Here is a 57,671-nt window from a genome sequence, read left to right on the forward strand (position 1 = left end):
GCCATCAGAATCGTCGGCATCAGCGTGAGCACTGAAATCTGCGCGCCATAGGTCATGCACACCGCGACACCGACGGCCACCGTGCGACGCGCCAGCGGTCCGACGAACACTTCGCTCAGACGCACCTTTTCCGCACGGTGCGCGCCGTTCGACGCTTCGCTCAGGTAAGGCTTCGTGCCGCCAGCGGCGGACTTACCCAGCTTGCCCGACGCGAGAATGTTGAGGACCCGGTTAGCCTCTTCCACGCGGCCTTTGGAGAGCAGAAAGCGCGGCGTCTCCGGAATAAAGCGTCGATAGAGCAGCACGAAAAAGGCCGGAAGCACGAGGCAGCCGAACAACCAGCGCCAGCTATCCGGCCCGGGGAAGAAGGCGAAGACCGCCAACCCGAACGCCGGTGCGAGCATGTTGCCCAGCCCACCGCCCGCGACGTTGATCGCGCCCACCGCCACGCCACGGAAACGCGACGAGCAGAACTCCGCGAGCATGGTGACGGCAATCGAGATTTCGCCGCCGAGACCGAAGCCGACGATGAAGCGTCCGGCGGCGAGCATCGTGTAGTTCGTCGCCAAAGCGCAGATCAGTGCGCCGAGCGTGAACAGCATCAGATTGATGCTCAGCATCGTGCGACGCCCGAAGCGGTCGGCGATGTAGCCCGAACCAAGTCGGCCGATGGCGGCTGCACCGAACGTTAACGTGTTGAGAAAGCCGATCTGGGCGGCAGAGATGCCCCAGTACTCGCGCAACAACGGCCCCACGAGGCCGACGGCGTTCTGCTCGAAGACGTCGAACAGAACCCCGAACAGAATCAGTGCGAGGATCTTCTTGTGTGACGGCGTCACGCCAATGTCGTCGAGCGCCCGTTCGAGCTGCTGCAACCTGGGTTCCGACGACGATACGACCACTTCTGCGCCCATCGTAAAACTCCCTGCGCCTGGATTGGCGCCTTTGCGACCGAATTGCCTCGCCCTCTGATGAACCTGTTTGGATAATATTTTTTCAGATTATTTGTTTTTGAAAATTATTTTTCATATCAGGGTTTAGCCTGACGATGCGGACGACGCGAACGAGCGACCGCCTTGGCAGGAGATGCCAATGATGGGGAGGTTTGAGGCAGAGCGCCGTCGGACGACGGCGGTGGGTCAAATTTCGTCGAGTGCGTCGTGGAACGCTTCCACGAGGCCGAGGTGACGACGTCCCGGATTGCCCGCAAGCGTCATAACCTGCGTGACGATCAGGTGGCACAGACCGATCACCGCCGTGTGGTTATCGAGCACGCCGGGGCCTTGCACGTCGCACTGCAACGACCACTTCGCGGGCGTCTTCGTCACGCCATTGCGCTCGGTGATGTAGACGAGATTCGGACAAGCTTTCGCGAGTTGCGCGACGATCGTCGGCATCTGACGAACGCGACGGCGCAGCGCGAACACGATCACGATGTCGTCTGCACCGATGCCTGCGAGATGTTCACCGAGCGTTTCGCCCGCACCGGGGATGACTTGTGCGCTGGGGACGGTTTGCAGCAACTGCCAGCGGAAATACATCGCGAGCGGCAGGCTGGAGCGAAAGCCCACAACCCAGACTTTGCGCGCCGAGAGAATCGCGGCGGCGATCTGTTCGATTTCGGTGGACGAGAGACGGCGATAGGTCGCGTCGATGTTGGCGAGGCTTTGCTGACGATGCGCGCCGACGACATCGTCGGCCACAGCTTCGGTCGCGTGCGCGGTCGCAGCCATCACCAGAGGAGAGCCAGCGCGTTGCTCGGAGCGGACGTGTTTGCGTGCGTCGTCGAACGACTCGTAGCCCAGACGTCGCACGAAGCGCGTGACGGTGGCATTCGAGACCTGAGCCAGCGTGGCCAGCTCGGACGCCGAATACCCCGCCAGATCGCCCGGCAGATCGAGCGCGAATTCGGCCAGACGCCGCTCTGACGGCGAGAGCTGGTCGAGCTGATCGCGAATCCGGCCGACGAAAGACTTCTTCACGTGAGATGCCATGAGCGTTTGTGCGGTTAGGGCGGGCTATTGTCGCCCGATTTTGCCCTAACCGGTAGCGCCCTGACGACTCAACCCCGTCACCGCCTGCAAGATGGCCACGCGCGCCTGCCCGAGAATCTGGCCCTGCCATACGCCGTCGTCGAAGCAAAATGCCGCCTGCACCGAAGCACGAATAGCCGACGCCTGCTCATCTGTCGCGTCAGGATGACGTCTCAGCCATGAGTCCGCCCGCAGCATGTGCAGCATGTCGATGAGCGGCACGGTGCCGTATTCGATGGCGATGGCGGTCACCTGCCCGTGCTTCGCCGTGTTGCGCAGCGTATCGAGCAACGGGCCACCGACGTTCGACGCCACAGTCGTGCCGTCGATGGGGCTGGCCAGATCGGCGCCCCACCACGCGCGGGCGCGTGCTAACTCTGCTGCGTCGAGACCGCCCACGCAGATTTTCTCGCCATGCCCCGGCGGACCGAGACCGGTGTGGAAATCGATCCAGCCGATGGCTTCACAACGCTGCCCGTGCGTCTCGATCAGCGTGCGCATCAGGCGAGTACTCCACACGGGTTCGCGTCCCCCGTAGAACAGCCCGTCGGCGAAGGCGTACTGTCCAATCGTCAGCGCGCGCTGATATGCCGCTTCGCCGTGCGTCGCGATGTAGTCGGCGATGGCGCGCACGTTGTCGTGGGACGGCGGCCACTCGGGCGGCACGAGCAAATCATGCAGATCGGCGTAAGCCGCGTTGACGGGCAGCGTCTGCGTGAAATCGATGCTGTTGCGGTTCAGATCGACGTTGTCCTCGTTGGTGCGAGACAGCCACGAAAAGCCATATGGGTTGATCGCGTGCACGACGAGAATGGCGACGTCCGCCGCCGCGAGGCGCGACTTCAGTCCTTCGTCGCCCAGCAGCGCGATCTGCGCGGCGCTGCCGCAGAATCCCTCGACGCCGTGCGTGCCGGAGGTGAGGATGAGCAAGCGTCGCGCATCGGGTGAACCGAGACGCACGACGTCCGTCGCAAGCGTCTCACCCTCACGGCCGACGATGTCGGGAATGACATGGCTGGTCACCTCGACACCGGCCTGCCGGGCCGCTGCCGTGAATCGCTCGCGCGCCTGAAGATAGCTGCTGGAGAACGGACTCGTGGTCATCGCGTCTCACTCCGCCAGGAAGGCTTCGGTCAGGCGCACCCAATAGGTCGAGCCGAGCGTGAGGACATCGTCGTTGAAGTCGTAGCTCGTGTTGTGCAGCATGCACGGGCCGAGACCGTGACCATGCGCACGATGGTCGCCGGTGCCGTTGCCGATGTAGGCGTAGCAACCGGGACGCTCCAGCAGGAAGAATGAGAAGTCTTCCGCCCCCATCGTCGGATCGATGGGATCGACGACGTGATCACGTCCCACAATCTCCTTCATGACGTTAAGCGCGAACTGCGTCTCGGCAGCGGTGTTGACCGTCGGCGGGTAATTGCGGATGAACGAGAACTCTACCGAGCAACCGTACGCCGCAGCCGTCGATTCGCAGAACTCGCGCATGCGCTTCTCGACCAGATCGAGGACTTCGAGCGAGAAGGTGCGCACCGTGCCTGCGAGCGTCGCGGTGTTCGGAATGACGTTGATCGCCTCGCCCGCCTGCATCTGCGTGATGGAGAGCACGGCGGCGTCGATGGGGCGTTTGTTGCGCGTCATGATGCTTTGCAGGCCGGTGCCGATCTGCATCGCAGTGAGGACGGGATCGATGCCGTCGTGCGGCATGGCGGCGTGTGCGCCCGTCCCTTTGACGACGATGCGAAATTCATTACTCGACGCCTGCGTCGCGCCTACGCGCGCGCCAAAGCTGCCAGCCGCGAGTCCCGGCCAGTTGTGCAGCGCGAACACTGCGTCGACTGGAAACTTCTCGAACAGACCGTCTTCGAGCATCGCCTTCGCGCCACCACCGCCCTCTTCCGCCGGTTGGAAGATGAAGACGATGGTGCCGTCGAAATTGCGATGTGCGGCCAGATGCTGCGCAGCGCCGAGCAGCATGGCGGTGTGGCCGTCGTGACCGCAGGCGTGCATCTTGCCCGCGTACTGCGACGCGTGTTCGAACGTGTTGAGTTCCTGAATCGGCAGCGCGTCCATGTCCGCGCGCAGACCGATGACCTTCTTGCCCGTGCCCTTGCCGGTACTGTTATGCAGCACGCCGACGACGCCCGTCTTACCCAGCCCGCGCGTGACTTCGATACCCCACGATTCGAGCAGCTTCGCCACGATGTCCGACGTGCGCGCCTCTTCGTAGCGCAGTTCGGGATGGGCGTGGATGTCGCGTCGGATAGCTTGCAGTTCGGCCGAGCGTTCGGCGATTTCCGGAATGATGGACATGAGAGTCGTCTCTTGAGAGTGCCCCGAAAGGCGCGACGCTCGCCGACGATGTCAGCAGGTCGCGCGCATTGGACAGGGGCAGGTTTGGGGAGGCAGTGCAGTGGTGCACCGGCGAGCCATTGAAATGGCCGCCGGAGACCGTGATTGTTGGTGTCTTAGAGCAGAGGTTGCCGCGAGCGGTCCTTGAGCATCAGGATCGTGACGAGGCCCACGGCTGCGCCGAACAGGCCGTAGTAGACGACGGCGAGCTTGTCGCCCGTCCAGCCGATGAGCAGCGTTGCGATGGCACCGGCGAAACCGCCGAAGATCATCACTGCGAAGTTGTAGCCGATGGCCATCGACGTGGCGCGCACGCGCGACGGGAACAGTTCGCACACGAAGGCGCAATACGATCCCTGGAACAGCCCGAGCGAGAGCATCAGGCAGCATTGCACGAAGATCAGCATCGGCAGCGTCGGCACGTGGCTGACAGCGAGGAACAGCGGGTACGCGATGATCAGGCTGATGAGTGCGGAGGCCGTCATCGGCTTCTTGCGGCCGATGGCGTCCGAGATGCGGCCCGAGGCAAACGTCCCCACGATGTAGGCGACGGCTGCGCACAACGACGCGATCACGCTGCTCTTGAAGGGGATGCCCAGCGACTTCGTCGCGTAGCTCGGCATGTAGTAGTAGAAGATGTACGTGCCGATGGTGCCGTACACCGTAAGGCCGAAGCCCGCCAACACCTGACGCCAGTGCTGCGTGACCGATTCGATGAACGGCGAGCGCTTTTCAGCGTCTTGCTTGCGGGCGTCCTTGAAGACCGGCGATTCGTCCAGACGCGAGCGCACGTAGAGACCGACCGGCACGATGAGCAGACCGATCACGAACGGAATGCGCCAGCCGAACGCGTCGATCTGTTCCGGCGTGAGGGTTTGCGTGATGCCGACGGACACGATGGCGCCGAGCAGCATGCTGCATGCCTGCGCGATCATCTGGAAGCTGCCGTACACGCCACGACGCTCGACCGGTGCGTGCTCGACGAGGAATGCCGTAGCACTCCCCACTTCGCCGCCTGCGGAGAAGCCCTGAAGGAAGCGGCCAACGAGCATGAGTATCGGAGCGGCCATGCCGATTTGCGCGTAAGTCGGCGCGAAGGCGATGACGGCGACGCCGAGTGCCATGACGGTGATCGTCAGGAGCAGTGCGGCTTTTCGTCCGTGTTTGTCGGCGTAAGCGCCGAGCACGATGCCACCGAGCGGACGCGTCAGAAAGCCGACGCCGAACGTCGTCCATGCTGCGAGCAGTGCGGCGGTGGGGTTATCGCTGGGGAAGAACTGACGCGCGATGTTCGCGGCGAAGAAGGTAAAGACGGTGAAGTCGAACCATTCGAGCGCATTGCCGACGGTGGACACGGCAATGACCTTGACGTCGATACGTTTGCTCGATCGCTCGGTTTGCGCGGTATTAGCGGTGTTCGAGGCGCCGTCGCGCCCGACCGAAACTTCCATGGGGATACTCCTCTTCTATGAAGTGTGTTCGTGGCAAGCCGACCGCACTCGCTTCGCCCCATTCTGCTTGTGCCAAAAAACCAATAAAAGCTAGAATTTGTGATTCGTCATCGCAAGTTTTTTGATGAATTGAGGACTATCTTCATCAACCCCTTCTGGGGTTTTCTTCCGAATATTCAGATGTTTAGCGAGAGTCACCCATGAGCAACCTGCGATTTATGCGGACTTTTGCGGCGGTCGCGAGATACGGCTCGTTCGCTTCGGCAGCCGAACATCTCGCCATGACCCAATCGGCGGTCAGCATGCAAATGCGCGCGCTGGAGGAAGAATTCGACCATCCGCTGTTCGACCGCGTGGGACGCTCCGTCGCGCTTAACGCGATGGGACGGCTTCTGCTGCCGCACGCTGAGCAACTGCTGGCGCAGTATCAAACGATGCGCACGCTGGCCGCAGGCATCGAATCGACGGCAGGGCCGGTGACGATTGGCGCGGTGGAGTCGGCGGTGAGTGCGCTGGCGCGCGCGGTGTCGCAGATCAAGCACGCGCAGCCGCATCTGGAGATATCGATTCAGACGGCACGCTCGATTGAGCTAACCGCAAAGCTCGACGCCGGGGAGATCGATTGCGCAGTGCTGGTGGAGCCGTCAGGGCGACGCCCGGCAGGGGTGCGGTGGACGCCGTTGTATAGGGAGCCGTTGGTGCTGTTGGCGTCGTCGGCGTTGAAGTCTTCGTCGGTGGTTAAGTTGCTGGAGACGGAGCGGTTTCTACGGTTTGATCGGACGCAGCGGACCGGTGCGTTGATTGATCGCGCGGTGCGACGTCAGCACGTGAAGGTCAGCGACTTTTTGGAGCTGTCGTCCATCGAAGGGATCGTGGCGTTGGTGCGGCAACGGGTCGGCGTTGCGGTGGTGCCGATGTTGAGAAGCGCGTCATGGGCCCATGAAGATGCATTGCGTGTGATTCCTTTACCCGGGGTAACGGAGCAACGGAGTATCGGGCTTCTTGAGCGGACGCGGCACGATAAGGCTGGGATTACTGCGGCGATTGCGCAGCAGGTGATGGCGCAGGGGTGAGGTCTTTCAAAAATCCTCTGTCAACCAAAGATGCGTGAAATCCATTTATACATTTAGGATTCCACGTGACTACTAACGCTCTCGTTATGAATCACTTTCACAGCACGATCGAATAATCACACGTGAGATAAGAATGATGAAGAAAATACTGCTCAGCTTGGCAAGCCTGATGTTCGGTGCGTCTAGTCCAGCCTTCTCTCAGAGCTGTGGAAGCATCAACGATAACGATCAACGTGCTTACTGCTACGCGACGCAGAGCGGTGGCAGCTGTGGGAACATCAACAACCACGATTTGCGAGCAAGGTGCTATGTCGAGAGGGGAACTGGCGGTTGTGGTGATATCAACGATCACGATCAACGTGAGTACTGTTACGGGAAGAAGGATGCCAGCAGTTGCGGACTCATCAATGACCGCGACTTACGAGCACAGTGTTATATGAAGAACGGAAGCGGCAGTTGTGGTGATATAACCGACCACGATCAGCGTGAGTACTGCTACGGAAAGAAGGATGCCAGCAGTTGCGGACTCATCAATGATCACGATTTGCGCGTGCAGTGCTACGCATTGAAACGATAGGGGCGAGACGGGACCGGACTAGGGACAATTAGCGCGTCCCACAGAAAGCACAAAGGGTTACGTGAAATCATGTAACCCTCTGTTTTGTTTGGTGCAGCGAGAAGTAGAACGTCGTCGTGCTCGGTTGCAGCGACGCGGGCAAGTTGGAGATCAGCACTTGCGGGGAGACGGGATCGAGCGTCGCGCCCAATCCACCCACGACGTAGCTCGGGCCCGGCACGAGCCGGAGTGGACTCCCATCGCCCCCGTAATCCCTAAACCGAGGGTAGATTGTGTAATTTCATGGAATTACCTCTACTGTAAATTTAGCATTTCATCTGCCGAGCTAACAAAAATTAAAAACTATTTCCTTTATAACATCGGCATCACTATCAGAAATTGCGTCAGGCATGTAGTGATTCAAATCAGACAAAATACCTTTCACCGGAATTTCATCCGCCTTCACCAAAATCAATAGACGCCCCCTCTCTAGCGCATCGGAAACATAGGTTTCCACCAACCTCTCCAATTCACACCGAAGATCATCGTATGTCATTTAAGTACCTTTACCTCATAAAATTCTATCTGCGTTCCTTTTATAACCGGGATCAATTGTGCCTCCCCGCCTACCCCATACTCCGGATAAGATCGAGTATATGGCTCGACTCCCGGCCCAACCCCACCTTTTTCCAATGGAACTTTAGCATTTACAAAACCATTTCTACCGAACAACTGAAGAGTATCAAAAACTCCCATAAGTCTAGCGTCGCTCCATGATTTCGAGTTCCCCGACTCGAAAAATATTTGAAAAGCGCTTCGGGAAGCGGCACCGCTATCAAATTTAGTGAAGCCAAAATAACTTAGCGGTGCAGTCATTGACGAAATCGTTGCTTCCGCAAATCGACTGTCCATGTAGCGGTATCCGGTGGCAGGAAGAGCGACGCCCTGTGAATTTACGTAAAAATCAATTCCGTTGCCTTTAGGAGCTTGAGCATCGGCGCTGGGCCCGGAAACGGGTTTAAGAGTGGCCGATGTCCCAAACGACGTAAGACCGGCCCCCACGCCCTCCACAGCCTGTCCCAGTTGCGCCCCCTCCAAGGCTGTCTCTGTAGACCCCCCCAGCGCAACGACTAATGCTGAGAGGATCGCCCCTAACGGGCTACCCAACTGCTTGTCAAACAGTGTTGCCTTGAGATTCGGGTCTCCCGACAGAATTTGAGAGTCCGCAGGATCTACTGCAAACATCTGCCCATTCGAGGCACGGACGACGAGGTTGCCATTCGCTTTGGCGTCTGCCACCGCCAGCATGCACGCTGCCGAGCTGGCGTCGGCACAGGCACTCGTCAATGCTTGATCGCGAGCTAGAGAAGTCGCTCTCAATTCATTGAGCTTTCCGCAACTCTCAGAGCTGAGACTTCCGCTAGCACTACAAGCTGACGCTGCCGCCTTGAGTTGATCTGCCTCCGATGGCTTGTTAAATGCTTCGGCCTTATGTTTAAGCCAGTTGTTCTGCGTCTCGTTCTGTGCCGCGGTTGCCGCAGCATTCGCGTCCTGCCCTAACGCGCCTGCAACCAATGCACCCGCTATGCCCATAAGTCCCACATGCAATTCGGGCGGGAGTACCTGACTCGGGTCGAATATCGAATTCAGTGCAGAACCAAGCGCGCCGCCAATCGCACCACCACCACAGCCGTTGCCCAACGCAGCCGCACTTGCACACCCCAAAGCACCATGGGCGATTGTGGATACAATCTCGCCTCCGTTCTGTCCGAAGATTTGGCCGAGATCACCCTTTGCATCACCAATCTGGAACGCCAATGCCGCGCTCAGATTGCTGACTCCACTTGCCTTCAGCGCATCAAGGAAACTCCCACCCTGAATCGTCGACTGCACACCCGCTTGAATCACAGATTGACCTGCGATTGCGAGGCCTTGCGTGATTGAGAAACCTGCGGAGGCCGTGCCAGCTTGGCTCGCCGTACCTTCCACAAAAGTTGGCTTCACGCCAGCCAGACTACTCAAGCTATTCGGGGACGCCGTCGTCGAGAACCCCAATCCGTCTGCGCTCGAATACGTGATCCCGTTCAGCAACCCGGCGGTAACCGCCGCCGACAGCCCCGTCTTCAGTACCGAGCCGAAGTCCAACGAGCCTGTGAACATCGCCTGCGTGAGGGTCGAACTTGCCATGGCGGTGAGTGCTGCGCTCGCCATCACGTTGCCCAACCCACCCGCTACAAATGTCGCTGCGACCGATCCAAGTTGCGCCGCGACCAATCCGGCCATCAGGGGTGCCAATGCTCCGGCTAATATGGCCGAGGCCATGATCATCCCGACCTGCTGAATCCCGAAGCTCCCGCCCTGCTTTACGAAATCCGTGTGCAGGTCGTTTTGCAGCGTCTGCTGGACGAAGTTGTCGCCCAACTGTGCCGCTACACCCGCGATGAACGCTTGCGTTGCGGCTTGGTCGACTTGGCCGTTCGGGTCTAGGAGTTGAAGTGCGCCACCGATCTGGTTGAACTGGTCGACGTTGAGCGTCAACCCGCCCGCTGCTGCGCTCATGAAGCCGCCCGGCTGCACCATCGTGCCGGTGGTCTTCAGGTAACCCGCGTCTTTGATGTAGCTCCAGATTTCACCGACGTCGACCACGTTCGCGCGGTTCGTTAGCGTCCCGGTGTTCACCGTCAGCGTCCCGCCTGAGGTGATCGAACCCGTATTCAGGATGCTGCCGCCCGTCGCCGTGCTACCGAAGTTCAGCGACAGGTCGTTACTCGCCAGAATCTGCCCGCCTGCCGATAGCGCCGTGAAGTTCTCCGGCAGGTACACCTGCGGCACCAGTGCCGTGACTGTCGGGCATTTCGCATTGCCTGTTGCCGCGCATCCCGGTTCCGGCACCGTCTGTTCGACGTACCACAGCATCGGTTGCGACAACCCTGCGATCTGCTCAGGCGTCAGGGCCTGACCCAACTGGATGTTGTTCGTCTTCGCGTACTCGACCGCGTTGCCGTACATCACCAGCTTCTGCTGATCGTTCACGCTCAACTGCGACGTGCTATCCGTCGACAAACCATTGATGAAGCTCGCCTTGCCCGTTTGCATCAGGGCGGCTTGCTGGAGTTGGATGGCTTCCTGTTGAGGAGAGAAGTAGAACGTCGTCGTGCTTGGTTGCAGCGACGCGGGCAAGTTCGAGATCAGCACTTGCGGGGAGACGGGATCGAGCGTCGCGCCCAATCCACCTACAACGTAGCTCGGGCCGTTCTGCTGGCCGGTGGCGCCCGTCAGGATCGATGAACCCGCGCCGCCCAAGCTCGCAGGGATCGTCAGGTTCAGGCCGCCGTTTGCCGGTGCCAAGCTAATCACTTGCGGTGCGTTGCCGACTTGCGGTGTGTACGTGTTGGCCGTCGTGATGCCATTCACAAGGCTTGTGCCCGTAAGCGACACCGACTGTCCCACCACATTACCGACGTTGACGATCTGACCGCCCGACGTCACCGTCAGGTTCGGAGCCTGAATCGCTCACTAACCGAGGGTCGTCTCTCAGCGACTTACACGCACCGCAAAAACACCTTCATCCGTATCGAGTTGACACCCGTCCACCAAAACTACCGAAAAATCACTGAGCCGTAACGCTAGGTTGCCACGGAATCGATATGGGAATTCAATATGGCAATGGGGACATTTGACGTTACTCCACAAGGAATACTTGGACCGCTCCGCAGTTGCAGGTATCAGCAAATCTTCAATGGCGTTTACGAGCATCGCCTCCGTGGCACCGGCGAGACGCATCTTCTCAATATTTTCGAACCATTCTCGCCTAATCAGAACGTCGTTGTTTTCAATGGCGTATACATGAAAATGAGGCCCCCCCCATGCCCGTCAACCATGAATACGCGACGTCGCCGTGACAACTTGGGCACTGCGTGATTCGCCCGGGGAAAATCCGAGTCGGATTCATATCGTCACTTAACCTTTACAGCAATTTGTCGAATTCCTGCACCACCGGCACTGGGTATCGAGTCAATGACCAGCTCCTTCCCACCGCTCGGAAGTCCCTGTCCACCGCCGAGGAAGTGATCGTTGCCCGAGAGTGGGTTCGAGCGTCGCGCCCAATCGGCTCTAGCTCACCGGGATCGTCGTGCCCACGACACAACCGGTCCCGAAAGCAAATTTCACTTCTATTGTGCAGAATTTAGTGACTTCTTCTTCCAGGAAATGCAACGTATTGAGCAGCAACATCAAAAACTCAAGCGAGGTCGGTTGACAACATCTAAAAGCCCCTCCAGTTCGATGCCGTACTCATTTGGCTCAAATGTTGGCAATATGCCCTCCATCATGAACTCTGCGTTAATTAGCCCACAAAGAGCATCGATTTCGGCGATGGCCATCGTTCTCCCCATCTCCAGGCCATCGAACAATGCGGCGTTCTTTCCCCCGTCTTTGGCACGCAGGATGCGCAAAATCTGTTTTTGACGTTCGGTTAGCACTATTCTCATTTCCGGACTCCAGCTGCGCTTGTTCCCCAAGCGGTGACCACATTACCCTGAGAATTGACCACCACGGTAGCGTTTTGACCGACGTATTTGAAAGTCGGGCCGTATTTGCTTGGAACATACTGGATGGCAGTTGGATTCGCAAATGCATCATTTACTGCCGCTCGGCTAACTCCTATCCCTCCATCTCGCCCTGCAATCTGTTGGATCGCGTGATCTGAATAACTTGAAATCGATGTAGGTGCTCGGGTGCCGGCTGACTGCTCAGCCGAAAGTTGCATTGAAAGCCTAGCGCCGCTAACTGAATTCGCTGTTCCCGCAGCTGTGTTTGCTGCACTTGCAGGTCGCGTAGCTTCGGATGCTTCATTGGCAACAGGTTTCCCAGCGGCCTTGGCGATTCCGAGCGACAACAGGAATGACGTTAGCTCCCCGAAGTCCGGATCATCGTAGGCAAGCTTGTACTTATCGAGGAACGGCACATAGTCGGGGAATCCGGGCAGGGCACCGCCAACGAGATTCGGAACGGCCTCGGCAATGCCAAGCCCAGCGTTCGCTGTGGCACGGACCGTATCTTTCAGCGCACTCGTGAACGTCCCGCACTCGTGTCCCGGCGCGCACGCATTGTTTAGCGTCTCATTCTGCGCAGCTCTCGCCGCCGCGTTGGGATTTGCTCCTACCGCACCAGCTATCACTGCGCTCAGGAGCTGTGTGGCCGACGCAATTATCGCTAACTGAGCTGGATCGGTGACACCCTTACCATTGGTCACCGCCCTCGCTATATCGTCCGCTACTAATGCCGATACCCCGGCACCGATCGCTCCCCCCGCACATCCAGATCCGACGGCTGCACCCGCAGCGCATCCCAGCACCGCATGCGCCCCAACGTACCCCGTCTGACCAAGCGTTTCGGCACCAAGGGACCCGATCTGATACGCCAACGCCGCACTCAGATTGCTAACACCACTAACCTTCAACGCATCGAGGAAGCTCCCGCCCTGAATCGTTGATTGCACCCCGGCCTGAATCACAGATTGTCCGAGAATCGCTACGCCTTGCGTGAACCACTGACCAGCGGTCGTTGCACCAGCCTGACTTACTGCGCCGTCTACGAAAGTCGGCTTCACGCCAGCGAGCCTGCTCAGGCTGTTGTCCGAAACCTTCGAGGCGAAATCGAAGCCATCCTTCGCGCTGTACGTTATGCCGTCCAACAACCCGGCCGTAATCGCCGCCGACAGGCCCGTCTTAAGTACCGAACCGAAGTCCAACGAGCCGGTGAACATCACTTGCGTGAGGGTCGAACTCGCCATCGCGGTGAGCGCTGCGCTCGCCATCACGTTGCCCAACCCGCCCGCTACGAATGTCGCGGCCGTCGTGCCGAGTTGTGCGGCGATCATTCCCGAGAACAGCGGGCCGAGGGCCGCGCCCGTCATGGCTGCCGCCATGATCATCCCGACCTGCTGAATCCCGAAATTCCCGCCCTGCTTCACAAAATCCGTGTGCAGGTCGTTTTGCAGCGTCTGCTGGACGAAGTTGTCGCCCAGTTGTGCCGCTACACCCGCGATGAATGCTTGCGTCGCTGCTTGGTCGACTTGGCCGTTCGGGTCTAAGAGTTGGAGTGCGCCGCCAATCTGGTTGAACTGGTCGACGTTGAGCGTCAACCCGCCCGCTGCTGCGCTCATGAAGCCGCCCGGCTGCACCATCGTGCCGGTGGTCTTCAGGTAACCCGCGTCTTTGATGTAGCTCCAGATTTCGCCGACGTCGACCACGTTCGCGCGGTTCGTCAGCGCGCCGGTGTTCACCGTCAGCGTCCCGCCTGAGGTGATCGAACCCGTATTCAGGATGCTGCCGCCCGTCGCCGTGCTACCGAAGTTCAGCGACAGGTCATTGCTCGCCAGAATCTGCCCGCCTGCGGACAGCGCTGTGAAATTCTCAGGCAGGTACACCTGCGGCATCAGTGCCGTCACCGTCGGGCATTTCGCATTGCCTGTTGCCGCGCATCCCGGTTCCGGCACCGTCTGTTCGACGTACCACAGCATCGGTTGCGACAAGCCTGCGATCTGCTCAGGTGTCAGTGCCTGACCCAACTGAATGTTGTTCGTCTTCGCGTACTCGACCGCGTTGCCGTACATCACCAGCTTCTGCTGGTCGTTGACGCTCAACTGCGACGTGCTATCCGTCGACAACCCATTGATGAAGCTCGCCTTGCCCGTTTGCATCAGGGCCGCTTGCTGGAGTTGGATCGCTTCTTGTTGTGGTGAGAAGTAGAACGTCGTCGTGCTCGGTTGCAGCGACGCAGGCAAGTTCGAGAGCAGAACTTGCGGAGAGACAGGATCGAGCGTCGCGCCCAATCCACCGACGACATAGCTCGGGCCGTTCTGCTGGCCGGTGGCTCCCGTCAGGATTGACGAACCCGCGCCGCCTAAGCTCGCAGGGATCGTCAGATTCAGGCCGCCGTTTGCAGGTGCCAAGCTGATCACTTGCGGTGCGTTGCCAACTTGCGGCGTGTACGTGTTCGCCGTCGTGATGCCGTTGACCAAGCTCGTACCGGTCAGCGACACCGACTGCCCCACCACGTTACCGACGTTGACGATCTGACCGCCCGACGTCACCGTCAGGTTCGGCGCTTGAATCGTTGCGGCGATGTTGCCCACCGGCGTCGGCGGGTTGATCACACCGCCTACGCTTGTGTAAGCATCGCCATACAGCGACGTACATTCCGCAGCGCTCCCGCAGCTCCACACGTCATGACGCTTGTCCGACTCGAACATGCCCGTCTCTTGCACCCAGTGCGAGTGCCAGTAGGCATTGAGCGTCTGTGCGCTGTTGACCACCGGGCCACTGACGTTGATCGTCGCGTTAAGCCCCGCAGTGATCAGACTGCCGACGTTCGTCAGCGACCCGGCGTTGATCGTCAGATTGTTCCCCGCACCGATGATCGACGAGTTGCCCGACTGCTGATCGACGTACGCCTCACAGTAGCTTTCTTTGTTATTTGATAACGATCCTTAAAAGGATTGATCGACTTGGCCTTACTCCCACTAATTCATTCGCCCCAACTGACGAAAATCTTCTCTGCAATGATTACAGCCTCTGCCCCTCGTGACGGCTCTATGGCCAGGACTTGCAATCTACCATTACTAATATCCTCCATGAATTTCCTCATAGAATCGGGCGTCAACTCAATCTCCACGTCAGAGAATGAGTTCGACCAATTCACGAGTCTTTTCAATTCCTCTTCTGAAAAATTCTCATATTTCGAAATACGAATCTCAGAAATCACATTTTGCATAACAAAATCAGTAATTCTCACAAATCTAATTTTCTTTATTGCTAAATATGCGTGAATTCCAGATGGCATCAATAAACCGACTCTCATCTCACTTTCTGACTTCATGATTTCAATCGACGATATTTCAGAGTCATGAAATTTCGAAGCATCTTCTGACGCGAACTCTTGGACCATTCCGTCCTCCGCTACCATTAATGTTAAGGGACAACGATTGGTGGCCAGTTTGAGACAGGAACGCCAGGACCACGAGAGGGAAACCCACCATTCGGATTCGGCTCCCAATTGTGCGAGTGCGGATTTCCTTGCCCATGGTCGTGATCTGTATCAATGTCGGTAATAGGGAATCCATCATTACCATATTGCCTCTGCTGCCCACTTCCGGGATTGGTGTGCCACGACCCGGGCTCTCCAACGTTTGGAGTCTTCGTTTCCGACTTTCCCTCGCCGGATGAACTCAGCATTGCGTCGAGTCGATCAATCGCTGCTCCGAGGGCACCACCAAGCATACCGCCCAATGCAGCCCCAGCGGCAACTTCCGCCGGAGTCGCGATGATATTGATTCCGCCGGTGGCGGCGTCAATGACGACAGAGCCTGCCGCCGCCGCACCACCACCGACGGCGGCGCCAGCCGCAGCACCAATCTGACCGCATCCGTGCTTGCTTCCACACGCGTTGTTTATCGTCTCGTTCTGCGCAGCTAACGCGGCTGCATTCGCGTCTGCTCCCACCAACCCGGCAATCACACCGCTCAGCAACTGGGTACCAGCTGAGATGATAGCTAGCTGGGCGGGATCCGTTACACCTTGGCCACCGGTCACCGATTTGGCGATTTCGTTTGCGAACATTGCAGAAAATGCTGCGCCAATAGCGCCACCGCTACAATCGGAGCCCAGCGCTGCCGCACTCGCGCAACCAAGCACAGCGTGTGCGGCTACGTACCCCACACTGCCTAGATTAGATGTGCCTAGTTCGCCAATCTGATAAGCCAGCGCGGCACTCAGATTACTAACGCCGCTAACCTTTAGCGCCTCAAGGAAACTCCCACCTTGAATCGTCGATTGCACCCCGGCCTGAATCACGGACTGCCCGAGGATCGCTACGCCTTGCGTGAACCACTGGCCCGCGGTCGTTGCTCCTGCCTGACTTACCGCGCCATCTACGAAAGTCGGCTTCACGCCCGCAAGACTTGCCAGGCTATTGGGGGACGCTGTCGTCGAGAACCCCAAGCCATCGGCGCTCGAATACGTAATCCCGTTCAGCAACCCGGCCGTAACCGCCGCCGACAACCCCGTCTTCAGTACCGAGCCGAAGTCCAACGAGCCTGTGAACATCACTTGCGTGAGGGTCGAACTCGCCATGGCGGTGAGTGCGGCGCTCGCCACCACGTTGCCCAACCCGCCCGCTACGAATGTCGCGGCCGTCGTGCCGAGTTGCGCTGCGATCATTCCCGAGAACAGCGGGCCGAGGGCTGCGCCCGTCATGGCTGCCGCCATGATCATCCCGACCTGCTGAATCCCGAAATTCCCGCCCTGCTTTACGAAATCCGTATGCAGGTCGTTTTGCAGCGTCTGCTGGACGAAGTTGTCGCCCAGTTGTGCCGCTACACCCGCGATGAACGCTTGCGTTGCCGCCTGATCAACTTGGCCGTTCGGGTCTAAGAGTTGGAGTGCGCCGCCAATCTGGTTGAACTGGTCGACGTTGAGCGTCAACCCACCCGCCGCTGCGCTCATGAAGCCGCCCGGCTGCACCATCGTGCCCGTGGTCTTCAGGTAACCCGCGTCTTTGATGTAGCTCCAGATTTCGCCGACGTCCACCACGTTCGCGCGGTTCGTCAGCGTGCCGGTGTTCACCGTCAGCGTCCCGCCGGAGGTGATTGAGCCCGTATTGAGGATGCTGCCACCCGTCGCCGTGCTGCCGAAGTTCAGCGACAGGTCATTACTCGCGAGAATCTGTCCGCCTGCGGACAGCGCCGTGAAGTTTTCCGGCAGGTACACCTGCGGCATCAGTGCCGTGACCGTCGGGCATTTCGCGTTACCCGTTGCCGCGCATCCCGGCTCGGGCACCGTCTGCTCGACGTACCACAGCATCGGTTGCGACAACCCGGCGATCTGCTCAGGTGTCAGTGCTTGACCCAGCTGGATGTTGTTCGTCTTCGCGTACTCGACCGCGTTGCCGTACATCACCAGCTTCTGCTGGTCGTTCACGCTCAACTGCGACGTGCTATCCGTCGACAAACCATTGATGAAGCTCGCCTTGCCCGTTTGCATCAGGGCGGCTTGCTGGAGTTGGATCGCTTCCTGTTGAGGAGAGAAGTAGAACGTCGTCGTACTTGGTTGCAGCGACGCGGGCAAGTTCGAGATCAGTACTTGCGGGGAGACGGGGTCGAGCGTTGCGCCCAATCCACCTACAACGTAGCTCGGGCCGTTCTGCTGGCCGGTGGCGCCCGTCAGGATCGATGAACCCGCGCCGCCCAAGCTCGCTGGGATCGTCAGATTCAGGCCGCCGTTTGCCGGAGCCAGACTGATCACTTGCGGCGCGTTGCCGACTTGAGGCGTGTACGTGTTCGCCGTCGTGATGCCGCTGACCAAGCTCGTACCGGTCAGCGACACCGACTGCCCCACCACGTTGCCGACGTTGACGATCTGACCACCCGACGTCACCGTCAGGTTCGGGGCCTGAATCGTCGCCGCGATGTTGCCCACCGGCGTCGGCGGGTTGATCACACCGCCTACGCTTGTATAGGCATCGCCATACAGCGACGTACATTCCGCAGCACTACCGCAGCTCCACACGTCATGACGCTTGTCCGACTCGAACATGCCCGTCTCTTGCACCCAGTGCGAGTGCCAGTAGGCATTGAGCGCCTGTGCGCTGTTGATGACCGGGCCACTGACGTTGATCGTCGCGTTAAGGCCCGCCGTGATCAGACTGCTGCCACTCGCACGGCACCTATGTAACCGTGAGCTGACCCACGCATCTAAGTTCAGCTTTTTTAATCATCAACAATGTCATTCGATGTGCTAGATCGGTAGTCCACGATGCTTTAGCCTTGCCGATTCTCAAAGCATACCTATCTCACAGTCGGAGTAACCGTTCACAGGATCCGCTCCACCTTCCCGTAGCCGACCAGTCGGTCGAGTTCTAGCACTTCAAACGAATCGCCGGGCTTCACCGCGTCCTTGAAATACTGCCAACTTGGAAAGCTAATCCGCGTCTTTAGCGTTTCTCCAGGATAGTGAAGATGATCATTCTCATACGTATGCACTCCACTCGCCAAGTAATCAACCGATGCGAATTTGTGGTGAGGGGAGTACCCAGACCTCACCCCCTTCTCCTTCGGTTCGTCAACGTCATCCGCGATGCGGACCGTCGCAATAATGTGATGCAAAATAGTCCTCCTAAAATGCGTGACCGACGTTTTTCACAGCGGAATTAAACAGGTTCAATCCCGACTGTCCATTTATGGTCAAAACACCATTTTTGAAGATGAAGGGATCGACTGAATTTGAAACATTGAACCTCCCAAGAATGCTCGTTGGAACTTCTGCACTAATGATGGCAGCATAGTCGGATTGGAAATTCGCATACCGCAGCACCTCGTTCAAGTTAAACCCAAACTGCTTCATCTCACTACCTGCCGGACCAAAGGAGAACTTACGGGAATTCATGATTGAATAATATTCCTCCGGACTCACGGCACGGTAGAGCGTCGTCGTTCGGCTGTCTGGGGTAGGAACGGTTGCGTTCGGCCTCGAGAATACGCCCGCCAAGCTACCTGTTTGTGTGCCCAACCATGCCGCCGAACTGCCATAAATAGCTTCGGCCGTTTGCGCATCCACCGGCAAAATAGCACCCACGAGCGTCGCTCCAGCTGTGGGTGTATATGTCCCCGTGATCGCCGTCTGCAGGCCCGCGTTCAAATTATCGAGCCCCACTCCAGTCAACGCCACTCCGCCAGCCGCAGCAACACAACCGAGACCGGCACTTGGTGCGCACGCTACCCCGCCGCCCACGGTCATAGCGGTCCCGGCTATCGCCGTCAAGCCACCCGCCATCGCCTGCGCAACACCCGATGCTCGCGGTCCAACCCATTCCATCGCCGCACCAAACGCACCTCGTAGCGTTCCGCAGTCGTGGCCCAACGCACAGCTGTTATTGACGACTTCATTTTGTGCCGCGAGTGCTGCTGCATTCGGATCGGCACCTACTGCGCCTGCGGCTAATCCGCTAAGTAACTGCGTGGCCGCAGAAATTATTGCAAGTTGCGCGGGGTCCGTAATACCTTGACCGTTGGTAACCGCCTTAGCGATTTCATTTGCGCTCAGCGCCGAAAGCGCACCGCCGATAGCTCCCCCCGCGCACCCGGTACCCAACGCCGCAGAACTAGCACACCCTAACGCTGCATGTACGCCCGCATAGCCGAGCGTGCCCAACGACTCCGGTCCCAAGTTGCCAATTTGGTACGCCAACGCGGCACTCAGATTGCTAACACCGCTAACCTTCAACGCATCGAGGAAGCTCCCACCTTGAATCGTTGATTGCACGCCTGCCTGAATCACAGACTGGCCGAGAATCGCTACGCCTTGCGTGAACCACTGGCCTGCGGTCGTTGCTCCTGCCTGACTTACTGCGCCGTCTACGAAAGTCGGCTTCACGCCCGCGAGACTTGCCAGGCTATTGGGGGACGCCGTCGTCGAGAACCCCAAGCCATCGGCGCTCGAATACGTAATCCCGTTCAGCAACCCAGCCGTAACCGCAGCCGACAACCCCGTCTTCAGTACCGAGCCGAAGTCCAACGAGCCGGTGAACATCACTTGCGTGAGGGTCGAACTCGCCATCGCGGTGAGCGCTGCGCTCGCCATCACGTTGCCCAACCCGCCCGCGACGAATGTCGCGGCCGTCGTGCCGAGTTGTGCGGCGATCATTCCCGAGAACAGCGGGCCGAGGGCCGCGCCCGTCATGGCTGCCGCCATGATCATCCCGACCTGCTGAATCCCGAAATTCCCGCCCTGCTTCACAAAGTCCGTGTGCAGGTCGTTTTGCAGCGTCTGCTGGACGAACTTGTCGCCCAGTTGTGCCGCTACACCCGCGATGAATGCTTGCGTTGCCGCCTGATCAACTTGGCCGTTCGGGTCTAAGAGTTGAAGCGCGCCACCGATCTGGTTGAACTGGTCGACGTTGAGCGTCAACCCGCCCGCTGCTGCGCTCATGAAGCCGCCCGGCTGCACCATCGTGCCGGTGGTCTTCAGGTAGCCCGCGTCCTTGATGTAGCTCCAGATTTCACCGACGTCGACCACGTTTGCGCGGTTCGTCAGCGTCCCGGTGTTCACCGTCAGCGTCCCGCCTGAGGTGATTGAGCCCGTATTGAGGATGCTGCCACCCGTCGCCGTGCTGCCGAAGTTCAGCGACAGGTCATTGCTCGCCAGAATCTGCCCGCCTGCGGACAGCGCCGTGAAGTTCTCCGGCAGGTACACCTGCGGCATCAATGCCGTGACTGTCGGGCATTTCGCGTTGCCTGTTGCCGCACATCCCGGCTCGGGCACCGTCTGTTCGACGTACCACAGCATCGGTTGCGACAAGCCTGCGATCTGCTCAGGTGTCAGGGCTTGACCCAGCTGGATGTTGTTCGTCTTCGCATACTCGACCGCGTTGCCGTACATCACCAGCTTCTGCTGGTCGTTGACGCTCAACTGCGACGTGCTATCTGTCGACAACCCATTGATGAAGCTCGCCTTGCCCGTTTGCATCAGGGCGGCTTGCTGGAGTTGGATGGCTTCTTGTTGAGGAGAGAAGTAGAACGTCGTCGTACTTGGTTGCAGCGACGCGGGCAAGTTCGAGATCAGTACCTGCGGAGAGACGGGATCGAGCGTTGCGCCCAATCCACCCACAACATAGCTCGGGCCGTTCTGCTGGCCTGTAGCTCCCGTGAGGATTGACGAACCTGCGCCGCCCAAGCTCGCCGGGATCGTCAGATTCAGGCCACCGTTCGCCGGAGCTAGACTGATCACTTGCGGTGCGTTGCCGACTTGCGGCGTGTACGTGTTCGCCGTCGTGATGCCGTTGACCAAGCTCGTACCGGTCAGAGACACCGACTGTCCCACCACGTTACCCACGTTGACGATCTGACCGCCCGACGTCACCGTCAGGTTCGGAGCTTGAATCGTCGCGGCGATGTTGCCTACCGGCGTGGGCGGGTTGATGACACCGCCTACGCTCGTGTAAGCATCCCCATACAGCGACGTACATTCCGCAGCACTGCCGCAGCTCCACACGTCATGACGCTTGTCCGACTCGAACATGCCCGTCTCTTGCACCCAGTGCGAGTGCCAGTAGGCATTGAGCGTCTGTGCGCTGTTGACCACCGGACCGCTGACGTTGATCGTCGCGTTAAGCCCCGCAGTGATCAGACTGCCGACGTTCGTCAGCGACCCGGCGTTAATCGTCAGGTTGTTCCCCGCGCCGATGATCGACGAATTGCCCGACTGCTGATCGACGTACGCCTCGCAGTAGCTCTCCTTGTAGCCACCCGCCGTCATACAGCCCGAGTACTTTTCGAGCTTGCCGTAGTTCTCGTGCACCTGAACCGGCGGCGGCAACGTGTTCGTGATGCCACCCGCGACGTTCAGCGTCAGGTTGTTACCCGCGAGGATGTTGCCTGATGTATTGGTGAGCGAATCGGCAGCAGTCGTGCCCGTCGCCGACGAACCAACCCCACCGATCACAAGATCGTGACCCGCAATCAGATCGCCGTACTTGTTGTTGATCGTCCCCGCAGCAATCGTGAGGTTGTTGCCCGCGATGATTGCCGCGTTGTTCTGCGCGAAGGTGAACGAGGTGGTGTTAGGGTTCTGCCCACGAACATCGTTACCCCGGTAGCAGGCAGCGTTGCTCGTGCCCGCCGCACACCCTGCCTGCGACGTGAATTGCTGCGTATTGCCGCCCTGATTCGTGACGCTCGACGCGAAGATATTGACGTTGTTCTGGGCATAGATCATGCCCTCGTTGACGAGATTGCCGCCGTACAGATTGATCGTGTTCGCTGCGGTGATCAGGCCGAGGGGCGTCGACCAGCCAATCGTCGAAGTCGACGTGGGTGCCGCCGATCCCGTCGCAATGTTGAACGACACCGTTTGGTGCGCGAGCTGCGCGTCAGACAGATTCTCGTTTTGGTAGGTAGGAACCTCGATGGCACCCAGCGATGCCAGCTGTGCGAGGAACGCGGAGTACTGCCCTTGATCGACCGCGTTCACCACCGAACTGGTGGTCGTCGGCGATACCGCGCCGTTTGCCATCGATCCGACGTTGAGCGTCAGATTGCGTCCCGCTGCAATCTGCCCGCCGCGATTCGACAGGCTGGACGTCGTGACCGAGATGTCGCCACCCGCAATCATGACGCCGTTCGCGCCCATTTGCGTCACCGTGGACGTCTGATTGACCGTAGGCAGGTTAATGGCCACAGAGGTCAGCGCGTTCGGCATGGGCGACGCACTCGCCTGCCAATAGTCGTAATCGACCGGGTTATCGCCGACCATGCGACTTCCCCGGAACTTGTTCATATAGAACGTTCCGGAGCCGGTCGTTGGCGCAGCCGTGCCCGCATCACATGACAGCGGAGCGAGTCCACCGTTGCAGCGATCTCCCGTCCACGGATTGATGCCGTCGGGCTTACCTTCCAACGTCACGCCCGTCGGCGACAGTAGATCACCAAGCGTTGCAGCCGACGTCACATCGAGCCACCGCACGTTCATGTCGCCTTCACCGCCACCAGCGCCCAGGCTGAGCTTCGAGCCACGGGTTCCGATAATCGCGCTCCAGATCAGACTCGGATCGACGACCGTGGTCGTAGTCGTCACCGCGCCCGATCCCCCCGCCTGATCATTAATCACCGCCCCCGCATTCACCGTCAGGTTGTTCCCTGCGATGATCGTGCCGCCGATGTTGTTCAGCGTGCCCGGCAGCGAGAAGGTGATGTCGCCAGCGGCCTGCGTCTTCGCACCCGCGTTCGTGAAGTTACCGCCCGTGGCGCTAAGGTTGCGGTTCGCTTCGATGAGGCCGCTGTTGATGACGTCGCGGGTCAGCGACAGATCGCGGTCGGCGTGGATCGTCGCGCCTACGCCGTTGATCGTCGCCGCGTTGATCGTCACATCGCTGCCGCCCACCACGCTGCCGATGTTCGTGAACCAGCCGTTACTGGCGAGCGTCAGCGCGCCGTTGCTCTGGATCGTGCCGCTGTTCAGGAACGACGCCAGCCCCGTCAGCACGGTGTTCGCGCCACCGAGTTGCAACGACCCGGTGTTGTTGATGACGTTGGCCGTGATCGACATCGTGCCGCCAGCCTGCAATGCGCCGCCGGTTACGTCGAACGTCGCCGCGCCCATCGACGCCGCGAGATTGCGCGTCGCGGCCAGCTCGCCACCCGCCGTCGTGACCGTGCCCGCGCCGTTGACCGTCAGCGCAAGGTCCGCGCTCGCCGGTGTCGCGCCCGTCACGTCGCCCGCGAGGATCATGCCGCCGTTGTTGTTCAACCCACCAACGTTGAGCGTGACGCCGTTCGCGCCTAGCACCGTCCCGGTGTTGGTCAGCGCACCACCCGCCGTGACCGACGTCGTGCTGCCGTTCATCAACCCGTTGTTGACGACGTTGCCGGTGGACGTCAGCGTCAGTGCCTTCGTCGACGCCAGTTGCCCGTTCGCCTCGTTGACGATGCCGCCCGCCGTCACCGACAACGGCCCGGCGCTCAGCACCGATGCGCCCGCCGAGTTGGTGAACGTTCCTGTGCCTGCATTGAAGGTCGTCGCGCCATTGATGAGCGCGAGGCCATGCGTCTTGATCCACTGCGTCGCCGTCACATCCAGCGCGCCACCGACGATCATCGCGCCCGTGTCGATGCGTGCGCCGCTCAGCTTCGCGTCTTGGGTGACGAAGAGTTGCCCGCCGCTCGCGTCGAGCGCACCGCTTGCCGTGACCGTGAAGGATTTAGATGCCGTCGTAGCACCGTTGATAACGACGTTGCCGCCATTGAGCGTCATGTCACCGACGACGGTGTTGGTGCCGCCCAGCGTGAGCGTCTGTCCCGCACGCAGCGAAACCGTGTCGTTGCCGGAGACGTTCGCGACGCTGAGGTTGCCGTTCTGCGCGGTCAACGTCATCGCGCCCATGCTCGACACGCCTTGCAGTGCCGTCAGGTTCGTCGCAGCGGTCATATCGAGCGTGCTGCCCACGAGCACCTTGTCCACCGTCAGACTGCCCGACGTGCTGGTGAGCGACGCTTTGCCCATCGAGATCAACGCGCCAAGCAACGCGTCACCTGCCGACGTCACCTTCACATCGCCCGCCGTATCCACGCCGCCGAGCGTCAGCTTGCCGCCGGACGTGATCGCGACGTCCTTGCCGAACGTCAGCGCACCGTTGCTTCCCGTGATGTCGCCGCCGGATTGCAGCGTCGCCGTGCCTTTGCCGATGAGATGACCGCCCAATGCCATCGTCGTGCCGGACGTCAGCGTCGTGTCGCCGTTGACTTGCGCGGCGCCCATCGCCAGCGCGCCGCCCGCCTTCGCCGTGAAGTTCTGAATCGCGGTAACGGGACCGGTCAGCGTGACACCGCCTTGGGTCGCGGTGAGTGCGATGTCTTGATTCGCCGACAGCGCGCCGGTCACCAACAGGTCGCGTGCGGCCGTGACGCTCACGCCCTCACCCGCTGTCACTGCGCCACCGAGCGTCACATCGCGTCCTGCATTGACGGTCAAGCTCGTACCCGTGCCGACGTCGCCCGCAACGCGAACGTCACCCGCACCGCCCGCCGTGAGTGTGGCTGACTTGCCCGCCTGAATAGCGTCCGCAGTCAGGTCGCCCGTCGTGGTCATCGTCAGGGCATCGCCTGCGACGATGGCGCCCGTGACTTGCGTCGTACCACCTGACAGCGTGGTCAGGCCACCATTGCCGAACGTGAGCGACGCAGCGCTGAGCTTGCCACCTGCCGTCAGCAACCCGGCAACAGCATCTGCGACGACGCTGCGCACATTGCCCAGCGTCATATCGCCGCCGGACGTCAGACGCACCAGACCGTTGGCCGTCGTGTCGCCTTGCATCGTCAGCGACTTGCCCGCGTTGACGGTGACGTCACCCTGCGCACCCGCATTACCCGTCGTGATCGCACCGTTCGCCGCCGTCAGCGTGAGATTGCGCTCGGAAGCCGTGTCGCCTTGCAAACGAATGTCGCCCGTCGCGGCAGTCACCGTGACGTTGTCGCCACCGACCGTCTTGCCGGTCACGGCGACGTCGCGTGCGCCAGTCAGTGTCACCGTGCCGAGTGCGACGGCGTCGCCAGTGATGGCCACATCGCCCCCGTCCGCCGTCACCGTCAGTGCCTTGGTCGCCTGCACGTTATGCAGACCCGCGCTGTTCGCGGCGTGGACGTCGACGTTCTGGCCGGACAATGCGCCCGTCAGCGCTGTGTTGCGTCCCGCGTCGAGCGTGACATCGCCGCCGAACAAAGCCGTGCCATCCCCAAGGACGTCCCGACCGGCGCGCAACGCGCCGATGCCCTGCACGTTGGTTTGCCCCGTCAGCGTGAGATCGTTGGCAGCAGTAGCGCGCAAGTCGCCTTGCACGCTCAGCTTGCCGCCAAGCGTTGCGTTGCCCGCGCTCGTTGCCAGCAGCGCGCCCGCTGTCGTCACCTCACCACTGATGGCGAGGTCGCCCATCCGCGTGATCAGTGAGAGGTCGCTCATCGTGAGCGCCGTACCCGTCACGGACAGATTGCGTTGTGCGGTCAGTTCGCATGCCGCACCGCACGCCACGCTGCCCGCGAGGAGGATGTCGCGCGCAGCCGTCGCCGAGAACGCGTTCGGCGACGACACCGCGCCGTTGAAGACGATGTCGCCCGGACCGCCCAGCGCACCCGCCGTGCCGGTCGTCGTGACCTTGATGCCGGTGGCCGAGTTGAGGACGCCGAACGTCGCATTACCACCCGCCGTCGCGTCGATGGCATTCGCCTGCACACCGCCCGTGAGTCGCGTGTCACCCGCCGACGCGAGTGTGGCGTTGCCCGTGAAGACGGCCTTGCTGCTGCCGTCGCCGGTGTCGAGCAACGTGCGGCCTGCCGTCAGGTTCGCGTTCACGCCGAGCAACACTGCGCCGAGTTGCAGATCGCGTCCGGCGTTGATCGTGACGTCGAGCAATGCACTGGTCGACTGACCCAGCGTGACGTCTTGTGCTGCGTTGAAGAAGAGATTCGCCCCGCCACTCACACCGCCGATCGCGCGAATGCTGCCGCCGTGCGCCGTCAGGTTGGCGTCGCCTACCGATTGAATCGCGCCGCCCACGACGATGTCGCGTTGCGCGTCGAGCGTAGTGCCCGCGCCACCGCCGAGCGTGCCCGCCACGGTGATGTCGCGCGCGGCCTGCAACGATACGGCGCCCGGTGCGCCGGATTCGCCATTGACGACGATGTCACCGCCGCCTGCGAGGCCTTTGGCGGTCAGCGTCAATACGCCGGTCGACTGTGCATTTTTGACGGTGACGCTGTTGCCTGCGACGACCGTCAGACCACCGCCCTGCAACAGACCACTCTGGTCGACGTCGCGCGCGGCGCTCACGTCGAGCGCACCGGTGAACGACGCCGAACCCGCGCCGCTCACGTCGCGGCCTGCATCGATGCGTCCGGTGCCCTGACCGTTCAGCGCGCCTTGCACGACCGTGTCGCGCCCCGAGGTCAGTGTTGTGTTGCCCGCAACGGCCGTCTGCCCGCTCATGACGACATCCGTCCCCGCCGCCGCGGTCAGTTGTCCGCCCACGCCGAGCTTGCCCTGCGCGTCGACGTTGACACTGCCTTGCGTCGCCGTCAGCGTTGCGTCCTTGGCCGTGCGGACCGTTCCCGTGATGTTGACGTCGCGTGCGCCGGTCAGCGTAGCGTCTTCGCCCGTCTGCAAGGTGCCTGCGACAGTGACGTCGCGCGTGCCCTTCAGAGCGACAGCACCGACCACGCTCGACTCGCCGTTGACGACGACGTCGCCACCGCCCGCGTTGCCGTTGGCCGATATCGAGAACAAACCATTGGACGTGACGCTGGAGACAGTCGCGCTGTTGCCCGCCGTCACGCTCACACCGTTGCCCTGCAAAACGCCGGACAGGTTGACGTTGCGGTTCGCGCCAAGCGTCGCGGTGTTGGTGAACGCCGACGCCCCTGCACCGACGAGATCGCGTCCGGCTTGCAAGACACCCGCGAGGCCGACCAGCGCGCCGTTCAGCACGATGTCCTGTCCTGCGGTGACGGTGGCGTTGCCGATAGCGCTCGTCTGCGGTGCGCCGAGCGTCACGGATTGCCCTGCGGTCAATGCGAGCTGACTATTGGTGCTCAGGTTCGCGGTCGTGTTCAGATTGCCGGACGTCGCGGTAATTGTCACGTCGCCGACTGCCGCCACACCACCGTCGAGTTGCACATCGCGCTGTGCCGTGACGACGAGCTTGTCGTTCGCCTCAATCTTGCCCGTGCTGGCAATGACGACATCGCGAGCGGCATTCATCGTCGCCACGCCGAAGGACGCCAACGGTCCGGTCACGCGAATGTCGCCGCTGCCGTCGAGACCGCGCGCCAGCACGTCGAGCGTGCCGCCGGTCTGGACATCGCCCAGCGTGACCGCGTTGCGGCTCGTGACGACGAGGTTCGCCGTCTGCAACTTGCCGTTAAGCGTGGCGTTCGCACCGGACGTCAGCCAGGTGTCGCCGAGGAAATGCGCGCCACCGCCGATGTCGAGATTGCCACCCGCGTCGAGCTTGCCAGTGCGTTGACCGGACACGTTGCCCGTCACGCGCATGTCGCCGCCGGATTGCAGGGCGACGTCGCCCGCTGCGGTCGCGGTACCTGCTACGTCGAACGTCGTACCGGCATTCGCCTTGAGGTCCGCGCTCGCCTGAATCGTGCCGGGGACGGTGACGGCATTGCCTGCCGTGATCGTCAGCGCATTCGTGGTGCCTGCCGTTTGAAGCGAGCCTGCGACGTTGACGTCGCGCGAGGCGTTCAGCGTCACAGCATCCGCACCCGCCGTGGTGCCATTCACGAGGATGTCGCGCGCTGCCGTGAGCGCCGCCGCACCGTAAAACGAGACCTTGCCTTGCAGGGCGATGTCGCCACCGCCTGCATTGCCCAACGCACGCAATGCGGCGACGCCGGTGCTTTGTACATCGGCCAGTGAGATGCCGTTCGCTGCTTCGACGTCCAGCGCGCCTGCGAGCAACGCCCCGGTCAGCGAGATATCGCGCCCGGCGCGCAATGTGGCGTCAGTGCCGAAAGCGAGCTTGCCTTTGCCCGTGATGTCGCCGCCCGCGCGCAGCGTCACGTCGGCTTGTCCGAGCAACGTGCCGTCGACATTCAGTGTCTCGCCCGCGCTCAGGCGCGCGGTGCCGCTCGACGCCACATCGCCCTGCACGTCGAGGCGGCGACTCGACGTCATGTCGAGTTGTGCGCCGGATGCCAGCGTACCGTCGATGCGCGTGTCGCCACCCGATTGCGTCGATACCGCGCTGTGGCCCGTCAGACGTGCGCCCTGTGCGATCTGGAAATCGCCACCGGTGACGATGGACACGTTACCGTTCGCGCCCGTGCTATCGGTGACGACAAGACTGCGCGCGGCGTTTGCGACGAGGGTGCCGCCGACCGTCACCGGGCCCATCAGACGGATGTCACCCAGCGCGCTGTCTTGTGTCGCGAGCGACAGATTGCCGCCGATTTGCGCTTCCTTCAGCGCCAGCGCCTTCGTTGCACTCAACGCAGTGTCGCCGTTCGACTGAAGGTTCGCGAGTGTGAGATTACCGCCCGCCTGCACGTCCATCGCCTTGCCCGATTGCAGCGATCCGGCCGACGTCACATCGCCGGTCGCCGTCAGTCGATAGCCGGTCTCGCCGAGTCCCGTGCCGCTGAGCGCGACGTTGCCCGCGCTCGTCATCTGCACCTGCTGCTGCGCTGCATGGTTGGCAACGGTCAGATCGCCGCCCGACGAGAGCGTGAGGTCGCCCGTCGTCGATGCGAGATCGCCCGCCATGCGCACACCGAGGCCAGCCGTTGTGCCGATGACCTGAATCTGTCCGGCGGTCATCGCGCCGAAGCGCGTTGCGTCGATGGCGAACGCCTGTGCGTTGCCCGTGGCGTTCTGGACGGCCTGCGCCGTATTGGCCGCGCCGTTGGTCGACGTGATGTAACGCGTGCCCGTGCCGTCCACGGCGCCTGTCAGGACCTGCTGATTGCCGGTGATGACGTTGATGCGCGTGCCCGCGTACAACGGCGCATTGATGCCGACCGTCTGGCCGATGAGATCGATCGCGCCGACGGTGCCTTCGATGCCGCTGCCGGGACCGTTCATCCCGGCATTCCCTTCCAACTGAATGTGGCCGCTGTTGACGCTGTAGCCGAGCGCGTTGGCGTTCGCGAAATCGGTGGGCGTGCCGCCCGCGCCCGAGAGGAACTGCGGCGTGCCGGTCGTCAGCGTGACGCCGATGGTGTTGGTGAAACCCGCGCCACGCACGGAGATGCCGTTCGGGTTCGCAATGATCACCGTGGCAGGCGCGCCGAACACTTCGAGCGGACCGTTGAGTGCCGATGCGTAAGCGCCGCCGGACGACGTCACCTGATTGACGATGGTGCTCGCAGTGCGGCCCGACAGATTCGGGTTGGCGGCAATCACCCCGCCGTTGAGCGACGTGCCGTTGAGCAGACTGTTGTTGAGGATCAGGCCCGCTGCGTCGACGTTGAAGCTCTGGTACTGGTTGAGCGAGATGCCTGCGGCGTTCGGCGCCGTGATGTTGACGACGGGGATGCCGTTGCCGCTCGTGATGATCTTCGGTGCGAAGACGACCGGCGCGGTCGGATCGGTGATCGGCGCAGCGGACGCCGTCTGCATGCCGACGTGCACACGCAGCGACGCGAGCGAGCGCATCACCGTCAGAGCGGTCTCGTCGAAGCCCGCTTTCCCGGCAGTATTAGCGGCCAACTCGCGCGCAGCCGACTGACTCAGTTCGAACGTCACCGAGATGGGGCTGACGAGCAGCGTCAGCGCGACGCAGGCCGCAATGGCACGCTGCCACAGACGAATCGCGGGCTTCTCCGGGAAGTGGAAATCCATCGCCTCGTCGTCGATATTCATCGACTGACGTGCGTTTTCTCCAGCTTCGGTGATTCCTCGCGAAGATGCGTTCATGGCGTGACCTGTTCGTTTCTTTGGACGTGCGTACCGCGAGACCGCCACACCACCTGTGGCGATTCGATGACCTGCGGACTGCTGAATGCTGACTTCCTAGTACCAACTGCGAATCGTCGGAAGGCGACGATGTCGAGCGATGCCGGGCGTCTCAATCACGCCTGGCATCGTTCGATGGCTTCCGGATTACTGCTGGATGCGTGCGTTCTTGACGAGATCGCCGATCATTCGCGCCGTGGCTTTTTCCATCGCCACCTGTTCGAGTTGCTTGCGCAGCAGCGGCGCGCTCTCCTCGAACTTCGGAATCTGCGTGGCGCGCTTGTCGTCGACGCGCAAGATCCACAGTTGCTCGCCGATTTGCAACGGCTCGCTCGACACGCCGCCCTTGGGCAGCTTCACCAGCGCTTCGGCAATCGGCTGCGGCCAGTTCTGCGTGTTGCCCGCCGTGATCGGCGTCTTGAAGGACACCCAGTTCAACTGACCGCCCTGCGCGGCGTTCGGCCCCTGGCTGTACTGACGCGCCAACGCTGCGAAATCGCTGCCCTTCTTCAGTTGATCGAGCACGGTTTGCGCGGTGACGGCGTCGCGCACGGCGATCACACTCGCGTGGTACTCGTTCTCGCCCAGCGTGGCGACGACCGCGTCGTACTTCGCCTTGACGTCGGTGTCGCTGACCGGTGCCGCGTTGAGGTGCTCCGTCATGAATGCGCGCGTGACGATCATCGTCTTCGCCGCTTCGACGGCCGCCTGCACTTCGGGGCGCGCTTCGTAGTGCTGCTTCTGCGCTGCCTGCTTGAGCAACTCGTTGGCAATCAGTTGCCCTTTGAACAGCTCGCGCAGTTGCGGGCTGTCGGGCTGGCCGCTCGCCTTGACCATCGCATCGACGGACACCTTCGAGATCGCCACGCCGTTGACGCTGGCGACGGCATCCGCCGGTAGCGGCTTCTGTGCGTTCGCCTTGCTGTCGACTTTGTTGTCGCCCTTGGCATCCGCCTTCACTGACGACGGCGCGGCCGCCGACTTGGCCGCCATCGCCGGTAACGTCACCACGCCCAATGCTGCGCATACGCCCGCAGCCATCCACATACTCCACATACGGCTGAACTTCGCTTTCATCGATACCTCTCCCACAACGTTGACGGACGCTGCGAGCCGGTCGCCCGCTCGTCCGCATCTTCGGAATTCATCCCGCCCAGTTGAGCGTGACGAGAACGACACTGCCTTTCGGTCCCATGGACGACGGCTGCACGAGCGCACGGCCCGCCATCAGCTCGCCGGAGAACGTCTGTCCACGGAACTGCCATTGCGCGCGAACCCCGGCACCGGCGCCGATCAGCGTCGGCCATCCGGCTTCGGCCACCAAATGTGCTTTGCCGCCGTCGAGGAACGCATACGGCTCCCAGCGCAGCCCCTGCCAGACCGGGGCGTTGGCCCACACGGCTTCGTTGCGAACGTAGAAGCCGCTGTCGCCCGCGATGCCGCCTTGCATGAAGCCGCGCACGGAGTCCGTGCCGCCGAGAAAGATCTGCGCATTGCCGAACAGGGCGACGGCGCTGTACTGGCCGGTGAGCGTGGTACGCCACGTCCAGACCGTCGGGCCGATCTGCGCGAGCGGCAGCTGGACGGTCGTGCTGGCGTCGAGCTTGGTGAATTGCGCGTGAGCGTCCTGCTTCTGGATGCCGTCGAAGTCGCGCGAGGCGTCGAGCCACGGCAAGCCCTGCGACACACCGAGCGACGCCGTCAACGCGCCAGGCTGGCCGTTGCGCGTGAAGCGCCAGAGGCCGGAGACACCGACGCGCAAGATCGTCAGGTCTTGTGGCGACAGCGGAATGTCGTTGACGTCGCGCTCGGTGGAGAGCTTCGTGAGGGTGACGTCAAGACTCACTCGCCCCGAGGACGAGCGTCTGAGGACGTTGTTCCAGCCGAAAATCTGGCTCAGCGTGCGGCCGTAAAGCAAGGCCGTGCCGCCGATGATCTGCTGGTATTCGGAGAGGGCTGCGGTGTAGCTGAACGTCTGAAAGCCGTAGGGGACGGCTGCCGACACGACGAGTGCGTTGCTGTCGCGCGTGCCCACGTAGGAGAAGCTCAAAGATTCCTGCAAACCTATGACGTTCCCCGCCTCCACCGACGCGCGGGTGCGCCACTTGCCGGTCGCTGTGCTGCCGTAGTTGTCGAAGCCGACGTTGTAGTTCAGACGGCTGCCGAACGGGTTCCGGATCGCCACAATCGACTCGCCCGCCGCTTGCCCGGGGAGAATCTGGATCTGCGCCTGATTGCGACGCAGACGGTTGATCTGGTCGACGCCCTGTTCGAGCGCCGGGAGTTCGAGGACGTCACCGACCGATGCGGGGAAGGCCCATGCCGTCCCGGCGTCCGTCAGCAGGCCGCCACCGTCGCCTTGTTTGCCGTCGCCCGTGGCCGAAGGACGCAACGCGCCGCCGTTCAACGTGAAGCCGCTGATACGACCCGCGACGACCGTGACCGCCAGCGTGCCGGACGACAGGTTCTGCGGCGTGGCGAGGTAGGCGCGCGTAGTGATGAGGCCGCGTGCGACGAAGGCTTCCGTCAGGCGACGCATCAGTAAGTCGATGCGTCGCCGCCCGAGCGATTTGTGCAGGAACGGTGCAGTGATCCGGTCGAGTTCCGAGGCACTGAGGACGGTGTCCCCCTTGAAGACGATGCGGTCGATGCGAAACGTCGGTTCCGGATCCGGCAGCGTGTCGATGTCGGCGTCTGCCGGGAGATCGGGCACCTGTGGCGACGCCGCTGGCGCCACCTCGATCTGCGCAGGCTGTCGGTCGAGTTCGCGTTGCAACTCGCGGCTGCGCTGCTCGTCGAGCAGGCGCTGCGCGGGGTCTTGTTGCGGCGCGATGCCCGCAGGAGCGGACGGTATCGGCGGCAACCCGGGCGGTATTTGCGCGAATGCGTTGTGCATCGCGCTGGAGACGACCATCAGCGACACGGCCACGATGCGCGTGGGATTAAGGAGGCGCATCGTCATAGGCCGAACCACGTCGTCAAACCGAGATGCGTGCCGATCCTGACCGGGTCGCGATACGGCACGAAGGCCGTCTCGATGCCCTGCGCGGCGCGCACGCCCTTCGCCCCGGCAATGACACCGCCCTTGATCACGCCGCGCCCGGTCAGCACGACCTCACCGGAGGCCGCCGAGAACAAGCCGCCGTCGTTCTGCGCGTAGATTGCCGCCCAGCGATTGCCGAACCACGCCTTCATGCCACGCGTGCCGTTGTAGGCGGTATATCCGAGCAGACCCTGTGCGGTCACGAGTGGCGCGTCGACCGTCAGATTGCCGCTCCAGGCGATGACGTTGCCGCCGATGTTCGTCGCGCTTTGTCCGGCGGCGAGCGAGATGTTGCCCGATGCCTGCATCTGGCCGCCGAAGGACGCCGTCGTGCTCGAGGCCTCCGCCCGGCAAAAGATGAAGCACGAGCGCTGGTACGACGCCTGTCCCGTCATGATCGCCTGATTGACGAGCGTGTTCGTCGCCGTCACGCGGATATCGCCACCGTTCGTCAACACGGTGCCGCCCGTGTTGTAGACGTTACGGCCCGAGAGGGTGACGTTGCCTGCGTCCGCAATGATGTAGGAGAGCTGGCTCGGCGCGGGAAGCGAGCCATAGTCGACGGAAAAGCCTTCGTCACGGGTGGAGAAGAGCAGCCAGCGTCTGCCACTGTTGGCGTAGGCGGTCGCGACGCCGCCGTTCGCGCCTTCCGTATGGGAGATGACGTTACTGAGATCGCCCTGCGCCGCCATCGTGACCGACTGGTTCGATTCAACGCGGGCGTTCAGATTGACGATGTCGCGTGCGGCGCGCATGACGACGTCGTCGTTCACCCCGAAGACGACGCCGAACGCACCGCCCGGATTGGCGGGGTCCGAGGTGTTGGTGATCGTCCCGCCAGCGTTGAAGGTGATTGCGCCTTCGGAGGACGTCAATGCACGGTCGCGCGTAACGCCCTGAATCAGGCTGCTGATGTTCGTGATGTCGCCCTGAGCGTTGAGAACGATGCCGCTGCGCGAGGAGACGAGCGTCGATTGGATCGCGCCGGCGTTCGCCACGAGCACGCTGCCGCTGGACAGGTTGATCGAGCCACCGGTGAGAATCGACGCGCCGCGCATCGCGGTTTGTCCGCTTGCCTGCCACGACAGATTGTTGGCGACATTGATCTTGCTCGACGGCGCGAGGAGCACGTCGCCTGCGGAAGTCAGGGAAAAGTCGCCCGCGTTAGCCATCATTGCGCCCGCGTGGCGCACACCTGCGCCGAGGTCCGTCGTCAACAACTGAATCCGGCCGGATGTGATGCTGCCTGCGGGCTCGATGTCGAGGGCAATGGCGTTGGGGTTGGACTGCTGGTTGTTGGCGAACGTCACCCAGTCGTTGTTGTTGTCGTCCGGGGAAAAGCTCGTATTGAGCGAGACCTTGCTGCTACCGGCGATGACGCGCACATACGCCGTGGGCGACGAGAAGTCGTTGGTGATGGGCGCGCTGACCTTGACCGTCTTGGCGATGAGTTCCAGACCGATCAGCGTGCCGGCAAGCCCGCCGCCGGTGACTTCGATGGTGCCCTGGCCGGTGTTGAGCACGACGTTGCGCTGGTACAGGCCGGGCGCGACGAGGACATCGTTGAACGACACTTGCCCGGTGCTGAGCGCGACGTGGCCGGTGTTGACGAACGATCCTCCGTTGACGGTGATACCGTTCGGATTCGCGAGGATGACGTTCGCTCGCGGCCCGGCCACGGCGATTTGTCCCTGAATCAGACTAGGGGCGGTTCCCGTCACTTCATTGACGATGGTCCGTGCGTTCACCCCCGTGTTGTTCAGGGTCGCACCGGCGCGGTCAACGTTGAAGCTGGTGTACGTGTTGCGTGAAACGCCGTAGACGGGGGCTGCGATGTTGACGTTCTGACGTCCGTCCGCGCCAACGGTGACGGAGGTCGCGGTGCCGCCGTCCGGGACAATGCCCGCGGCATGGCAATGCGCGGCCGCAGCGAGCAAAGTCGCCAGGCCGTACCTCGATACCCGTTGAAACTGTCGAAACCGCTGAATCCCCGAACTGCGATTGCTGCGTTTGCTGTGCCCGCCAATCCCGCCGGCCAACGGCGAGACTTCGCGCGTTGATTGCCAAGGCATCTGATCTTCGTTCTTTTGATTGTCATACTGCTTGCAACATCCGAAGGCCGCGTCGAACGTGACCCATAGTCACATCGTCTGCGTTCCCCGAAACGGCATCTCATGCGCCGGCTATCGTGATGTGCCAGCTTTGCGCAAGACGCCGCGCCCCTCGGATTCCTAACTGGTGAGAACCAGCCCAGACAGAGCATTACGGATCGAGATTGTGATTTCTTTAGGGTTTCGACGGTTTTATTTGTTTTTATTTACTCCGATGCTTTTTTCGGGACGAATCCATGCATCGAGCTATGATTCCAGACGTCGATTTATGTCGAACTACGCAAGATCACGTAGCTCATTGATTTTTTGTTGATTTCTTTAGTTGCATCGGTCACGAAGTAGAACATTCATGGCTAGATGGTTGTGAAAGCAACGTCTAACCGTTTATATGAACACTCTTAGATACTTAGGATTCCACGTAGTAATTGAGGTTTTCTCAATGAATTGCGATCATGGCGATATTGAGCAGAGAGACCTGGAATGAACTTGATGAAGAAAGTCCTGATCTGTTTCGCGATGCTGATGTGCGGCGCATCGGGTTCAGCCTTTTCGCAGAGTTGCGCAAACATAGGCGACAGCGATCAGCGTGCTTATTGCTATGCCAGACAAGGCAACGGAAGCTGCGCATACATCGGTAGCAGCGATCTGCGCGCGGAGTGCTATGCCGAGAAGGGCAATGGCAGTTGCGCGTACATCGGCAACAGCGATCAGCGTGCTTATTGTTATGCCAAGCAGGGCAATGGGAGCTGCGCATACATCGGCAGCAGCGATCTTCGCTCGCAGTGCTATGCCGAGAAAGGCAATGGTAGTTGCGCGTACATCGGCGACAGCGATCAGCGTGCTTATTGCTATGCCAAGCAGGGCAATGGGAGCTGCGCATACATCGGCAGCAGCGATTTGCGTGCGCAGTGTTACGCGGAGAAGAGATAAGAGTACGGGGATTGGCTCGGGAAATCGAGCCTTCCCGGCGCTGAAGGGACAGCGGCCACGCTAGCCCCATCAGCCCCCAGAAAGCACAAAGGGTTACGTGAAATCACGTAACCCTTTGTCTTGTTTGGTGCGGCTGCAGGAATGGAATATGAAAAATAAGTTATTGATAAAAAATCATTTTCTACAAAACATAGAGCAGAAGTGCCCCCAAATATGCCCCCAAAAAATTCTTGAAAACACATAGGCTCGACTGTTCGCACCTACTTAACGCCTTCGCGAAATCCCACGCCACTCACGGCAAACACTCAAACACAACTATACGCAAGTTTTCCGATCAATGACGTTTGCAGCAGCGCTTAAGTGGCCAGTACTGACCACCGACGAACAACTGCGCGCTCGGAAGTGCTCTCACCTCGGCAGCGCGCCCAAATATGCTCATGACCATCCCCCCCCTAACTCATTCGGTCACGGTGAATTTCGGGCGCGATCGCCGCACGACCTCATAATGCGCCAGAAAATTTGATTTGTCCGTGTCACGTCCCAGAGAACTGTGTTTATATACAGTCTCCGATACACTATCGAACTGGTGACTTCCACCAGTTCGAGTTAAGATGACGGACATGACTGCCATGCAAAAACTCTATCGGGGTACGCCTGTCCATTTCTCGGGTCATGAAACATTTCCTTTGCGGCAAATGTGGCTCAAGAAAGCTTTCGACCAAGCTTGCGACGGAAATCTCGTTCCGAAATCGGCGTTCGCCGATGAGAAAGCTATCGCAAAATTCGGTGTTGGAAAGAATATGGTCGCGTCAATCCGGCATTGGGCCTTGGCTTGCGGCGTAATGTTTGAGGACGGTGACAGCTTTCGGCTCCACAGTCTCGCCAAAGAAATACTCAATGACGATGGGCTAGACCCTTACGCTGAGAATCCGTCGACGGCATGGCTAGCCCACTGGCAGCTTGCAGGCCGCTGCTTTCGCTCGACCACGTGGCATTGGCTATTCAACCATGTTACGGCACCCACATTCACACGCCAAGAGCTAGAAGACCCCTTGGCCCGCTACGCTCGCGAACTAGATCCAAAGCATCGGCTGTCCAACGCGACGATTTCACGTGATTTAGAGACTTGCCTGCGCAGCTACGCACCGCGCGCAGCAGGCGGCTCCCCCGAAGATTTCGCAGAACCGCTCTTGGGTGAATTGGGCCTCCTGCAGGAGGTCCACAAGGGCCAATACGCTTTTCGCCGCGGCCCGAAGGCCTCGTTGCACAATGGCATCTTCGCCTATGCCCTAGTGGACTTCTGGAATCGAGAGGCCGAGGGGCAAAGTTCGCTGGCCTTCGAAGACGTGGCCTACGCGGAGGGCTCGCCGGGACGGGTCTTTAAGCTCGACGAGGAGTCGATCGCCCAACGGCTGATTACTCTCTCGGACTTCACGAAACACAAGATCGAATGGACAGATTCGGCTGGACTTCGCCAAATTCACCGCAAGGACTTGTCCAAGGAAGACGTCAAAAACATGATCAGGCGCGCCTATGACTGACAAGAAATTAGAGGCGCTTTCGGACATCGTCCAAATTTCGCGCCAATACCAGCGCTCTATCCGTGTCGACGCCGATATCGGCCGTGCCGACGCATTCGCCGGTTACATATGCCACGCGACCGCGGCTTCGGTAATCGATGGCATGTGCATGCAACTTTCGAGCACAAACCAACGGTGTTTTACCTGGACAGGGCCGTTTGGCGGCGGCAAGAGCTCATTAGCCGTCACAATGGCGAGCGCGCTGCATCCCAACAAGAATCTCCGGACGAAAGCCCGCGAAGCATTGTCTCTCCGCCTCAAACCGGTTTTCGACAAGGCATTCCCGGTGCACAAAGGCTGGCTACTGATTCCGACCGTAGGCCGGCGCGGTAGTGTCGTAGCGGAGCTTCATACCGCCCTTCGCCGTGCGCAGGGTAAGACCGTCGACGGCCGCAGCAAGCCGAATGCCCAATCACTAATCGCAGACTTGCTTGAAGAAGCCAAAAGTCGCCCTCATGATGGCGTGCTAGTCGTCATCGACGAAATGGGAAAGTTTTTGGAGGCCTCTGCCTTGGGCTCCGGAGACGATGTCTACTTCTTCCAAGAGCTTGCTGAGGCCGCCGCTCGCGCTGAAGGTCGCTTGGTGGTCGTTGGCGTCTTGCATCAGTCTTTTGCGCAATATTCAGCTCGCCTAGGCATCGACGCCCGCGATGACTGGGCCAAGATCCAAGGCCGCTATGTCGACCTCCCTTTCGTCGCCGCGAGCGACGAGGTCGTCGAGCTAATTGGTCGAGCAATTGAGGCCAAGGAACGCCCGCTTTGGATGTACGATGCATCCAAGACGATCGCTGAGGCAATTCGTTCACGCCGGCCCGCCGTGGGAGAGAACTTCGCTCAGGCTTTAGCGACCTGCTGGCCGCTGCACCCCGCCATGGCTGCGTTGTTAGGCCCGATCTCCAAGCGACAATTTGGGCAAAACGAGCGCAGCACATTCGGCTTTCTATCGTCAGTGGAGCCGCATGGCTTTCGCTCCTATTTAAATTCGACGCTTAAGAGCGATGCAAGTTGGTATCGCCCTAGCGACTATTGGGACTACCTGCGGTCGAACTTAGAACAGGCGATTCTCGCTTCCCCCGACGGGCATCGCTGGTCGCAGGCCGTCGAAGCAGTAGAACGAGCAGAAGCCAAAACGGGCGATGCGATGCTCGTGTCGTTAATCAAGAACATCGCTGTTATCGATTTGTTCCGTAACGGCTCCGGCCTCGCAGCTGACGCCACAGTAATCAGCGCTCTCTTCTACGACAAGACGCGCGACGAGCTCGATGCTGCACTGGCGAAACTCAGCTCGCTCAAAGTCGTCCTATTCAAGAGCTACACCGGCGCTTGGTCCGTGTTCGAGGGTAGCGACTTCGACATCGACGCAGCTGTCACTCAAGCTCTTGCCGCTTCGCCTGGCATCGATTACGCTCGGCTCGCGCAGCTTGTGGACCTCCATCCAGTAGTCGCTAAGCGGCACTATCATAAGACTGGCACCATGCGCTGGATGGAGCTATCACTTTGCAGCATCGAGCAGGCCGAAAAAATCGCCAGCAACTTCCAGCCGAAGAAAGGTGAGTTCGGTGCGTTCATCCTGGCTCTGCCGAGCAAAGGTATGAGCCAGCGAGCCGCAAGCATTCGAGCGGCAGACTGCTCAAAGCTGTATCCTTGGCCTGTGATGGTGGGTATCCCCACTAACCACGCTCGTATTTCCACGCTTTCTGCTGAGCTGGTGGCTTTAGAACAAGTCAAAGAGCGGCACGAGCTCCCCGGTGACCCCGTTGCGCGTCGCGAGGTCTATGCGCGGTTGGCAGCGACGCGCGCAGATCTTGAGGACCAGCTGCAAACTGCGGTGTTCAGGGCCAAGTGGCACAAGGGCGCACATCAGATCTTGGAGCCTGGCGAGAAACTCTCCCCCGAAGCATCGATGCTCGCCGATGAGCTATTTTGCCATTCGCCCCCGGTGTGGAGCGAATTGGTTAACCGCGATAGTGTGTCAAGCAACAGCGTAAAGGCCCGCCGTGAACTATTGCACGCAATGATCAATGCTGAGGGCAAGGAAGCCTTGGGCTTTGAGGGCTTCCCAGCAGAGCGCGGCCTCTACGAGACGCTGCTCAAAAGCACGGGACTTCATCGCCAAGACGAGTCAGGCGCCTGGCGTTGCATGCCTCCTGGCGACGGGTTCTCCGAAGGCTTCGCGCCGCTGTGGGACGCTACTCGCTCGCTCTTCTCCGACGTCAATGCCCGCGTCGGTGTGCACGAGATCTATGCGTTGTGGAACGCGCAGCCCTTTGGCATGAAACGCGGCATCCAACCTGTGGTACTCACAGCCTTCCTTCTCGCTCATAAAGCAAACATTGCCGTATATAAAGACGGGATGTTCGTGCCGCGGCTCACCGATTTCGATATCGACGAGTGCTTACAAGATCCCGATCGCTTCTCGCTACGTTGGGTCGCCATCGACGAAGACAAGAATCAGATTCTCAATGGCATATCCAGCCTCTTAACTGAGATAGGGGAAGTCTCGGGTGCCACAGACCCGCTTGAAGCGGCCCGCGGCTTAGTGGCGATGGTATTCAACTTACCCGAGTGGACCCGACGGACCTCCCATCTGGGGCAGACGGCCAAGGAGATGCGCGACATGTTCCTTAAGGCCAACGATCCGCACAAGGTTCTGTTTGTCGACCTTGCGTCTCTCTTGGGCGCAACTGACGGCAAGACCTATGTTGAAGCGTTGCGCGCACCGCTGCAGGAGCTCGCCGGCGCCTACGGCAAGATGCTCGCCGAAGTCGAAGCCAAGATGCTATCCGCGCTCGACGCGAGCATCGATGACCTCGATGCGTTACGAGCACGCGCTCGTTCAGTCTCGGGCATCTCAGGCGACTTGCAGATGGATGGCTTCGCTACGCGTCTTGCCAACTTCGACGGTTCACGGGCCTCGCTCGAAGGCATACTTAGCCTTGCGGCCGAGAAGCCCCCGCGCGACTGGGTGGATCGTCATATCGACGCAGCGATTTTGGAGCTGGCCAAGTCCGCGCGCCGCTTCCGCGAGGCAGAGGCCTTCGTGGCGGTGCAAGGTCGGCAAGCGCACAGCGAGGCCATTGCCGTGGTCATCGGTGCGGGCTCGGACACCCAAACCATCTCGCGCTCGTTCGCGATATCGGAACGCCATCTCCAGACAGTGGAGGCCAAGGCCCATGAGATTGCATCAATGCTAGAAGGACAAGGGCTGGAGACAGACGTGTTGCTGGCGATCCTCGCCAAGGCTGGGATGAAGCTGGCATCCATCGACAGGGAGACGGTCAATGGCTGAGCGACACGTTCTGGGGATTTCCGGCGGCAAGGATAGCGCGGCGCTAGCTGTCTTTATGCGCGAGCGTCATCCCGAGCTAGACATCGACTACTTCTTCACCGATACCGGTGAAGAATTACCCGAGGTCTATGAATTCCTCGGGAAGCTCGAAGGCCGGCTTGGCAAACCCATTCTGCGACTAAACCCTGATCGCGACTTCACCTTCTGGCTACGACAGTACAACCACTTTCTGCCCAACCCCAATGCGCGCTGGTGCACCCGAAAGTTGAAGCTGGCCCCTTTCGAGAACTGGGTGAGACCCATGCTGGCAGCGGGCGATAAAGTCACGTCGTATGTGGCTATCCGCGCCGATGAGGATTATCGCGAGGGCTACTCGGCCAAAGCCGATAACCTATTTGTCAAGCTACCGTTCCGAGAGGCGGGTATCGACAAGGTCGGCGTGATTGACATCCTGGAGAACTCCGGCGTCGGCTATCCCAAGTATTACGAGTGGCGATCGCGCAGCGGATGCACCTTCTGCTTCTTCCAGCAGAAGATCGAATGGGTCAGGCTGCGCGAGCAGCACCCTGAGGCCTATGAGGCTGCCAAGGCCCTCGAAAAGAATGCCTTGGAGCATGGTTCGCCCTTCACCTGGTCCAAGGACGAATCTCTCAGCGATATGGAGCAGCCTGAGCGCGTGGCGGAGATCAGGGCGGAATACGATCTTCGTCGCGAGCGCATGCGCAAAGCTATCCCCATCAATCCGCTGCGGCCCATGAAGGCCTGCCCAGACGACATCGACGACATCTACGGGGTTGATGAAGGTAACGGATCGTGCGCCGTATGCCACAAGTAGGCCTGTATTTCCTTGGTCATTAGGCCCTACGAGTGAATGCGCCTCGCTACCTCTCGAAAATCACCGTAAACTGAGCGCCACCTTGGCTGATGTCTCCACGTTCGAGCCCTTGGTATGCCGCACTTAATGACTCACAATCTCGGCGGCGAATCCTCAAGCCTCCTGGCAATTGATCAAGAGATGACCAGCCGCGACGCAGTGCGGCACAAAGTAAGTCTGCATCGAGAGTCAAATTTATCGTTGCTGCATGATACGTCAGCCAAAGCGCAATCTCGATGGCAGCGTTGTCTTCGAAGCTGTGTCGGCCTTCGTCGAGCAGCACCGAAAAAATCTTGGCTGAACTTTGCGTCCCGGCGGAATCGGTATCGATCAGCGCAGTCTTGCCTCCCGGGAAGCTAACGTGCTGCAAAAAGACCTTTGTCTTGAGCAAACCCGGACGAATCATCTTCTGGGAGGCTGGGCGGGACATCTGGTTGGTGGTGGCGGCGACGACATGGTTAGTAATATCGCTGCGCAGGCGTCCTACAACTCGCCACCCGTCTGCACGCGCACGCCCAATAAACTCGCTGAGAGGCATTGCAACGAGCTCCGCCACATTGATTTGGAGGTCGTACTCCCTCTCGCCTTCTCCCTGCTCGACCCGAAGGCATTTCGCCACCAGATCAGTCGACTTCACGATAGGATTTGAGGATATTTGAAGTTCGCTAGCCTTCGCTGCCACAAATGACAGTGTGCGAGAAGCATCCTTGCTTCGGCTGATCGCATTAAGATCACATTGCTGCGTTATGTGCACCAAGCACCTGCTTCCGTCACTCATCGGCTCTTGAGCAAGGACGCTACCAAAGGGAAGCAAGCGACTGATACTCCCGGCAGCCCCAATCCCACTCCCCTCCTCACCCATGAAACTTGCGGGCAGGACCGAACCAAACCATGTGAAGTGAGAGGCGAAGGCGCGTGTAGTTTTAACATCGACCAATGGCGAGATTAGCCGGTTCTCGATCTTCCCATCCACAAGTTGGGCACGAAACTGTCGATCAAGTTCATTCACGCTGGTCGCAATCTGAGGCTGCGACTCAACGTGGAACAGGAGCTCTCTGCTGAGGAATTCGTTCAAGTGCTCATCGTACGGATCGTCATCGCTGATCGAAGCCAGATGAATCTGCTGCATCGCTGAAGCATCGAGGTTCCACAGCGTTCGCGCGGTGTTCTCTTTCGCTGTCTCAAGCGCCTGAAGCCAGGAAGCCATAAACTGCCTGAGCGCGTGTGCGACGTGCTTCTGCCGGTCCAACTGCTTGAACGCCAACGTAAGGCCGAATTCACGAAACTCCAATTTCATCAGCTTTTCCTTGGGCAACACCATCAAGCCCGCCGCGCTGATCCTTGCCTGTTCGCTAAAGCGAAGCTTGTTCTGCTCAAGCTCCGGGTGCGAGGACATCAGAACGAGCGGAGGAAGCACGGCATCGCCAGCGTTGATCGCTAATTGCCTAAGATAGTCTTGTATCGCGGCGACTGGCGATGCATCCCCTTGTTCTAGAAACAGATCCAGGAACACTGCAGCACATTGCGTGACATCGGCGGTGGAAGGTCTGGGAGCCGAAACAAACTTCAGATCGAACTCTGGCGCTGGGAAGGCACGTTGAAAGACCTGTTTTAGCTCCGCCACCCATTGGGCCCGAGCGAAGAAGGGTTGGAGTAACGCTGTCAGCTGTGGCTGCGCTAGTTGGACGAACTGCGGCGACAGCAAGACGGCGGAAACTGCGGCCTCGCTAGTAAGATAGGTTGCCGCTTCGTCCAGATCCCACCGTGCCGCATCCAAATCTGGTACAGCTTTCGCCACAGTCCAGAGGTTTTCGAAAACGGGGTCGTTTACATCCGCAATCGTGTCATAAAAGTCGGTCGCCAAGCGGCGTACGTGTGACTTCGTAAGTTGATCGAGTTCGTCGTCAACTACAAGGATGACCTTCGAAACAGGATGTTGTGCCGCCGGCGCATGCTGGGCAACGGCATCCGCCTGTAACACGTCAACTGCGTTTGGGATTTCTCGGTTCTCACCGGAAGTGTTCTGCTCGTTCACGCTTCTCGTTCCTTGGGGAGTTCCAAGACGAACGTCCTAAGCCGTCCATCGGCTTCACCGCTCGCTTCCAAATAAAGTTTTCCGCCGTGGTACTCGACGAGTTCTCGGGCGATGTACAGCCCGAGTCCCTTGCCACGCTTTCTCATGCTGAAATAGGGTCGAAATATTGACTCGCCATGCGACGGGTCAATGCCAGGTCCGTTGTCGGTGATCATGACCACGTTTGCGCTGGTATCCAACTCCACCACGATATGGCGACGCTCCTCGCCACGCTTCAAGCCTTGCTGGACCCAATACACGGAGTTGGTCAGCAAGTTCTCCAAAACCTGCGCGATCAGACCACGCACGAGCCGAACCTCGAAAATCTGCGTGCTCGCTAGCTCACCATCCACGAGAACCTCACAACTGACAGAATGGCGCTGGAACCTCGCTTCGAAGCCGCTGACCACCGTCTTCAGTTGAGCGACTACGTTGAACCGTTCGCGACGGTTACGGCCCGACGGGCTCAAGACGTCGACGGAGCTGATTCGCTTGCTGGTAGCCTTGATTTGTGATTGCAGATTGTCGATCAAACGCACCATTGGGGCATCGGCCGCCGTTGCGTTGCGCAGATTGAGGAGCAAATCTCCGGTACTTTGGGTCAAGCGCGTGAGCTCGTGCACGACGATTTCCACAACTAGCCCAATGTTTGCGAGCTCAAGCAACTCTACCCGCGTCTCGCGCGCAAGTTGTAGCGCGCTCCTGATAGTTTCGACATACTCGACCTGAGATTCCAAGGTACGTCGAACCTCCTGGAGTTTCGGCTGCACTTCGGGCGGCAAGGACCGCGCGATCTCCTCGACTGTCACCAGAGTGTTGGCTAGTGAGACCTCAGATCGCTTTAAGCTCTCCTCTGCCGACTCTTCTTCGATCGCCTGCTTGACTTCCACCTGCTTAATCGCGTCGATGTGCGAGCGTAAATCCTTGACGATGATCTCCCCCAACAACACCACCAATAGGGTCTGTTCCGGACAAGATACCAACCGCTCGCGGTTGGCTGCATCAATTAGCCGTGGATTTCCCTTCGAGGAGATAGAGACCGTACCCACGGTCTGGTAGCGGTTCAGCATGAAGCCCTTAGTCTTCAACGCCTTTCCATCCCACTCCAGCCAATCGTCCTCCATCCCTCCCGTCTGACCGACACGAAACCCGTCCCGATAAACGGCGAAGCCGCCGCACCAGACGTTGAGTTCGGCCAGCATCCGAGTTTTGGAGTGATCTAATGTTCCGACGATGAGCGCGCGATTAAACCAATAGCACGACGCTGTAAATGGCCCGAGGTTGCGACAGGTCTCAACGGGTACGCCAGCTAGGGCCGCCAGTTCGTCAAGCGTCCAGGTCCGAGACTCGGCGCTCGCGCCCCCTTTCCAGATCACTTCTCGGCGCAATGCCACCGACTGGTTGTCTTCACCGCTCGGCGTAAAGCTGATTTCGCACCGAAACTGCGCCACCTCCAGAAGCCACGCAGGGATAGGTGTAATAGCGAGGCGATGCGAATTCAGCAGCACGTCGATCGGATAGGGACGCCGGCGGTGGGTGAACGGGGATTGCAGACGACGAACGTACTTGTTTAGAAAATCAGTCACCTTCGCTGCCGACCAATTGGCCAGCAACTCAGTAATATGGATGACGGTACCCTGGATGCCCTCAGAATCTGGTTCTCCGTCCCCCACCTCGAACAGGACATCCCGCAACTCAGCACCGGGTCGATCGAACTTCTTCCAGTCGAATTCGATAGAATTCCAGGACTGCGCACCAGACACCTTTGAGCGAACCTTCGCCACCTGGCCAAGCTTCATCATCGATAGCCGACCGATACCCTTCTCTCCCAAAATCGTACGGTCAGCCTGCGCTTTTTCAATCAGTTTGTTTGGCGTCCCAACCATCATGAACTTGTCGTGCAGCTCGTCTGCAGACATGCCAAGCCCCGTATCACTGACTTCGATCCAGAAGTCATTTCGGAGAAACGCATCGAGGTAGGCGCTCAACTTGACTGAGGAGGCCCCGTGCTCCTTGAATCGCTGGAGATAGGCTGCACGTTGCTCGATTGTCAAGTCCGAAGAGAGCGTCTTCTCTAGCCTCTCGAGGGCGACCGACACTGTCACACGCCCCGTGGAGACCTGTTCACGTACAAGCGCAACAGATGCAGCATCGGCGGGTGCCGAGATTGCAACGACCGTGCGCGGAGACTCGGCGTCAAAGCCATTCTTGATGAGCTCATAAAGCGCCATCTCGTCGGACGTGATCAGTTCTGCCCCGAGCTGCCGCATCGCACGAGCAGCGATACGAAATGGTCGAGCATCACGAGTTTTACTAGTCATGCCACACCTCGGACGATTTCTGAGGTAACGTGTCTGACTTCATACACGCTCTCATGTTTGCTCCTTCGCTATGGCCGCTACGGCGGCTTCGATATCGTGATCCGACAAAAACGGCGCTTGCGCGAAGACCAAACCCTGCTCGCCATTGAGCTTCGCGGCCAAGTGTCCTCGACCGAGCAATAGCTCGGCTCCCGGCCGGTCCAGCGCTATCTTTGATGTCGCCTCGCTGGACACCTTCAAGATCAGACGGTTGCCCAGGTTCTCCCGAAGCTGCATCGGCATCACGTCCTTATCGGGGCGTTGGGCCGCAAAAATCAAGTGGATGCCGGCTGCACGTGCCTTAACGCCCAGACGCTGCACCGCCGCTCCCACCGCGCCCTTGTATGCGTCGTCGAACATCCAATCCGCGAACTCGTCGTGAATCAGGAAGACCATGGGCAGGCGTTCCGCCGCCGAGACCTTGGAATTGTATGTCGGCAGGTCACGAGCGCGCGCCTTGGCAAACGCTTTGTAACGATCCTCCATCTCTTGTACAAGCGCTGCGAGTACCTCCCCCGCCTTCTCTTTGGTGGTGACGATCTCGTCGCGCATGTGCGGCAAGTCAGCCAAAGGGGCGTAGTCGACACCCATCTTGGGATCGATCAAGATGAGCTGCGCCAACTCCTTAGAGTTCGTCGCTGCGATGTCCAGAAGCAACGCCTGGATCAGCACAGACTTGCCGCTGCCCGTGGCGCCGGCCACCAGCGAATGCGGCTCATGAGATGAAAGGCCGCCGAACTCAGTGCCTAGGTTCAGATATAGCAGCGCGCCGTTGATTTCTTGAACGCCTAAGAGGAAGGACGTGTTGATGCCGGCAACGTTGCGGTTTAGCTCGCGACGAGACCACAGCTCCCAGAGCGACACTGCCTGTCGCCTATCCCCAGCGACCGTCACCACGATCTCGCCCGGCTTTGGCTGAACCGTGACAAGGTTGATTGCATGAGTCGTCAGGAGCTGTGTGCGCTTGTTCTCGATGTCTTCGACTCTCAGCCGATCTGAGCCGGCCAAGCGCACCAGGCAGCCATTGGGAGTCAACCGTGTCCCAAGTATCGCGGCCTGGAATCCGTAGCTGTTGAGCGCAGCTTTGAGCTTCTTGGTCACGTCCTGAGCCCACTCCTCTCGCTCCGCGTCAGCTTGGGCTCCACCTCCGAACTTGGAGGCAACGAGGTCCGCGAGCACTGGACCGAAGCTTGCGACTGGAATGGTCTCCGGGAGTGAGGCCAAAGCCGGCATGTCGTCACTAGCGTGGACCGAGGTTTGTGCAGGAGGCAGAGGCTCTTGCATCGGAGCGTTAGCCTCTGTCACGACACTTACGTCTACTGATGTCTCTGACGCGGCAGCCTCGCTTGTTCCGTTGGCGAGCTGCCCCATGGCCGCCAGCCACGGTACACGAGGCGCAGGCCTCTTAAAACTGTAGCCCGACCACGGCTCGTGGGGACCGAGGCCTGCGCGCGCTTCCAGGCTTCCCGCGCTCTTGGCATAGGCCTCAACCAGCTTTCTCAGATCCTCTCGATCGAAGATCTCTTGCCAAGCTTTGACACCGCTCTCATCCAACAGGACCTCTTGCTCAGATGCTGATCGAGAGCCAGCGTCAGAAGTGTGGATGTAAACTTGGGAGTACCCTCGCAGCGAAATCGCGGCGTCGCCCTCGCGAAGCTTCGCGCGAGCTCGCTCCATCAGTCCTGTCATGCCCGGCGGGATGTCAGCATCAATGAGCATGTCGGCTAGGCGCGCGAGCCACACGTCGCGGTCGAGCCGACCTGGATCTCCAAAGAGCGCCTCCCGGAACTTGTCCAGCGTCTGCAGCAACTGATCCTTAGAACTTCGACGCGCCACGGCCAACCCCTCGGCCGCAATGTATTTCGACTCAACGATCGAGATGACCACGCGAATTCCCTCGTCCTTCTCCTCAATGTTGATAGCCAAGATGTCGGCGATGCGACTCTCCGGCTGCGATAGCCAGCTCGCGTAGTCATCGAGCAGAAAGTACGCGGTCAAGACCGGCCCTCCTCTCGCCTGCGCCTTGAACTCCTCTGCCAGCAGATGGCGGCTGAGGACCAGCCCGATCATTTCGCCGGCAGAGACGCCGCGCTTGGCTGCGCGCAGCACAATGTCACCAGAAACCGAGAGCGCATCACGCTTGGCCTTGTCCGCAGCATTACCAATCTCTTCTGCAGTGAGCGAGAGCTTCAATTCTTCGAGGCGGCGGCGCACCAGCACGCCGAGCAAGCGTAGCTCAGATGTCGAGCTCACAATCATGTTGCGGCCATTAGTTGAACCGCGGCGGTAGCGGACGACGGTGATGTCGTTGTGCTGAAGCTGACGCTTGTCAAGCAGCTCATCGTACGTGGCTACCCATTCGGCTAGGCCATGGGCGTCCTTCATCAAAGCGGCCAGTTCCTGGCTTTGTAGGGAGATGCGGCGAGCCGGAAGGAAGCGCTTGTCCGGTACTGCGTCTGTCTGATTGCAGACGGAGGCTACGGCTGTGACGTAGGACCATCCCGACGCTGTCTGCCATGGGCAAGTCAGGAACGTAGTCGATTTGAGTTCGTCCTCGCCAGAGACACTGCGGTAGGACCAGCGTGAAGGTGCATGCTCCAAGCTCGGACGATCATTCGTCCAAGCGACGGGCAGCCACTCCTCCTTGGCTGAACGGGCAACGACGTCGTGCAAAAAAGCCACGTCAAAGGCTTTGAAGCCCTGCGTGCTCTCGCTAGGCGTAGACGAAATCGGCGAGACCGCGATACGAAGCTTCGAGATGAAGTTATCGCTCGTTTCACTAACTACGGGCAAATCTGGATCGTCGCCCGCCTTGTTGACCAACTCACCGTAAACACGACGAAGTTTCGATTGGTCAGCGTGGCGCACCGCCACACTACATTGGAACTCCCCATCCTCTTGGATTGAAGCGAGCTCGCGCACTGTCGCCAACGGCAGGTCAGCTGCGTCTGCGTTATAGAGCACTACGCTCAGGTTCGATGCTTCATGGGGCTGCAATCCGACGTAGCGCTCCAAAAGCTCGCGGGCCTGTTTGGCTGCTGCGGCCGGATCCACGTCGGACATAGTATTCTCGCCGCCGCGGATAGGCGCCTCCAGAAGGCTGTAGCCGTTAACGGTACTACTCTCGGTCACGAGCTTCGGCGATCCGCCCTCGCTCAGGACGGCAATTTCCGGATAGAACGGATGTGCGATCTCGTCGGCAAGCTCACGCATGAAGATGTCGCGGTCCCCATAGAGAATGCTATCGCTTGAGAGCAAGTGGGTGGCAAAACCTGCCACGCGACGGGACTTCACCCCTAGAGCCTTCATGCGCTCCGGATGCCACGGTGGGATGATTAGCGATGCGTTGTCGCCGGCCACACGCACCGTTCCCACCGCCAAAACCTCAGAGACCAAACGAGAGCGGCACACGTCGCCACGAGCGTGGGTTGCGAGGGTAGACAATAGCGCACCGAAGGACTCCGCCTGACGCATGACGGCCTCACCGTGCAACCCGGTAAGAACGAAATCCTCCATCGCCTTAATGTAGTCTTCCTCAAACTTGTCCCAGGCGCTGCGCACCTCGTCGCGCTGCGCGGAGGTCAGGTAGCCGCCGTCAGCCAGTTTCTTGATTTGGTCTTTGATGTCTTTCCGCAAGCTGCGTAGCTTGTTGCCCGCTGGCACCAGCGAGCCTGCGTCATTCGAATAGGTAGCCTCCAGCGTGCCGGTGTCTAGAAGCGACACGTTTTGCACTCCCCCCTTCTTGCTGACCAGGCGACGCGGCACCTCGGTGCAGCCGACCGCTCCTTTATCCAAGAGTCGGCGCATATCAGCAATCATCGACAGGCCTATCGAGGTGGGTTTGTAACTCCAAAGAAGTTGGGTCTTGCTGATCTTCGTTTCGACGCCGTTAACTACATTTAATAGCTCGACATCAAACTTAATTTGCAAAGCCTGGCGGGAGAGGGAATTGACGGCTTTGAACTTTTTATTGCGGCTCTCGGCGATCTCCCGCTCCTTAGCGATGAAGCGCTCGAAATCGAACAGAGGGTCCGGCAAATCAGCCGCGGTCATGCGCGTTATCTTCCAATCAACCTTGGTGCCCATCAAGTGCGATAAGCCACGATACATTGCAGAAAAGAAGCATCCGGCGTCATGATTGAATCGTTCTCGCCACTCGGTCCGGCCCTTGTTGACGGTGAAGCGTAGAATCCGATCCCCATTGGCGTCGTCGAGGCCTGCATGCAGGTTATTAACCGCGCGCGCAAAGCCGTCGAAGAAATCGTTGCACTCGATGGGTTTGCCGAACAGCGCCTTTTCCCAGCGCGACAGCAGCTTGATATCGCGTTCCAGAAAACGACGGTGGGTGGCGAAGAACTCCTCGTCCTCCGGCAAAAAATCAGCGCGCCGCTCGCGTGACTTCAGATCTTCGAGAAGCCTGCGACCATCCGGTGATAAAGCGTCCTCTTCGTCGCAATCGTGGTCGAAGAAGCGCATAGTGGTGTCAGCTAAGCCCTGCTGTCTTTCCTTGGGCTTGTCAAAGGCCAGATAGACACCTTCAGACTCCCATTCAAACTGAGCGAGCGCCCCAGCAGCGTCTTGATCGCCGGCCGGCGCTGCCGCAAAAGCCATCAGGGCCAGGCGCGCGCCTTCGTCGATTTCGGTGGCGTTGTTCTCGATGCGCTCGACCAACTCGTCCGCATCCAGCGGCTGGCCGTTCTGACGAAGCTTTCTAAGCAGAGGGGCACGTTGGGACAAAAGCTTCAAAAAGGCCTTTTGCCAAGGGCCAAGCGTAGCCCCAAACGTTCTCGCGTTTGAGAAATATCCACTATCCCTGGGCAACCCTGCCCTCGGCAGTGCATAGCCCACTGCATCGCGGATCGGCAGACCGCGGACGGAGATCGCGTTGACGATCTCGGCACAAAACTCGCCGAGTTGCACGAGAGAGGGTTCGGAGGCGTTGAGCAGGCCGCCAATGGCCGCCAGGAAGACCGCTCGGTCGTCCGCCACGAGCGAGAGGCTGCCAGTGTGAAGCGCTGAGTCCACCCAAGGCTGGGCCTCCGAACGTAACTCCTTGGCTCCAATCGGCGAGACGTGCGCAAGCGTATCCGAGAGATTATGCTCGCTACCGCTAGCGGTGAGAATCGCCTCCTTCTCCGTCTCCGCGTTATTGCGCACATAACCGGCGTTCTGCTGGATCAGGACCTCCGGCGGCAAACCTTGTCCCTCCACCAAAGCCTCGGGAATCATCAAATCCATGCGGGCGAACAGATCGGACTTCCCCATGACCGCGCGCGCTACGGCAGCAACTTGACTGGCCGATAGTTTGTCGAGCCGGAAGAGCGCGACAGAATCCCCCACTTGTGCCGGATTGGCGAGGCGCTTAGCAAGAACTTCCGCGCCGACGCGCCCGATGATGCGGTCAGTTAGCATGCGGCCTCCACCTCAGAAAAGAACGGGTTTTCAACAAACGAGCATGAGTCCGAGAGCCTGCGCACCAAACCCAGTCCCACAAGTCGGGCCTCCAAGTTGTCGCGGTTTTCGCTAAGTTCCTCTTGGTCGATGGATTTGGCCTCCAGCAAGCGAGAGCCCTCGGCATCACCGATCAGGAGGCCATACCGGCGATTGGCCTCAACCAGGAATTCATCGAATTGCATGCGGTCTCCGACGATCGCAATCACTATGGATTTAAGCAATCTGTCATTGGGCGCGTAGCGATGTCTCCGGGAGAGCCTGCGCGAGCTGAGTCCAATCGCTCGTGACCAAGCCGCATGGATCTTGCCCACATGCTGGCTGTGCCGCAGCCGCGCAAGTTCTACAAGCGTGGATACCAAGTCGTCCGGGTTACGGCTCGCATATCCCTGTCCATCCTTGTCATCGGAAGGAGGCCATTGGAATGCCTCCCGCAGGAGTTCTATGCGCTCGATGTCCGCAGAGCCTGCATCGATCCACGCCGTCTCGCAGCGGATCGATTCAATATGCGCGCGAATCGCCCTCTCGGGGTAGCCTTGGTTGGCCTGATAGCTGTCACCCGAGAGGGCCCTGATCTTGCGACTGCCCTTGGAGACAATCTCGCAGACGAACTCCACAGCTTCGTCGTCGCCGGCGACACGCTTAGCACGCTCTAAGAAGTAAAGCAGCATGTTGAGGCCGGTGATCGAGATCAAGTGCTCCAGCGCATCGTAGACCGGTATGTCCATCGACAGAATCGTTAGCCAGTCCTCGCAGATCTGATCGAATCGCGGATTAGAGGCTTCTGGCAAGTAGCCCGACACGCGTGATTCCTCTGGCAATTGCGGGGTACCTTGTAAGGCACGCGCGAGTCGATTCATCGGTGTCGAGCGCTCGAAAAGGCGCTCGACTAGCAAATCGCCGAGCTCAGCGCCCCTTTTGGCACGAGTGAGCATCAAGTAAAGCAGCTCGCCAGTGCGCGCGAAGAAGCGCCGATCGTTGCTCATATTGCCCTTCGCATCGATCTGCAGATCCTCGTAAAGGGCATCGAGGCCGAAGGGAAAAGTGAACTTCGAGCTCCACCGCTTGTTGCTGCGCGACTCGAAGGACGAAGAGCGCAACAGTTCAATTGCTTTAGCAAAGTCGTCAAAGCTGGTGAACGCTTGGCGCAGATAGCCGATATCGTCGGCCGTGTCGCCGTTACCTGTTTTGCCTTGGTCGAACTTGTCGAACCACTGACGCCACTTCTCCTCGTCGGGAAGCCGGCTTTCTGCGATGGACTCGACATAAGGGTTGTTGAAAAGAAGGCTGCGCAGTCGAATCTGACGCTGAGGCTTGAATTGGACCGCACCGCCCAAGCCTTCATGAGGGCGCAGCGGCTTGTCCAAATTGGACCCCAGGACGCCCAGGAACTCTAAGACTGTCAAATGCGGGAGCTGTTCATCGTAGAGACGATGGCCCCATATGTTTTCGTCTACACAAAAATCGACGCTCTTGATCAAGGGCCGTTTGATGATCTCGCTCATGCCGGGGCCCTCACAGTCACCGGAACAGTCAAGCCACGGCCTCCAGGTTCGATATCTATAAAGTTGAGCGTCATTGCTGCGTCATCGCCACCGATTTCGTCGTCTGCAACACAGCTTTCACGGACGGTCTCCGCCTTGCGCAAGAGCTTCGCCTTGAAAGCCAGCAGATCTTCGAGACACTCGTTAGAGAAGCTCGCCGGGAGCGCCCCTTCCGCGACGCAGGAGAGGAACTCGTGGCGGATTGGAGTGAGATCGAACACCACGCGGTTCGTAGCGCCTTGTGCAAGCTGGATCTCCAAGTATGGCCGCCCTGTCGTAACGTTTAACCGGAAACTCATACCAACTCCGTTTTGGCGTCGGGCTAAGGTTTCGTGGTCACAGAGCACGCTTACGCGGCTCTGCGTGAAGCCACCAGAGCTTGCGATGAAGATCCGGTCCGAATTCTCCAGCAACAAGCCCGTCAAGACGCGATTAAGACCTCTGGCAATCCGCGCACGGACAGCTTCGTTGACCTGCTTCCTATTTTCGGCCAGCGTGGCGATCATCTCGAGGTAGTCGCCTGCGTAACGGAAGACCGTCATAGCCCAGCGCGAGTAGCCAGGCTCGTCCTTCGGCAATGTGAAGTAGAGCCTACGGCGCTGGTCTTCAAGCATCTTCATGAATTCCGTGGCGCCGCCGTACAGCCGGGCTCCTTCGTGGCCTTCCAGATACTCATCTTGAGCCGCCAGGTAGTTCGCCGTTGCGCCGTACGTGGGATCGCTCGCCACTAGGCGAGTGAAGTCAGCCTGCAGTTTCGAATCATCCTTGCCGTAGACCAGCAGGCCATCAGCCTGATTGGTCGTTTCCTCGCCCACGCCGAAGCCCGCCATAGCCTTGAAGACGGGCCGATCGGACGTCCTGCGCTTGGGAAGGTTAGCCCCGAAGGCGTTTGCGTAGATACTAGCTTTGCTAACGTTGCCCGCCTCTTGAATCTTCGCAACGTCAGCGCACGTCATAAGGTTCTCTTTCGCCCCCTTGACGTCGGAATATCCGAGGACCATGTTCGAGCACAGCGCGAGCAGGTCACGCACCGGCAGATGTAAACCGTTAAGGCGAGCAATCTCGACCAGATCGCCCAAACGTCCCGCGAGTTGACCTCCGTCAGCCTCGCCGAGCAGTCGGCGGCGGTTCTCATCGATCGGACAGACCTTCTCGCCGACATTTAGGGAGCAGTGGGCGCAGTTGTCCCACTCAGGATGCCCCGCCACCGCTCTAGCTACTTCTTCAAGGGTCTTGCGGGTGGTCGTGCGACTGAGGTCAAAAACTGCCAGGCGATCAGGAGCTGGGCCAGCTTGCAGAAAACACTTTTGCAGTGGGGTGCGCAACGGATGCCTGCCACCCTGGCGCTTGTCCAGATTGCGCAAGCGGTCGAGGATCTGTCCGTGGTTAGCTGCCAGGATCACAATCTCGGAGTCGTCACCGCCCAGCACCGATTTGTCGAGGCGTTGGAGCGGCAAGTCACTCTCTTGTCCGTTGAACTCTGAGAGATCTTTGACAAAGACAGCTAGGCGACCATCGTTCAGTCGCAGTTCCTTAACATTTCCTTTGGCGGCCCAAATCTTGGGATCGCCCCCCAAACGCGTCCAAAGGGACCTACAGTGGTAGGTCTTGCCGTCGCCCGCAGCGCCAGCGATCAGCATCGAGCCCGGTGCCTTGGACTCGATATGTTTGACCATGTCTTCCAGTAGCGGTGCCGACAAATTGATCGGTTGGACATTGGCCCGTCGGAGAGCACTCAACACGTGCTCGTCGAACAACGTCAGGTTCTGCGGCGTTGGGCCATAGCTACGCAAAAAACGCACCCAAATGCTGGCTGGCGGCACTCCGCCCTCCCCCGAGCCCTGCGGGCTGCCATTTGCCATTTTGCTTCCCCATTTGATTGTCATTCTCCACGCGGCACTCACCTCTCTTCGGGCAGGAATCAGCCGGGTGCGATCGCCGCTATCTCAACTCCATCCAACGTCGGAGTATTGCGTAGTCATGGATTGTAGCAGTGCGTCTCAAGATGCGGAATTTGGTGCTCTTTCACGCCAATAATCGAGTCAATTCACTTATCAAAAAAAACATAACTCAAAACTTAAATATCAAATAATTTCCATGATAGAAAAATTTATTTAAGCAAAAAAATCTTCACATTCATCGCAAAAATCCTTAAAACACGAAACCCATTACGTTATCAATTATCCATATCGAATCGGAGCAGGACCACCGACGCCAAGGCACATCAATATCGAAAGTGATGTATGGATCAGTATTGAGGGGTTTGTTATGCCCGCAGTACAAATCACCTATGGTGACATCATCGAAAATCACGCACGTGACAAAAGGCATAACTCACAGGCGACTATTGCCTGCGAGTCTGTCAAGCAGCTTGAAAAGCGATTTTCAGCCAGCGAGATCGCAATGTTATTTGAAATGAACTGTTGGGAATGATTGACGTCATTCTGTATCCGATCAAGCTAGGCGAGCATCACGGATTCGGTGAGCGCCGCTCGCTAGCGTATCCGCTAGCCAATGAGCAGAATGCCGTTCCCGCGCCAAGGAAGAGAGCGCTGTCGAAGAAGCAGCCCCCTTCGCCATTAGACCGTATCGGGTTACACGGCGTCCCTCGGGTTCCAACGATGTCGTTCTCTATTGCTAGTGAGATATGCTTCGTCAAATAGCTGCTCGAGCGTTGGGTGTACGCCACGAAGCTGATCTACAACTGCTTTGGCCCAATCACAGTAGGCCTGCTTTCGTTCCTCCGACCAGCCAACCGGTGGGGCGCTCGTCAAGTCTCGCAAGTTGCAGATCTTGTCCGCAATCTTGACGAGCTTCGCCAGTCGGCTGCTGTTCGAGGCACGTTGGATCTGCAATTGCTTTCGTTCGTTTTTTGAAAGCGTTTTATCGTCCGACACTTCGCATACGATATCTGCCACAACTTGCCCGAAAAAATTTGCTAACTCCTCCGCACTGGTGTCGGTGTCCTCCAAGGTATCGTGCAAAATAGCCGCGACCAAAACCGTTTCGTCTTCAACGTTCGCCTCGTTCGCTAGCACTTCAATGAGCGCTATAGGGTGGTTAACGTATGGCGATGCGTCGGGGTCTTTCCTACGTTGATTTCGGTGCTTCTCGGCCGCGAATGCGATCGCCGCAATCAGGTTCCTCATTTCGTCCTCGTCAAAGAGCGCCACGGGATATCGACCAACAGCGGTCCGCATCAATGACATGGGCACAGTCGGTCGGCGTTAGCCGCCTCCGAACAGAGTCTGGCGAACTCCTATATATTTTTTGGGGGAATGGAGGCGGCAAGTTTCTCGTCGGGGCAACGTCAGACCTATTCTGACGCGCAACGGCGATATCAATGTATGTCGTCGGCATCAATGCAATCAGGATGAACACCAGCGACGACTCCGTAGTCGCACGTTGCGGTGATGCGACTACGATACAGCTGCTCCAGGCATGCGACGGTGGAACACCGATCTCTCGCTGATAGCCACTTTTTCTGCTCCTGCCTAATAGTTGCTCCTCCTCCCGGCCCCAAATCGGCAGTCGTCATGTTCCGATAGTTGAATGCCATTGCATCGTCCAACTTACTCAAAAGCGGATTACTGCACACCTGCGTTTCGGCGTACGTTCTCGCCTTTTTGCAGTCAAACGATGCCCCTAGCGCATACGTCGAAACTACAAGAGGAACGAGTGCAAGAGTCAGTGACTGAAATTTCATGAAATTTCCTTGCGTAAGGTTTTGCCAATTTGGCGAATTCGCCCGCACAGAAATCGCCAAATTCGAACGAACAAGATGTGCGGACGCGAAGAGCCTCGAGATCAACTTCAGCTTCTGCGTGCGGAGACTTTGTCTTCGCAATCACAACCCTGGTGGCAGCCGTATCTCACCCATCGCCCGCTGACACGAGCTATTTAAGGAGCGGGAAAATTGCAGTGGCACGACAAGGCCGTTGATG

Annotated in this window: 28 protein-coding genes (2 of these 28 only partly in view); 6 read left to right on the top strand and 22 right to left on the bottom strand. The window is 59.6% G+C overall.

Annotated elements, in window-relative coordinates; genetic code table 11:
• The 5 genes from PCO31010_RS22340 to PCO31010_RS22360 form a co-directional block, all read right to left on the bottom strand.
• A protein-coding gene (locus PCO31010_RS22340; RefSeq protein ID WP_150666210.1) for an MFS transporter crosses the window boundary here: on the bottom strand, positions 1-914 show its 5' portion. 562 nt of this gene lie to the left of the window's left edge; only the first 914 of its 1,476 coding nucleotides appear in the window; its start codon is at positions 912-914; its stop codon lies off the left edge, out of view.
• A gap of 225 nt (positions 915-1,139) precedes the next feature.
• Positions 1,140-1,982, bottom strand: a complete 843-nt coding sequence (locus tag PCO31010_RS22345; protein ID WP_246184732.1) for a MurR/RpiR family transcriptional regulator — start codon at positions 1,980-1,982, stop codon at positions 1,140-1,142.
• Between the two features lie 57 nt (positions 1,983-2,039).
• Positions 2,040-3,137, bottom strand: coding sequence for a M14 family metallopeptidase (locus PCO31010_RS22350; RefSeq protein WP_150666212.1), 1,098 nt, complete (start codon positions 3,135-3,137; stop codon positions 2,040-2,042).
• Positions 3,138-3,143: 6 nt separating this feature from the next.
• Positions 3,144-4,346 carry a M20 aminoacylase family protein gene (locus PCO31010_RS22355; protein WP_150666213.1) on the bottom strand — a complete coding sequence of 401 codons (1,203 nt, stop codon included), beginning with the start codon at positions 4,344-4,346 and terminating at the stop codon, positions 3,144-3,146.
• Between the two features lie 155 nt (positions 4,347-4,501).
• Positions 4,502-5,836, bottom strand: a complete 1,335-nt coding sequence (locus tag PCO31010_RS22360; protein WP_150666214.1) for an MFS transporter — start codon at positions 5,834-5,836, stop codon at positions 4,502-4,504.
• A 200-nt stretch (positions 5,837-6,036) separates the two neighbouring features.
• Between PCO31010_RS22360 and PCO31010_RS22365 the strand changes: the two genes are divergently transcribed.
• Together PCO31010_RS22365 and PCO31010_RS22370 are read left to right on the top strand one after the other, a co-directional pair.
• Positions 6,037-6,909 (top strand): LysR family transcriptional regulator, encoded by an 873-nt coding sequence (locus tag PCO31010_RS22365; protein WP_150666215.1) that lies wholly within the window; start codon positions 6,037-6,039, stop codon positions 6,907-6,909.
• A gap of 133 nt (positions 6,910-7,042) precedes the next feature.
• Positions 7,043-7,486 (top strand): hypothetical protein, encoded by a 444-nt coding sequence (locus PCO31010_RS22370; RefSeq protein ID WP_217426189.1) that lies wholly within the window; start codon positions 7,043-7,045, stop codon positions 7,484-7,486.
• Positions 7,487-7,811: 325 nt separating this feature from the next.
• Here the strand turns inward: PCO31010_RS22370 and PCO31010_RS26705 are convergent, their stop codons facing one another.
• The 10 genes from PCO31010_RS26705 to PCO31010_RS22415 all read right to left on the bottom strand — a co-directional run bounded on the left by PCO31010_RS26705 (position 7,812) and on the right by PCO31010_RS22415 (position 35,586).
• Complete coding sequence (locus PCO31010_RS26705; RefSeq protein WP_174985055.1) at positions 7,812-7,982, bottom strand: hypothetical protein; 171 nt, start codon at positions 7,980-7,982, stop codon at positions 7,812-7,814.
• A gap of 35 nt (positions 7,983-8,017) precedes the next feature.
• Complete coding sequence (locus PCO31010_RS22375; protein ID WP_150666216.1) at positions 8,018-10,954, bottom strand: DUF637 domain-containing protein; 2,937 nt, start codon at positions 10,952-10,954, stop codon at positions 8,018-8,020.
• A gap of 743 nt (positions 10,955-11,697) precedes the next feature.
• A complete protein-coding gene (locus PCO31010_RS22380) occupies positions 11,698-11,955 on the bottom strand; it encodes a hypothetical protein (RefSeq protein WP_150666217.1) in 258 nt (85 codons plus the stop codon).
• A complete protein-coding gene (locus PCO31010_RS22385) occupies positions 11,952-14,720 on the bottom strand; it encodes a DUF637 domain-containing protein (protein ID WP_425495029.1) in 2,769 nt (922 codons plus the stop codon). The genes PCO31010_RS22380 and PCO31010_RS22385 overlap by 4 nt, the downstream gene beginning before the upstream one ends.
• 275 nt (positions 14,721-14,995) lie before the next feature.
• Positions 14,996-15,415, bottom strand: a complete 420-nt coding sequence (locus PCO31010_RS22390) for a hypothetical protein (protein ID WP_150666219.1) — start codon at positions 15,413-15,415, stop codon at positions 14,996-14,998.
• Between the two features lie 23 nt (positions 15,416-15,438).
• A complete protein-coding gene (locus PCO31010_RS22395; protein ID WP_150666220.1) occupies positions 15,439-18,060 on the bottom strand; it encodes a DUF637 domain-containing protein in 2,622 nt (873 codons plus the stop codon).
• Positions 18,061-18,639: 579 nt separating this feature from the next.
• Complete coding sequence (locus PCO31010_RS22400) at positions 18,640-30,432, bottom strand: two-partner secretion domain-containing protein (RefSeq protein WP_150666221.1); 11,793 nt, start codon at positions 30,430-30,432, stop codon at positions 18,640-18,642.
• A 186-nt stretch (positions 30,433-30,618) separates the two neighbouring features.
• Positions 30,619-31,548: a peptidylprolyl isomerase gene (locus PCO31010_RS22405; protein WP_246184734.1), complete on the bottom strand. Its 930-nt coding sequence runs from the start codon at positions 31,546-31,548 to the stop codon at positions 30,619-30,621.
• A 67-nt stretch (positions 31,549-31,615) separates the two neighbouring features.
• Positions 31,616-33,433, bottom strand: a complete 1,818-nt coding sequence (locus PCO31010_RS22410) for a ShlB/FhaC/HecB family hemolysin secretion/activation protein (RefSeq protein WP_246184735.1) — start codon at positions 33,431-33,433, stop codon at positions 31,616-31,618.
• Positions 33,430-35,586, bottom strand: coding sequence for a filamentous hemagglutinin N-terminal domain-containing protein (locus PCO31010_RS22415; RefSeq protein ID WP_150666222.1), 2,157 nt, complete (start codon positions 35,584-35,586; stop codon positions 33,430-33,432). Before PCO31010_RS22415 ends, PCO31010_RS22410 begins: the two co-directional genes overlap by 4 nt.
• Before the next feature lie 528 nt (positions 35,587-36,114).
• On the opposite strand from PCO31010_RS22415, the gene PCO31010_RS22420 reads away from it, so the two are divergent.
• The 4 genes from PCO31010_RS22420 to PCO31010_RS22435 all read left to right on the top strand — a co-directional run bounded on the left by PCO31010_RS22420 (position 36,115) and on the right by PCO31010_RS22435 (position 42,259).
• Positions 36,115-36,555 carry a hypothetical protein gene (locus tag PCO31010_RS22420; RefSeq protein WP_150666223.1) on the top strand — a complete coding sequence of 147 codons (441 nt, stop codon included), beginning with the start codon at positions 36,115-36,117 and terminating at the stop codon, positions 36,553-36,555.
• 620 nt (positions 36,556-37,175) lie between these two features.
• The gene (locus PCO31010_RS22425) at positions 37,176-38,096 is read left to right on the top strand and encodes a DUF4007 family protein (protein ID WP_150666304.1); all 921 of its coding nucleotides are present in this window, start codon (positions 37,176-37,178) and stop codon (positions 38,094-38,096) included.
• Entirely contained in the window at positions 38,089-41,424 is a 3,336-nt protein-coding gene (locus PCO31010_RS22430; RefSeq protein ID WP_150666224.1) for an ATP-binding protein, read from the top strand. Before PCO31010_RS22425 ends, PCO31010_RS22430 begins: the two co-directional genes overlap by 8 nt.
• A complete protein-coding gene (locus PCO31010_RS22435) occupies positions 41,417-42,259 on the top strand; it encodes a phosphoadenosine phosphosulfate reductase family protein (protein WP_150666225.1) in 843 nt (280 codons plus the stop codon). Before PCO31010_RS22430 ends, PCO31010_RS22435 begins: the two co-directional genes overlap by 8 nt.
• A 46-nt stretch (positions 42,260-42,305) precedes the next feature.
• Here the strand turns inward: PCO31010_RS22435 and PCO31010_RS22440 are convergent, their stop codons facing one another.
• From PCO31010_RS22440 to PCO31010_RS22470, 7 genes are all read right to left on the bottom strand, one after another.
• Positions 42,306-44,333, bottom strand: a complete 2,028-nt coding sequence (locus PCO31010_RS22440; protein ID WP_150666226.1) for a hypothetical protein — start codon at positions 44,331-44,333, stop codon at positions 42,306-42,308.
• Positions 44,330-46,693: a sensor histidine kinase gene (locus tag PCO31010_RS22445; protein WP_150666227.1), complete on the bottom strand. Its 2,364-nt coding sequence runs from the start codon at positions 46,691-46,693 to the stop codon at positions 44,330-44,332. Before PCO31010_RS22445 ends, PCO31010_RS22440 begins: the two co-directional genes overlap by 4 nt.
• Positions 46,694-46,744: 51 nt before the next feature.
• A complete protein-coding gene (locus PCO31010_RS22450; protein ID WP_150666228.1) occupies positions 46,745-52,144 on the bottom strand; it encodes an FtsK/SpoIIIE domain-containing protein in 5,400 nt (1,799 codons plus the stop codon).
• On the bottom strand, positions 52,138-53,688 hold the full coding sequence (locus PCO31010_RS22455) for a hypothetical protein (RefSeq protein WP_150666229.1): 1,551 nt from the start codon (positions 53,686-53,688) through the stop codon (positions 52,138-52,140). Before PCO31010_RS22455 ends, PCO31010_RS22450 begins: the two co-directional genes overlap by 7 nt.
• Complete coding sequence (locus tag PCO31010_RS22460; RefSeq protein WP_246184737.1) at positions 53,685-55,613, bottom strand: hypothetical protein; 1,929 nt, start codon at positions 55,611-55,613, stop codon at positions 53,685-53,687. Before PCO31010_RS22460 ends, PCO31010_RS22455 begins: the two co-directional genes overlap by 4 nt.
• A gap of 708 nt (positions 55,614-56,321) precedes the next feature.
• Positions 56,322-56,876 carry an HD domain-containing protein gene (locus PCO31010_RS22465; protein WP_150666306.1) on the bottom strand — a complete coding sequence of 185 codons (555 nt, stop codon included), beginning with the start codon at positions 56,874-56,876 and terminating at the stop codon, positions 56,322-56,324.
• A gap of 698 nt (positions 56,877-57,574) precedes the next feature.
• Positions 57,575-57,671 carry the end of a hypothetical protein gene (locus PCO31010_RS22470; RefSeq protein WP_150666230.1) on the bottom strand. It continues 290 nt past the right edge of the window, so 97 of the gene's 387 nt are visible here — the last part of the coding sequence; its start codon lies off the right edge, out of view; its stop codon occupies positions 57,575-57,577.

The sequence above is a fragment of the Pandoraea commovens genome, from assembly GCF_902459615.1.
In the GTDB taxonomy this organism is placed as follows: domain Bacteria; phylum Pseudomonadota; class Gammaproteobacteria; order Burkholderiales; family Burkholderiaceae; genus Pandoraea; species Pandoraea commovens.

Coding starts and splice junctions, on each gene's coding strand:
- PCO31010_RS22350 (WP_150666212.1), bottom strand. CDS start 3,137: ATGACCACGAGTCCGTTCTCCAGCAGCTATCTTCAGGCGCGCGAGCGA.
- PCO31010_RS22355 (WP_150666213.1), bottom strand. CDS start 4,346: ATGTCCATCATTCCGGAAATCGCCGAACGCTCGGCCGAACTGCAAGCT.
- PCO31010_RS22360 (WP_150666214.1), bottom strand. CDS start 5,836: ATGGAAGTTTCGGTCGGGCGCGACGGCGCCTCGAACACCGCTAATACC.
- PCO31010_RS22365 (WP_150666215.1), top strand. CDS start 6,037: ATGAGCAACCTGCGATTTATGCGGACTTTTGCGGCGGTCGCGAGATAC.
- PCO31010_RS22370 (WP_217426189.1), top strand. CDS start 7,043: ATGATGAAGAAAATACTGCTCAGCTTGGCAAGCCTGATGTTCGGTGCG.
- PCO31010_RS22380 (WP_150666217.1), bottom strand. CDS start 11,955: ATGAGAATAGTGCTAACCGAACGTCAAAAACAGATTTTGCGCATCCTG.
- PCO31010_RS22385 (WP_425495029.1), bottom strand. CDS start 14,720: ATGTTCGAGTCGGACAAGCGTCATGACGTGTGGAGCTGCGGGAGCGCT.
- PCO31010_RS22390 (WP_150666219.1), bottom strand. CDS start 15,415: ATGGTCCAAGAGTTCGCGTCAGAAGATGCTTCGAAATTTCATGACTCT.
- PCO31010_RS22395 (WP_150666220.1), bottom strand. CDS start 18,060: ATGTTCGAGTCGGACAAGCGTCATGACGTGTGGAGCTGCGGTAGTGCT.
- PCO31010_RS22400 (WP_150666221.1), bottom strand. CDS start 30,432: ATGAACGCATCTTCGCGAGGAATCACCGAAGCTGGAGAAAACGCACGT.
- PCO31010_RS22405 (WP_246184734.1), bottom strand. CDS start 31,548: ATGAAAGCGAAGTTCAGCCGTATGTGGAGTATGTGGATGGCTGCGGGC.
- PCO31010_RS22410 (WP_246184735.1), bottom strand. CDS start 33,433: ATGACGATGCGCCTCCTTAATCCCACGCGCATCGTGGCCGTGTCGCTG.
- PCO31010_RS22415 (WP_150666222.1), bottom strand. CDS start 35,586: ATGCCTTGGCAATCAACGCGCGAAGTCTCGCCGTTGGCCGGCGGGATT.
- PCO31010_RS22420 (WP_150666223.1), top strand. CDS start 36,115: ATGAAGAAAGTCCTGATCTGTTTCGCGATGCTGATGTGCGGCGCATCG.
- PCO31010_RS22425 (WP_150666304.1), top strand. CDS start 37,176: ATGACTGCCATGCAAAAACTCTATCGGGGTACGCCTGTCCATTTCTCG.
- PCO31010_RS22430 (WP_150666224.1), top strand. CDS start 38,089: ATGACTGACAAGAAATTAGAGGCGCTTTCGGACATCGTCCAAATTTCG.
- PCO31010_RS22435 (WP_150666225.1), top strand. CDS start 41,417: ATGGCTGAGCGACACGTTCTGGGGATTTCCGGCGGCAAGGATAGCGCG.
- PCO31010_RS22445 (WP_150666227.1), bottom strand. CDS start 46,693: ATGACTAGTAAAACTCGTGATGCTCGACCATTTCGTATCGCTGCTCGT.
- PCO31010_RS22450 (WP_150666228.1), bottom strand. CDS start 52,144: ATGCTAACTGACCGCATCATCGGGCGCGTCGGCGCGGAAGTTCTTGCT.
- PCO31010_RS22455 (WP_150666229.1), bottom strand. CDS start 53,688: ATGAGCGAGATCATCAAACGGCCCTTGATCAAGAGCGTCGATTTTTGT.
- PCO31010_RS22460 (WP_246184737.1), bottom strand. CDS start 55,613: ATGACAATCAAATGGGGAAGCAAAATGGCAAATGGCAGCCCGCAGGGC.
- PCO31010_RS22465 (WP_150666306.1), bottom strand. CDS start 56,876: ATGAGGAACCTGATTGCGGCGATCGCATTCGCGGCCGAGAAGCACCGA.